This is a genomic window from Halotalea alkalilenta DSM 17697, assembly GCF_000621205.1.
GTDB classification, from domain to species: Bacteria; Pseudomonadota; Gammaproteobacteria; order Pseudomonadales; family Halomonadaceae; genus Halotalea; species Halotalea alkalilenta.
In genome coordinates, this window is the sequence record NZ_JHYY01000023.1 from 55164 (window position 1) to 109534 (window position 54371).

At 65.3% G+C, this 54371-nt stretch carries 59 protein-coding genes, 1 tRNA gene, 1 pseudogene and 1 riboswitch (1 of these 62 only partly in view); of the genes and pseudogenes, 30 read left to right on the forward strand and 31 right to left on the reverse strand.

The genetic code is table 11. The annotated features are described in order from the left end of the window. The 6 genes from Q376_RS0103845 to Q376_RS21345 all read right to left on the reverse strand — a co-directional run. On the reverse strand, positions 1-286 hold the 5' end (the start) of the coding sequence (locus tag Q376_RS0103845) for a 7-cyano-7-deazaguanine/7-aminomethyl-7-deazaguanine transporter (protein WP_027349192.1). Its footprint begins 374 nt before the window's first position; 286 of the gene's 660 nt are visible here — the first part of the coding sequence; it begins with the start codon at positions 284-286; the stop codon falls past the left edge of the window. A gap of 5 nt (positions 287-291) precedes the next feature. Beyond that, positions 292-1338, reverse strand: a complete 1047-nt coding sequence (gene sohB / locus Q376_RS0103850; RefSeq protein WP_027349193.1) for a protease SohB — start codon at positions 1336-1338, stop codon at positions 292-294. 77 nt (positions 1339-1415) lie between these two features. Next, entirely contained in the window at positions 1416-2225 is an 810-nt protein-coding gene (nudC, locus tag Q376_RS0103855; RefSeq protein WP_081803384.1) for an NAD(+) diphosphatase, read from the reverse strand. Next, the gene (dnaQ, locus tag Q376_RS0103860) at positions 2218-2961 is read right to left on the reverse strand and encodes a DNA polymerase III subunit epsilon (protein ID WP_027349195.1); all 744 of its coding nucleotides are present in this window, start codon (positions 2959-2961) and stop codon (positions 2218-2220) included. The genes nudC and dnaQ overlap by 8 nt, the downstream gene beginning before the upstream one ends. Positions 2962-3004: 43 nt before the next feature. Beyond that, positions 3005-3466 carry a ribonuclease HI gene (gene rnhA / locus Q376_RS0103865; RefSeq protein WP_043446117.1) on the reverse strand — a complete coding sequence of 154 codons (462 nt, stop codon included), beginning with the start codon at positions 3464-3466 and terminating at the stop codon, positions 3005-3007. Between the two features lie 55 nt (positions 3467-3521). Next, positions 3522-4316 (reverse strand): methyltransferase domain-containing protein, encoded by a 795-nt coding sequence (locus Q376_RS21345; protein ID WP_052364930.1) that lies wholly within the window; start codon positions 4314-4316, stop codon positions 3522-3524. Between the two features lie 136 nt (positions 4317-4452). On the opposite strand from Q376_RS21345, the gene gloB reads away from it, so the two are divergent. From gloB to ycaO, 7 genes are all read left to right on the forward strand, one after another. Further along, positions 4453-5271: a hydroxyacylglutathione hydrolase gene (gloB, locus tag Q376_RS0103875; RefSeq protein WP_052364931.1), complete on the forward strand. Its 819-nt coding sequence runs from the start codon at positions 4453-4455 to the stop codon at positions 5269-5271. 115 nt (positions 5272-5386) lie between these two features. After that, entirely contained in the window at positions 5387-6505 is a 1119-nt protein-coding gene (locus Q376_RS21350; protein WP_052364932.1) for a transglycosylase SLT domain-containing protein, read from the forward strand. A 96-nt stretch (positions 6506-6601) separates the two neighbouring features. Then, positions 6602-8449, forward strand: a complete 1848-nt coding sequence (locus tag Q376_RS0103885; protein ID WP_027349198.1) for an ABC transporter substrate-binding protein — start codon at positions 6602-6604, stop codon at positions 8447-8449. Continuing rightward, entirely contained in the window at positions 8446-9513 is a 1068-nt protein-coding gene (locus tag Q376_RS0103890; protein ID WP_027349199.1) for a microcin C ABC transporter permease YejB, read from the forward strand. The genes Q376_RS0103885 and Q376_RS0103890 overlap by 4 nt, the downstream gene beginning before the upstream one ends. Positions 9514-9515: 2 nt before the next feature. Continuing rightward, complete coding sequence (locus Q376_RS0103895) at positions 9516-10595, forward strand: ABC transporter permease (RefSeq protein ID WP_052364949.1); 1080 nt, start codon at positions 9516-9518, stop codon at positions 10593-10595. Positions 10596-10597: 2 nt separating this feature from the next. Continuing rightward, entirely contained in the window at positions 10598-12226 is a 1629-nt protein-coding gene (locus Q376_RS0103900; protein ID WP_043446200.1) for an ABC transporter ATP-binding protein, read from the forward strand. 131 nt (positions 12227-12357) lie between these two features. Beyond that, positions 12358-14097, forward strand: a complete 1740-nt coding sequence (ycaO, locus tag Q376_RS0103905; protein ID WP_027349202.1) for a 30S ribosomal protein S12 methylthiotransferase accessory factor YcaO — start codon at positions 12358-12360, stop codon at positions 14095-14097. Positions 14098-14185: 88 nt separating this feature from the next. On the opposite strand, the gene Q376_RS24650 is transcribed toward ycaO, so the two are convergent. Genes Q376_RS24650 through Q376_RS0103920 form a run of 3 tightly spaced genes read right to left on the reverse strand, consistent with a single transcriptional unit; the run spans position 14186 to position 15508 of the window. Continuing rightward, positions 14186-14350, reverse strand: a complete 165-nt coding sequence (locus tag Q376_RS24650) for a hypothetical protein (RefSeq protein ID WP_155834136.1) — start codon at positions 14348-14350, stop codon at positions 14186-14188. Between the two features lie 18 nt (positions 14351-14368). Beyond that, complete coding sequence (locus tag Q376_RS0103915) at positions 14369-14668, reverse strand: hypothetical protein (RefSeq protein ID WP_027349203.1); 300 nt, start codon at positions 14666-14668, stop codon at positions 14369-14371. Positions 14669-14725: 57 nt separating this feature from the next. Next, positions 14726-15508, reverse strand: a complete 783-nt coding sequence (locus Q376_RS0103920; RefSeq protein ID WP_027349204.1) for an amidohydrolase — start codon at positions 15506-15508, stop codon at positions 14726-14728. A gap of 222 nt (positions 15509-15730) precedes the next feature. Between Q376_RS0103920 and rarD the strand changes: the two genes are divergently transcribed. Beyond that, positions 15731-16636 (forward strand): EamA family transporter RarD, encoded by a 906-nt coding sequence (gene rarD, locus Q376_RS0103925; RefSeq protein WP_027349205.1) that lies wholly within the window; start codon positions 15731-15733, stop codon positions 16634-16636. Here rarD and Q376_RS0103930 read toward each other — a convergent pair. Together Q376_RS0103930 and Q376_RS0103935 are read right to left on the reverse strand one after the other, a co-directional pair. After that, the gene (locus Q376_RS0103930; protein ID WP_027349206.1) at positions 16614-17342 is read right to left on the reverse strand and encodes an LrgB family protein; all 729 of its coding nucleotides are present in this window, start codon (positions 17340-17342) and stop codon (positions 16614-16616) included. The two genes, rarD and Q376_RS0103930, sit on opposite strands and share 23 nt — an antisense overlap. Continuing rightward, positions 17339-17728: a CidA/LrgA family protein gene (locus Q376_RS0103935; protein WP_052364933.1), complete on the reverse strand. Its 390-nt coding sequence runs from the start codon at positions 17726-17728 to the stop codon at positions 17339-17341. Before Q376_RS0103935 ends, Q376_RS0103930 begins: the two co-directional genes overlap by 4 nt. A gap of 196 nt (positions 17729-17924) precedes the next feature. Here Q376_RS0103935 and Q376_RS24185 point away from each other — a divergent pair, with 196 nt between their 5' ends. From Q376_RS24185 to Q376_RS0103955, 4 genes are all read left to right on the forward strand, one after another. Next, a complete protein-coding gene (locus tag Q376_RS24185) occupies positions 17925-18083 on the forward strand; it encodes a YqaE/Pmp3 family membrane protein (protein WP_043446121.1) in 159 nt (52 codons plus the stop codon). Between the two features lie 78 nt (positions 18084-18161). Continuing rightward, positions 18162-18238: transfer RNA gene (locus Q376_RS0103945), tRNA-Pro, on the forward strand. Between the two features lie 179 nt (positions 18239-18417). Next, entirely contained in the window at positions 18418-18714 is a 297-nt protein-coding gene (locus Q376_RS0103950; RefSeq protein WP_027349208.1) for a type II toxin-antitoxin system HigB family toxin, read from the forward strand. Then, positions 18714-19076, forward strand: a complete 363-nt coding sequence (locus Q376_RS0103955; RefSeq protein WP_027349209.1) for a helix-turn-helix domain-containing protein — start codon at positions 18714-18716, stop codon at positions 19074-19076. Before Q376_RS0103950 ends, Q376_RS0103955 begins: the two co-directional genes overlap by 1 nt. A 522-nt stretch (positions 19077-19598) precedes the next feature. Here Q376_RS0103955 and Q376_RS0103965 read toward each other — a convergent pair. From Q376_RS0103965 to Q376_RS0103985, 4 genes are all read right to left on the reverse strand, one after another. Further along, entirely contained in the window at positions 19599-19934 is a 336-nt protein-coding gene (locus tag Q376_RS0103965; RefSeq protein ID WP_027349210.1) for a hypothetical protein, read from the reverse strand. 156 nt (positions 19935-20090) lie between these two features. Next, positions 20091-21599 (reverse strand): argininosuccinate lyase, encoded by a 1509-nt coding sequence (locus Q376_RS0103970; RefSeq protein WP_027349211.1) that lies wholly within the window; start codon positions 21597-21599, stop codon positions 20091-20093. 260 nt (positions 21600-21859) lie between these two features. Beyond that, positions 21860-22267 (reverse strand): hypothetical protein, encoded by a 408-nt coding sequence (locus Q376_RS0103980; RefSeq protein WP_027349212.1) that lies wholly within the window; start codon positions 22265-22267, stop codon positions 21860-21862. Between the two features lie 118 nt (positions 22268-22385). Continuing rightward, a complete protein-coding gene (locus tag Q376_RS0103985; protein ID WP_027349213.1) occupies positions 22386-22868 on the reverse strand; it encodes a hypothetical protein in 483 nt (160 codons plus the stop codon). A gap of 264 nt (positions 22869-23132) precedes the next feature. Between Q376_RS0103985 and Q376_RS0103990 the strand changes: the two genes are divergently transcribed. The 6 genes from Q376_RS0103990 (at position 23133) to Q376_RS0104015 (ending at position 28101) form a co-directional block, all read left to right on the forward strand. Then, complete coding sequence (locus tag Q376_RS0103990) at positions 23133-23603, forward strand: universal stress protein (protein ID WP_027349214.1); 471 nt, start codon at positions 23133-23135, stop codon at positions 23601-23603. 179 nt (positions 23604-23782) lie between these two features. Beyond that, positions 23783-24253, forward strand: coding sequence for a universal stress protein (locus Q376_RS0103995; RefSeq protein WP_027349215.1), 471 nt, complete (start codon positions 23783-23785; stop codon positions 24251-24253). A gap of 151 nt (positions 24254-24404) precedes the next feature. Continuing rightward, the gene (locus Q376_RS21360; protein ID WP_027349216.1) at positions 24405-24914 is read left to right on the forward strand and encodes a hypothetical protein; all 510 of its coding nucleotides are present in this window, start codon (positions 24405-24407) and stop codon (positions 24912-24914) included. 262 nt (positions 24915-25176) lie between these two features. Beyond that, a complete protein-coding gene (locus Q376_RS21365; protein ID WP_052364934.1) occupies positions 25177-26124 on the forward strand; it encodes a tripartite tricarboxylate transporter substrate binding protein in 948 nt (315 codons plus the stop codon). 20 nt (positions 26125-26144) lie between these two features. After that, positions 26145-26576, forward strand: a complete 432-nt coding sequence (locus Q376_RS21370) for a tripartite tricarboxylate transporter TctB family protein (protein WP_052364935.1) — start codon at positions 26145-26147, stop codon at positions 26574-26576. Between the two features lie 31 nt (positions 26577-26607). Then, positions 26608-28101 (forward strand): tripartite tricarboxylate transporter permease, encoded by a 1494-nt coding sequence (locus tag Q376_RS0104015; protein WP_027349217.1) that lies wholly within the window; start codon positions 26608-26610, stop codon positions 28099-28101. A 27-nt stretch (positions 28102-28128) separates the two neighbouring features. On the opposite strand, the pseudogene Q376_RS0104020 reads toward Q376_RS0104015, so the two are convergent. Further along, positions 28129-28545, reverse strand: a pseudogene (locus Q376_RS0104020) (5-methyltetrahydropteroyltriglutamate--homocysteine S-methyltransferase); the annotation flags it as partial. A gap of 538 nt (positions 28546-29083) precedes the next feature. On the opposite strand from Q376_RS0104020, the gene Q376_RS0104025 reads away from it, so the two are divergent. Next, complete coding sequence (locus Q376_RS0104025) at positions 29084-29437, forward strand: hypothetical protein (protein ID WP_027349219.1); 354 nt, start codon at positions 29084-29086, stop codon at positions 29435-29437. Positions 29438-29538: 101 nt separating this feature from the next. Here the strand turns inward: Q376_RS0104025 and Q376_RS0104030 are convergent, their stop codons facing one another. The 3 genes from Q376_RS0104030 to Q376_RS21375 all read right to left on the reverse strand — a co-directional run bounded on the left by Q376_RS0104030 (position 29539) and on the right by Q376_RS21375 (position 30476). Then, the gene (locus Q376_RS0104030; RefSeq protein WP_027349220.1) at positions 29539-29880 is read right to left on the reverse strand and encodes a hypothetical protein; all 342 of its coding nucleotides are present in this window, start codon (positions 29878-29880) and stop codon (positions 29539-29541) included. 65 nt (positions 29881-29945) lie between these two features. Next, entirely contained in the window at positions 29946-30137 is a 192-nt protein-coding gene (locus tag Q376_RS0104035) for a YaiA family protein (RefSeq protein ID WP_027349221.1), read from the reverse strand. A 111-nt stretch (positions 30138-30248) separates the two neighbouring features. After that, on the reverse strand, positions 30249-30476 hold the full coding sequence (locus Q376_RS21375) for a DUF1737 domain-containing protein (protein WP_043446129.1): 228 nt from the start codon (positions 30474-30476) through the stop codon (positions 30249-30251). A gap of 212 nt (positions 30477-30688) precedes the next feature. On the opposite strand from Q376_RS21375, the gene Q376_RS0104045 reads away from it, so the two are divergent. Beyond that, the gene (locus Q376_RS0104045; RefSeq protein WP_043446132.1) at positions 30689-31381 is read left to right on the forward strand and encodes a class I SAM-dependent methyltransferase; all 693 of its coding nucleotides are present in this window, start codon (positions 30689-30691) and stop codon (positions 31379-31381) included. 2 nt (positions 31382-31383) lie between these two features. Here Q376_RS0104045 and Q376_RS0104050 read toward each other — a convergent pair whose 3' ends face one another. From Q376_RS0104050 to cobT, 8 genes are all read right to left on the reverse strand, one after another. After that, on the reverse strand, positions 31384-31875 hold the full coding sequence (locus Q376_RS0104050; RefSeq protein ID WP_052364936.1) for a GNAT family N-acetyltransferase: 492 nt from the start codon (positions 31873-31875) through the stop codon (positions 31384-31386). Positions 31876-31967: 92 nt separating this feature from the next. After that, positions 31968-32483, reverse strand: coding sequence for a hypothetical protein (locus Q376_RS0104055; protein ID WP_027349224.1), 516 nt, complete (start codon positions 32481-32483; stop codon positions 31968-31970). Positions 32484-32582: 99 nt separating this feature from the next. Further along, a complete protein-coding gene (gene bluB / locus Q376_RS0104060; protein WP_027349225.1) occupies positions 32583-33239 on the reverse strand; it encodes a 5,6-dimethylbenzimidazole synthase in 657 nt (218 codons plus the stop codon). 17 nt (positions 33240-33256) lie between these two features. Then, positions 33257-34186, reverse strand: a complete 930-nt coding sequence (cbiB, locus tag Q376_RS0104065; protein ID WP_027349226.1) for an adenosylcobinamide-phosphate synthase CbiB — start codon at positions 34184-34186, stop codon at positions 33257-33259. Further along, positions 34183-34824, reverse strand: a complete 642-nt coding sequence (locus tag Q376_RS21380) for a histidine phosphatase family protein (RefSeq protein ID WP_052364937.1) — start codon at positions 34822-34824, stop codon at positions 34183-34185. Before Q376_RS21380 ends, cbiB begins: the two co-directional genes overlap by 4 nt. Then, positions 34817-35338 carry a bifunctional adenosylcobinamide kinase/adenosylcobinamide-phosphate guanylyltransferase gene (cobU, locus tag Q376_RS0104075; RefSeq protein ID WP_027349227.1) on the reverse strand — a complete coding sequence of 174 codons (522 nt, stop codon included), beginning with the start codon at positions 35336-35338 and terminating at the stop codon, positions 34817-34819. Before cobU ends, Q376_RS21380 begins: the two co-directional genes overlap by 8 nt. 10 nt (positions 35339-35348) lie before the next feature. Further along, complete coding sequence (gene cobS / locus Q376_RS0104080; RefSeq protein WP_043446136.1) at positions 35349-36140, reverse strand: adenosylcobinamide-GDP ribazoletransferase; 792 nt, start codon at positions 36138-36140, stop codon at positions 35349-35351. Then, entirely contained in the window at positions 36137-37225 is a 1089-nt protein-coding gene (gene cobT / locus Q376_RS0104085; RefSeq protein ID WP_043446139.1) for a nicotinate-nucleotide--dimethylbenzimidazole phosphoribosyltransferase, read from the reverse strand. The genes cobS and cobT overlap by 4 nt, the downstream gene beginning before the upstream one ends. Before the next feature lie 91 nt (positions 37226-37316). Continuing rightward, positions 37317-37524, forward strand: a riboswitch (cobalamin riboswitch). A gap of 177 nt (positions 37525-37701) precedes the next feature. Here cobT and Q376_RS0104095 point away from each other — a divergent pair. Genes Q376_RS0104095 through Q376_RS21390 form a run of 4 tightly spaced genes read left to right on the forward strand, consistent with a single transcriptional unit; the run spans position 37702 to position 41757 of the window. Then, a complete protein-coding gene (locus tag Q376_RS0104095; protein WP_027349231.1) occupies positions 37702-39432 on the forward strand; it encodes an AAA family ATPase in 1731 nt (576 codons plus the stop codon). Beyond that, positions 39429-40037 carry a cob(I)yrinic acid a,c-diamide adenosyltransferase gene (gene cobO, locus Q376_RS0104100; protein ID WP_027349232.1) on the forward strand — a complete coding sequence of 203 codons (609 nt, stop codon included), beginning with the start codon at positions 39429-39431 and terminating at the stop codon, positions 40035-40037. Before Q376_RS0104095 ends, cobO begins: the two co-directional genes overlap by 4 nt. Further along, positions 40037-41359: a cobyrinic acid a,c-diamide synthase CobB gene (locus Q376_RS21385; RefSeq protein ID WP_245598903.1), complete on the forward strand. Its 1323-nt coding sequence runs from the start codon at positions 40037-40039 to the stop codon at positions 41357-41359. Before cobO ends, Q376_RS21385 begins: the two co-directional genes overlap by 1 nt. Then, positions 41356-41757 carry a cobalamin biosynthesis protein gene (locus Q376_RS21390; protein WP_043446144.1) on the forward strand — a complete coding sequence of 134 codons (402 nt, stop codon included), beginning with the start codon at positions 41356-41358 and terminating at the stop codon, positions 41755-41757. Before Q376_RS21385 ends, Q376_RS21390 begins: the two co-directional genes overlap by 4 nt. Here the strand turns inward: Q376_RS21390 and Q376_RS0104115 are convergent. Then, a complete protein-coding gene (locus tag Q376_RS0104115; RefSeq protein ID WP_245598904.1) occupies positions 41754-43058 on the reverse strand; it encodes an MFS transporter in 1305 nt (434 codons plus the stop codon). The genes Q376_RS21390 and Q376_RS0104115 overlap by 4 nt on opposite strands. Positions 43059-43179: 121 nt before the next feature. Between Q376_RS0104115 and cobW the strand changes: the two genes are divergently transcribed. From cobW to Q376_RS21395, 4 genes are all read left to right on the forward strand, one after another. Further along, a complete protein-coding gene (gene cobW / locus Q376_RS0104120; protein WP_027349234.1) occupies positions 43180-44259 on the forward strand; it encodes a cobalamin biosynthesis protein CobW in 1080 nt (359 codons plus the stop codon). A 10-nt stretch (positions 44260-44269) separates the two neighbouring features. Continuing rightward, on the forward strand, positions 44270-48136 hold the full coding sequence (gene cobN / locus Q376_RS0104125; protein WP_027349235.1) for a cobaltochelatase subunit CobN: 3867 nt from the start codon (positions 44270-44272) through the stop codon (positions 48134-48136). An 84-nt stretch (positions 48137-48220) separates the two neighbouring features. After that, on the forward strand, positions 48221-48676 hold the full coding sequence (locus Q376_RS0104130; RefSeq protein ID WP_027349236.1) for a universal stress protein: 456 nt from the start codon (positions 48221-48223) through the stop codon (positions 48674-48676). A gap of 54 nt (positions 48677-48730) precedes the next feature. Then, positions 48731-50251 (forward strand): cobyric acid synthase, encoded by a 1521-nt coding sequence (locus Q376_RS21395; protein WP_052364939.1) that lies wholly within the window; start codon positions 48731-48733, stop codon positions 50249-50251. A gap of 9 nt (positions 50252-50260) precedes the next feature. On the opposite strand, the gene eutC is transcribed toward Q376_RS21395, so the two are convergent. Beyond that, entirely contained in the window at positions 50261-51073 is an 813-nt protein-coding gene (gene eutC / locus Q376_RS0104140) for an ethanolamine ammonia-lyase subunit EutC (RefSeq protein ID WP_052364940.1), read from the reverse strand. Continuing rightward, complete coding sequence (locus tag Q376_RS21400; RefSeq protein ID WP_052364941.1) at positions 51070-52491, reverse strand: ethanolamine ammonia-lyase subunit EutB; 1422 nt, start codon at positions 52489-52491, stop codon at positions 51070-51072. Before Q376_RS21400 ends, eutC begins: the two co-directional genes overlap by 4 nt. A gap of 253 nt (positions 52492-52744) precedes the next feature. Here Q376_RS21400 and Q376_RS0104150 point away from each other — a divergent pair, with 253 nt between their 5' ends. Beyond that, positions 52745-53026: a hypothetical protein gene (locus tag Q376_RS0104150; RefSeq protein WP_155834140.1), complete on the forward strand. Its 282-nt coding sequence runs from the start codon at positions 52745-52747 to the stop codon at positions 53024-53026. Between the two features lie 16 nt (positions 53027-53042). Here Q376_RS0104150 and Q376_RS0104155 read toward each other — a convergent pair whose 3' ends face one another. Beyond that, positions 53043-53606 carry a hypothetical protein gene (locus Q376_RS0104155; protein ID WP_027349239.1) on the reverse strand — a complete coding sequence of 188 codons (564 nt, stop codon included), beginning with the start codon at positions 53604-53606 and terminating at the stop codon, positions 53043-53045. A 230-nt stretch (positions 53607-53836) separates the two neighbouring features. On the opposite strand from Q376_RS0104155, the gene Q376_RS0104160 reads away from it, so the two are divergent. Continuing rightward, positions 53837-54340, forward strand: a complete 504-nt coding sequence (locus Q376_RS0104160; protein ID WP_027349240.1) for a hypothetical protein — start codon at positions 53837-53839, stop codon at positions 54338-54340. Positions 54341-54371 lie beyond the last annotated feature (31 nt).

Consider the following 54371-nt stretch of genomic DNA (forward strand, 5'->3'; position numbering starts at 1 on the left):
GAAACTGCGCCTCCTGCCACAGCACCGAGACCACGTAGGAGATCACCAGCGCCGGCGCCATCACCTGGGCGATCAAAATGCGCGCGTCGCGCTTGCCGAGCAGCCGCACGGTAAGGTCGGTGGTGAGGAAGATGAACGGAAAGCTGAACGCACCCCAGGTGGTATGCAGGCCGAAGAGCGCAACCGGCAGCTGCACCAGGTAGTTGCTGGCGGTGATGATCAGGATGTGGAAACCCACCAGCGCGGCGAGTGCGAGGCGACGCTTACGCCTGTCGAGTGCGAACATGGGGCTCAGCGCCGCTCCCAGCCGAGCTGGACCAGCCTTTCTATCGCCCGCTCCACCCCGCGCTCGATCGCACGAGCGCTCTGGCGGCCAAGGCGCTGGGCCAGCGAGCGGGTCGGTTTGAACCTGAGCTCGAACACCTTGCCCTCCTCGGCGCGGCGCTGCAGGTAGGCTTCGCTGGTCCCTACCTCGTCGATCAGCCCCCGCTCCACCGCTTCGCTGCCGTACCAGATATCGCCATCCGCCACTTCGTCGATCGCCAGGCCCGGGCGGCGTGCGCCGACGTAAGCCTTGAACAGAGCGTGGGTATCGATCAGGTCCTCGACGAATTTCGCCCGTCCCTCCTCGGTATTCTCGCCGAGAATGGTGAGGGTGCGCTTGTGCTTGCCGGCGGTGAGCACCTCGACATCGATGTCGTGCTTCTTCAGCAGCCGATGGACGTTGGGCACCTGGGCGACCACGCCGATCGAACCCACCACCGCGAACGGTGCGGCGATCAGCCGGTCGGCACAGCAGGCCATCATGTAGCCGCCGCTGGCGGCGACTTTATCGACGCAGATAGTAAGCTTGAGCTTGGCTTCCCGCAGCCGGTCAAGCTGTGCCGCGGCGAGGCCATAGGCGTGGACCAGGCCGCCGCCGGATTCGAGTCGCACCACCACTTCATCGCCCTCGCGCGCGGCGAGCAGCAGGCTCGAGACCTGCTCGGTCAGCGCCGGCGTGGCGCTCGCGCGCAGATCGCCGTTGAAATCGATCACCCAGGACACCGAGTCGCCGCCTTCGGGCGTGCGCTTCTTGTCCTCCTTGGCCTTGCGCTTGTCGAGCTTCGCCCACTGCTTGCGCGCCTTGGCACCGAGCACTGGTCCGAGCCGGGCAGCCTCGAGGCTCTCGCGACGGCGACGGAAATGCTCGCCGCGGTCGAGCACCATCAGCTTGCCGCCATGGTGCTGGGCGCTGGCCTTCTGCCGGGCGATCAAGGCGACGACCACCGCGATCGCGATCACCACCGTCGCCACCTGGGCGAAGAACAAGCCATAGTCGTAAAGCCAGTCGAGCATGGAACTCTCCTTTGGATGCCCTTGGATCAAGGGCGATAGCGCCGCAATGGTCCGGCACATGGAAGCAGCGGGCGTCGTCAGTCCCGAGCGGCGACGCCGTTGACGAAATGATCGATCAGCGCACGGGAGATCGAACCGCTGGGCGGCAGCGCCGGCAGCATTTCGGGCATGAACCAGTCGGCCGCCTCGATCTCGATGCCATCGATATGGATTTCGCGGCTCGCCGCCTCGGCGTAGTAACCGAGCATGAAGGAGTGCGGGAACGGCCAGGACTGGCTCTTGAAGTAGCTGATCCGGCCGACCTCGACACCCACCTCCTCCATCACCTCGCGCCTGAGCGCCTCCTCGGCCGACTCACCGGCCTCGATGAACCCGGCCAGGGTGCTGAAGCGCCCCGGAGCAAAGCGAGGACTGCGCGCGAGCAGCAGTTCGCGACCGAAGGTCACCAGGGTGATGATGCAAGGGGATATCCGTGGATAGCCACGAAAGCCGCAGCGCGGGCAGACCATTGCGAACTCGTGGCCGTGCGGGCGCGTAGCGGTACCGCAGCGCCCGCAGAAGCGATGGTCGCGGCGCCAGGTGGCTACCTGCAGCGCGGTGGAGAGCAGCGGGAAGGTGAACTCCGGCAGCTGGCCCAACCACTCCCGCCCCCCCGGCCATTCGGGGCGCTCTTCGTCGAACATGCGCACCACCACCGGCTCGCCGCGCCAGCGACCGATCGGTATCGTTCCCTGAGCGGGCTTGGCCCGCGGACCGAGGATCCCGTCGAGCTCGCCGGGCGCGATGCGACCGCGCTGGTCGATCGAGATCGAACGGGCGCGCTCTATCCGCTTGGAGCCGATCAGTCCGCGTTCGAGGACTGGTAGCGAGGGCAATCGCTCAGCCATCGAAGCGATCCCACAGGCACTCGCCTCCACTCTTTTTACGCAGCGTCTCGAGCTTCGCCCGGTGGGCGGCGAGCTCGTCTTCGCTCGGACGTACCACCCGCAGTCGGCCAGGAGAGAGCTCGAGCCTGCGCATCGAGCCGCCGCCGCTGGTGGCCTGGTCGTCCTGTTCGCTACCGTCGGCCCCACCCAGCAAAAGCGCGGTCTGGCCGCCGGTCATCGCCAGATAGACTTCGGCGAGGATCTCGGCATCGAGCAGTGCGCCGTGCAGGGTACGATGAGCGTTGTCGATGTCGTAGCGCTTGCACAGCGCGTCGAGGCTGTTGCGCTGCCCAGGGTGGCGTTCGCGGGCGAGCTTCAGCGTGTCGAGCACGCCGCAGTGCTCACGCACAGGTCCGAGGCGTGGCTCCCTGCGCGCGGCGTTGAGCCGGTTGAACTCATGATCGATGAAGCCGACGTCGAACGAAGCGTTGTGGATCACCAGCTCCGCGCCTTTGATGAAGGCCCAGAATTCGTCGGCGATCTCGGCGAACTTGGGCTCTCCCGCCACCCGCTCATCGGTGATTCCGTGAATCCCGATCGCCTCGACGTCGATCTTGCGCTCGGGATTGATGTACTGGTGGTAGTGACGACCGGTGAGCCGGCGATTGATCACTTCCACGCCACCGATCTCGATCAGCCGGTGGCCTTCGTTGGGGTCTATCCCTGTGGTCTCGGTATCGAGGATGATCTGGCGCATCTTATGCTTCCGTCAGTCGTGGTCGTCGCATGCCCTGGAGAGTTCAGCGATGGCGTTGCGCAAGCTCATCCATCGCATCGTTGGCCAACCGGTCGGCGCGCTCGTTGCCCGGATGCCCCGCGTGGCCCTTGACCCAATGCCACTCGATCTGGTGTCGCTCGCACTCGGCCAACAGCTCGCGCCAGAGCTCGGCGTTCTTCACCGGCTCCTTGGCGGCGGTTTTCCAGCCGCGCTTGATCCAGTTGTGGACCCACTTGGTGATCCCGTTGCGGACGTACTCCGAATCGGTCCAGAGATCGATCCGGCACGCCCGGTTCAGCGTGCGCAGCGCCATGATCGCGGCGCTGAGCTCCATCCGGTTGTTGGTGGTCTGCGCCTCGCCACCCTTGAGCTCCTTCTCGTGCGGACCGCTGATCAGCACCGCCCCCCAACCACCGGGGCCAGGATTGCCGCGGCAGCCGCCGTCGGTATAGATGGTCACATGAGGCAGCGCTTCGCCGCCCAAGGGGGGTTCGCTCGACTGCTCGTCGTTCGGCTGATTCTTCGGCTCAATCTTCGGCTCATTCTTCGACAAGGCTCGGATGCTCGCTTGGCTGGTGGCGGACGTTTTCGCGGCGCTGACGGCAGGCGTTGAGCCCGATTGGATTGGGCCGGATCATCAGCCTGGGGACGAAGCGGGGCTTGAGCGGAATCATCCGCAGCCGCTTGCGCCGGGCGAGGATCACGAAACTGTGGCCGAACGGCAGGTTGTATCTGCGCAATAGCGACTCCCAGCCGCCGCCATGGGGCGAGAGCGAAAACGCGCAATAGTCTACCCGCTCGATTTCGAAATCGACAAACGCCAGCCAATCCTTGAGCCGGTGTACGCTGCGCCACTTCTGGTCGAACGGGAAGGATTTGTTGCGCTTCGGCCCCATGTATCGCAGCGCGCCGACGCCAAGCGGCTGCCAGCCGATGATCACCAGCTTGCCGTGGTCGAGCATCACCCGCGCCGCCTCCCGCAGCAGGTGGTGGGGCTCGGGTACCACCTCGAGCAGGTGATGGATGATCACCAGGTCGAGGCATTCATCCTCGAGCGGCAGGCTCGAAGGATCGCAGACCAGGGTCGAGGACGACTCGGCGTGCCCGCGCACCGCCGCCCAGCGCATCGAATGGCGCATCTGGGCGAGCGGAAGCAGCGGTTCGGCAGCGCTGAACTCCAGCGCGTGCATGCCGATGAGCGGTTCGATCACCGGCCCCAGGCAGGCCCGTTCGAAGCGCCACAGCGCGCGCCCTGGGCGCTTGCCCCAGAAGTTCTGCGCGCGCTCGTAGCGCTCGGCGAGCTGGAGGGTCTGCGCCGACGGCAGGTTTGACATGAGCAGGCTCTCCAAGCATTGTGAGGCGATTTTTCATCGATTCAGGCCCGTTCGCAGCGGCGTCCAGGGCGTACCCAATCGACCCCGTCGCCTCCTGCTTCGTTCAACCGTTGCGTCAACCATACGAGATCTCGCCATGTCTTCGAGCGTAGCGCACCCCGGTGGTCCTGATCATTTGAGCGTCGAGCCTCTCGCCGCCCTGTCGGACAATTATATCTGGTTGCTCACCGCGGGCGACGCCGATACCGTCACCGTCGTCGACCCGGGTGATGCCACCCCGGTGATCGCGTGGCTCGATGGCGAGGCGGGACGCGGACGCCGGCTCGATCGTATCCTGATCACCCATCATCATCGTGATCATACCGGCGGTGTCACCAGTCTGGTCGAGCGCTACGGCGCAGAGGTGATCGGGCCGCTGGAGTGCCGGTCGGTGGCGATCGACCATCGTCTCGGCGAGGGGGACGTCATTACCCTGTTCGGTCGAAAGGTGCGAGTGTTGCACACTCCGGGGCATACCCTCGATCACATCGTCTACCTGGTCGAGGACGCGACACCGCTGCTGCTGTGCGGCGATACCCTCTTCCACGCCGGCTGCGGACGCTTGTTCGAAGGCACGGCCGAGCAGATGCAGGCGAACTTCTCCAGACTGCGCGAGCTACCTCCGTCGACGCTGGTGTTCGGCGCTCACGAGTATAGTCTCGCCAACCTCGCTTTCGCCCAGAGCGTCGAACCCGGCAACGCCGCGATCGATGCCGCGCTCGAGCGGGCACGCGCGCTTCGCGATGCGGGCAAGCCGACGCTGCCCAGCGAGATCGGCCGCGAGCGCATGGTCAATCCTTTCATGCGCTACGACGATCCTGGCGTGCGCAAGGCGCTGAGCGAGCACGCCGGTCGCGTGCCGGACAGCGACGGCGACGCCTTCTCGCTGCTGCGCGAGTGGAAAGACCACTTCTGACTCCCCTGCCGCCTTCCCGCGGCGTGAAAGTAGCGCGGTGACCGATGGGTCATCGCTCGGATTCGTCCTTTCTTTTCAAGAAGTTTTTTCAAGAAAGGCGTGAAGGAATCAAGTTTTGCCGATAGCTTCGAATGTCACCCGCCGTATCCGCATCCATGCCAAACTCGCACTCGGCAGCCTCGGGGTCGCCTCGCTCAGCGCCATGATGGTGACGATGCCCTCAAGCGTCAGCGCCTCCTCTCTGCAGCAAAATCGCATGGCCTTCCTCTATGGACAGGTCGCCAGCCGCTACGACTCCACCTGGCAGCGGATCGCCTCGGGATTCGCGCTCGATCATCGCCTGGACGACCCCCGCGTGCAGCAGTGGCTCGGCTGGTTCGAGGCGCGCCCGCAGATGTTCGATCAATTCGCCCGCCGCGCAGCACCCTGGCTGCGCTACGTCGCCGAGCAGGTCGACGAGCGTGGCATGCCCGGCGAACTCGCGCTGCTGCCTTTCATCGAGAGCGGCTACGACCCGACCGCGCGCAATCCTGCCGGATCCAGCGGGCTCTGGCAGTTCATGCCGGCGACCGCCCGGGAGATGGGGCTCGACAGCACCCGCGGCTACGCCGGACGACGCGACGTGGTCGCCTCCACCGGTGCCGCGCTCGATTACTTCGAGATGCTGCGTCGACACTGGTACGGCGATGACTGGGAGCTTACGCTCGCGGCCTACAATGCCGGTCCGGGACGGGTCAACGCTGCGTTGGCGAGCAGCCCGGCGGAGGATTTCTGGACGCTGTCGCTGCCGCGCGAGACCCGCGACTACGTGCCCAAGCTGCTCGCGCTGTCGGCGATCGTCTCCGATCCCGGGCGCTACGGCATCGACCTGCCGCCGATTCCCGATCAGCCCACCTTCGTCCAGGTCGAGCTGGAGCAGTCGCTGGACATCAGGACCGCCGCCGAGCTCGCCGGCATCGGACTCGACGAGCTGCGCGCGCTGAACCCCGCCTACAGCGGTACCCAGGTACAGCGGGGGCTGCTGATTCCGGTCGATGCCCATCGCACCTTCGATACCAATCTCGCCGAGTTCGACTTCGACGCGAAGCCTCAGCGCTACATCGTCGGCCGTGGCGACACGCTGAGCGAGATCAGCGCCCGTACCGGGGTTCCGATCGAGGAGATCAAGCGTCGCAATCGGCTTGCCGACAGCCGGCTGCGCGTCGGTCAGGCGCTGATGCTGGCCGGTGGCTGAAGGATGCCAGAACGCCTGAGAGGGGGTTGGCGTGTGCCCCGAGCCGCGCGCTATAGTGGGCCCTCGCGTCCGTTCCGCTCGATCAGGAAGACCGCTTTGATCGGTACCCTCTGTCGTTTCGCTCTGCTCACGCTGCTCGCCGTCGCTCCCGTGACGTGGGCGGCCTCCCCGGAACAAGTGCCTACCGTCCACGGCCTGTCGCTCTATGGCGAGCCGGGGTTGCCGGCCGGTTTCACTTCCTTCCCCTACGTCAACCCGAATGCGCCCAAGGGCGGCAGCCTGACCCGCGCCGCGCCGGTCAGCTTCAACTCGACCAATCCGTTCATCATCACCGGCAGCGCAGCGTCGGGAATCGACTATCTGGGCCAGAGCTATCTCTACGACAGCCTGATGGTGTCGGATCCGGCCGAGATATTCAGCGCATACGGGCTGCTCGCCAGCGGCATCCGCCTCGACCCGCAGCGGCGCTGGATGGAGTTCGACCTCGACCCGCGCGCACGCTTTCACGATGGCGAGCCGGTCACCGCGGAAGACGTGGTCTTCACCTTCAATCTGCTGGTCGAGAAAGGCGCGCCGTTCTTTCGCGGTTACTACGCCGACGTCACCTCGGTGCGCGCGGAAGGCCCCCTCACCGTGCATTTCGACTTCGCCGAGCACAACTCTCCTGAGCTTCCGCTGATCCTCGGCCAGCTGCCGGTGCTGCCTGCGCACTATTGGAAGGATCGAGACTTCACTCGCCCGACCCTCGAGATCCCGGTCGGCTCAGGCCCCTATCGCATCGAGCGGCTCGATCCAGGCCGCCAGATCGTCTATCGACGCGACCCTGACTACTGGGCGCGCGACCTGCCGGTCAACCGCGGGCGCTTCAACATCGACCGGCTGATATTCGATACCTACCTTGACGACTCGGTGGCGCTCGAGGCTTTTCGTGCCGGCAACGTCGATCTGCGAGTCGAGATGACTGCGAGCAACTGGGCCACCGGCTACCAGGGCCCGGCGATGGAGCGCGGGTTGATCGGCCAGTTGGTGGTGGCGAACCACAACCCCGCGCCGCTCCAGGCTTTCGTACCCAACCTGCGGCGTGCCCAGTTCCAGGACCCACGGGTACGCCGGGCGATCGGCCTGGCCTACGACTTCGAATGGCAGAACCGCAACCTGTTCTACAGCCAGTACCGGCGCACGCGAGGCATGTTCGACGGCTCCGAGATGGAGGCCACCGGGCTGCCGGAAGGCGAGGAGCTGGCGCTGCTTGAGCCGCTGCGCGACCAGCTGCCGCCCGAGGTGTTCGAAGAGCCGCTGCCGATCGGGGAGCCCAGCGATCTGCGCGAGCGGCTGCGCCAGGCGCTGGCGCTGCTCGAGGAGGCAGGCTACAGGGTCGAGAACGATCGCATGGTCGATGCGCAGGGACACTCGCTCTCGTTCGAGATCCTGCTCTGGGACGGACGGATGCAGCGCATGGTGCTGCCCTATGTGCGTAACCTTCGCCGTATAGGCATCGATGCGCGGGTCCGGGTGGTCGACCCCAGCCAGTACCAGGTACGTATTTCCCAGCACGACTACGACATGATCATCGGCTCGTTCGCCCAGTCGAGCAGCCCCGGTAACGAGCAGCGAGAATTCTGGACCAGCGACTACGCCGACCGGCCGCAGAGCCGCAATACCGCCGGCATCCGCAACCCGGCGATCGACCAGCTGGTCGAGTCGCTGATCCGCGCCGATTCGCGCGAGTCCCTCGACGCCCACGCCCGGGCGCTGGACCGCGCATTGCGCTGGAACTTCTATCTGGTGCCCCAGTACCACAACCCCGGTACGCGTATCGCCTATTGGAGAAAGCTCGCTTTCCCGCTGCCCTTCCCCGATTACGGGCTCGACCTCGACGCCTGGTGGGTGGATTCGCAGCGCGCTTCCCGTGTCGAGGCCGCCCAGGACGATCAACAGCCATGAACGACTACCTGCTGCGACGACTGCTGCTGATCGTACCGACCCTGCTCGGCATCATGCTGCTCAACTTCCTGATCGTGCAGGCCGCTCCAGGGGGGCCGGTCGAACAGATGCTCGCGCGGATCCAGGGCATGGGCAATACCAGCCTGAGCTTCACCGCCAGCACCGACGGCGTCGGCAGCGATGCCCAGCGAGGCACCGAGGGCGTCGATCCCGCCTTCATCGCGCAGCTCAACGCCCAGTTCGGTTTCGACCAGCCGATGTGGCAGCGCTTCGGTTCGATGATCCTCGACTATGCGCGCTTCGACTTCGGTGACAGTTTCTTTCGCGGTCAGCCGGTGATAGAGCTGATCAAGGAGCGATTGCCGGTGTCGGTCTCGCTCGGGCTCTGGACCACCCTGCTGGTCTACCTGATCTCGATCCCGCTGGGCATTCGCAAGGCGCTGGGCCACGGCTCGCGCTTCGACGTCTGGAGCTCGACGGTGGTGGTGGTCGGCTATGCGATTCCGGGCTTTCTCTTCGCCACGCTCCTGATCGTGCTGTTCGCCGGCGGCAGCTACCTCGACTGGTTCCCGATGCGCGGCTTGACCTCGACCGACTTCGACCAGCTCTCCCCGCTGGGCAAAGCGCTCGACTATCTCCACCACATCGCTTTGCCGGTGATCGCCAACGCGATCGGCGGCTTCGCTGCGCTTACGCTTCTGACCAAGAACAGCTTCCTCGACGAGATCCATCGCCAGTACGTGCTCACCGCGCGGGCCAAGGGCGCAAGCGAGCGGCGGGTGCTCTATGGCCACGTGTTCCGCAATGCGATGCTGATCGTCATCGCCGGGATGCCGGCGGCGCTGGTGGGCATCTTCCTCACCGGCTCGCTGCTGATCGAAGTGATCTTCTCCCTCGATGGCCTCGGCCTGCTCGGCTACGAGGCGGTGATCTCTCGCGACTATCCGGTGATCTTCGGTACCCTTTTCATCTACACGCTGATCGGACTGGTGCTCAAGCTGCTCTCGGACCTGACCTACATGTGGATAGACCCTCGAATCGATTTCTCATCGCGGGAGCAATGACGATGCTGGCATGGTTGCGTTCAGGCTCCAGGGCCCACTCGCGCTATAGGATTTCACCGATCACCCAGCGTCGGCTCGCCACCTTTAGCGCCAATCGCCGTGCACGGCTGTCGCTGTGGCTTTTGATCGGACTGTTCGTGGTTTCGCTCGCAGCCGAGCTGATCTGCAACGACCGACCGCTGGTGGTCCGCTACGATGGCCAGTGGTACTGGCCGATGTGGAACGACTATCCGGAGACCACCTTCGGCGGATTCCTGCCGACCACCACCGATTTCAGCGATCCAGCGGTGGGCGAGCTGGTCCACGCCAACGGCTGGTGGCTGCGCGCGCCGATTCCCTGGTCCTACGGCACCCTCGACATGCAGCTCAGCTCGCCTGCGCCCTCTCCTCCCGACATGCGCCACTGGCTCGGTACCGACGACCAGGGGCGCGATGTGGCCGCGCGGGTGCTATACGGTGTGCGCCTGTCGTTGCTGTTCGCGCTCGGGGTCAGCCTCGGCGCGGTGGTCATCGGCGTCTCGATCGGCGGCATGCAGGGTTACTTCGGCGGTGCGACGGATCTGTTCGGCCAGCGCTTCCTCGAGATCTGGTCGGGACTGCCGATGCTGTTCCTCTTGATCATCCTCTCGAGCCTGGTCAGTCCGAACATCTGGTGGCTGCTCGGGATCATGCTGCTGTTCGCCTGGCTCGGGCTGGTCGACGTGGTGAGGGCCGAGTTCCTGCGCGCGCGCAATCTCGAATACGTGCGCGCGGCCAAGGCGCTCGGCCTGCCTTCGAGGCTGATCATCTGGCGCCATGTGCTGCCCAACGCGATGGTCTCGACGGTGACCTTCCTGCCGTTCATCTTCACCGGTGCGATCGGCACCCTCACCGCGCTCGACTTCCTCGGCTTCGGGCTGCCGCCGGGCTCGCCCTCGCTCGGTGAGCTGGTCGCCCAGGGCCGCAACAATCTCCAGGCTCCCTGGCTTGGGATCACCGCCTTCGTCAGTCTTTCGCTGCTGCTGTCGCTGTTGGTGTTCGTCGGCGAAGGGCTGCGCGACGCCTTCGATCCCCGCCATACCGAGCTGGGGGGCAAGCAATGACGATGAGTCGGGCGAACCAAGCATCCACGATCGTTGCCGAAGGGGTGATGCGCCTCGAAGATCTCTGCGTCGAGTTCGACGGTCAACGAGTGGTCGACGGCCTCAGTCTGGAGGTGCGCGCAGGCGAGACGGTCGCACTGGTCGGCGAGTCGGGTTCGGGTAAATCGATCACCGCGCTCGCCGCACTCGGCCTGCTGCCGCGCGGTGCCAAGGTCAGCGGCGGGCGCTGGCTGGCCGGACAGCGGCTCGATGAGCTCGCTCCACGCGACTGGCGCCGCCTGCGTGGCGGCGAGGTCGGCATGATCTTCCAGGAGCCGATGAGCTCGCTCAATCCGCTGCATACGGTCGGTCGCCAGATCGGCGAGACGCTCAAGCTGCACCAGGGGCTGGATGCCGGCGCGCGCCGAAAGCGAGTGCTGGAACTGCTGCGTCTGGTCCGGCTGCCAAGGGTGGAACGGCTGATCGATGCCTACCCCCATGCGCTTTCCGGCGGCCAGCGCCAGCGAGTGATGATCGCGATGGCGATCGCCAACGACCCTAAGCTACTGATCGCCGACGAGCCGACCACAGCGCTCGATGTCACCATCGCTCGCGAGGTGCTGGCGCTGATCGAGGATCTGCGCGAGCGGCTCGGCATGGGGGTGCTGCTGATCACCCATGATCTCAACCTGGTGCGCCGGCACGCCCAGCGGGTCTGCGTGCTGTGCCGTGGGAGAACCGAGGACTACGGCGACACCGAACGGGTCTTCGAGGCCCCCGGCAGCAGCTATACCCGCGCGCTGATCGACGCCGAACCGGACGGACGGCCGATTCCACTGGAAACGGATGCCGAGCCGCTGCTCGAGGCTCGGGGCTTGGGCGTCGAGTACCGCGCCAATCGGCGGTTGTTCTCCCGCCAGGCGCCGGCCTTCACCGCGCTCTCGCCGATCGATGTCACCCTGGCCCGCGGCGAGACATTGGGCATCGTTGGTGAATCCGGCTCGGGCAAGTCCACGCTGGCGCTGGCGCTGGCGAGGCTGGTGCCCTCCAGCGGCGAGATCCTGTTCGCCGGTGAGCGGCTCGACCTGCTCCAGGACGCCGCGCTGCGCCGGCGCCGCCGCGATATCGCGATGGTGTTCCAAGACCCCTATGGCTCGCTGTCGCCGCGGATGAGCGTCACCGATATCATCAGTGAAGGCTTGCGCTTCCACCATCCGGAGCTGACCCGGGAGCAGGTCGACGACAAGGTGTTGACTACGCTCGATGCGGTGGAGCTCGACCGCGGCATCGCCGGGCGCTATCCCCACGAGTTCTCCGGCGGCCAGCGCGCGCGTATCGCGCTGGCACGGTCGCTGATCCTCGCGCCCAAGCTGTTGATCCTCGACGAACCGACCTCGGCGCTCGACCGCCAGGTGCAGAAACGGCTGATCGTGCTGCTGCGCCGGCTTCAGGCAGAGCGCGGATTGAGCTACTTGTTCATCAGCCACGATCTCGCCGTGGTGCGGGCGATGGCGCATCGTATCCTGGTGCTGAAAGAGGGCCGGCTGATCGAGTGCCGCGAATGCCAGGCGCTGATCGACTCTCCTGACAGCGACTACACCCGAGGGCTGATCGAGGCTTCGCTGCTGAAGCCGCCGGTGCAGCAGCCCTGACCATGGCGACGTGCGAGATCGCCGTCGAACGAAAGCAGCGAAAGCCGTGATAAAGTGCGCGCCTTCGCGCTCATACAATCGCCGGCCGCGCACCGGCCATCTCCACGCACTCATTCATCGAAGGGCCGGTCATGACCGAAGAGACCTATATTCCCGGTAAGGACGAAGCGCTCGAGCGCTCGATCTCCAACCTCCGAGGAGCGATCGAGTCGCTCGGCTTCAACATCGTCGAAGCGCGCTGGCTCAACCCCGCGCCCTACATCTGGTCGGTGCACATCCGCGACCGTGACTGTCCGCAGGTGTTTTCCAACGGCAAAGGGGCCAGCCGCGAGGCGGCGATGGCCAGCGCCCTCGGCGAGATGCTCGAACGGCTGTCGACCCGGTATCTGTGGGCCGATTTCTATCTCACTCCGATGCTCGAGCGGTTCGGCTTCATCCACCAGCGCGACGAGCGGTGGTTCCCGGCCGAGGAAGCACCGATGCCGGCAGAGCTTCTCGACGAAGGGACCCGCGCCCGCTACGACCTCGCCGAGACCGACGAAGGCGAGCTGGTGACCGCCGAACTCTGCGACATGAACGGCGGCGATTCCGGGCGCGGGGTCTGCGCCCTGCCCTACGTGCGCTCGCGCGACGGCGAGACCGTGCTGGTGCCGGTCAACGTGATCGCCAACCTGTTCGTGTCCAACGGCATGTCCGCGGGCAACAACCGCGATGAAGCGGTGGTCCAGGGTCTCTCCGAAATCTTCGAGCGCGGAATCAAGAATCGCATCCTGCGCGATGGCATCGCCCTGCCCGAGGTCCCCGAGGAGGTGCTCGACTGCTATCCGACGATCAAGCAGGGGCTCGAGGCGCTCAACGCGGCAGGATTCCCAGTGCGGGCGCTGGACGCCTCGCTCGGCGGTCGCTACCCGGTGATGTGCGTGCTGCTGCAGAACCCGGCCGATGGCGGCGTCTACGCCTCCTTCGGCGCCCATCCGCGCTTCCAGGTCGCGCTGGAACGTGCGCTCACCGAGCTGCTCCAGGGCCGCGCGCTGGACGAGCTCGAAGGCTTCCCTGCCCCGACCAGCGACATGGACCTGGTCAGCGACCCCCACAACCTCGAGCTGCACTTCATCGACTCGAGTGGCTACGTCAGCTGGGCGCTGCTTTCCGACACCCCGGACGTCGAGTTCGCCGACTGGGACGACCAGGACGATAACGCCACCGCACGGGCACGGCTGATCGCGCTGCTCGAAGAGGAAGGCTTCGACGTCTACATCGCCGAGTACACCGACCTGGGTGGCTACGCCTGCCGCATCCTGGTGCCTGGCTTCTCGGAGATCTACCTGCCGGACGAGCTGCGCTGGAACAACAACAACCAGGCGCTTGAACATCGCGCCACCCTGTTCGACCTCGCCAACGCCGAGCCGAACGACTGGGAGGCACTGCTCGACGATCTCGAGGGACATGCGGTCAACGAGCAGCTGCGAGTGCTCGAGTGGGCCGGCATCGCCGGCGACAAGGGCACCCCTTGGGCGCGCCTGCGGGTCGGCGAGCTCAAGCTATGGCTGATGCTCGCGCTCGAGCGCTTCGATGAAGCGAAGGAGCAGCTCGACATGGTGCTCGCCTCCGGCCATCTCGAGCCAGCTGAGCGCCTTGCCCTGCGAGCATTGGCGGACACGCTCGACCTGGCGCTCAACGACTTCGATCTCGCCGATTTCCGCCGTGCGCTGGTTGGCTACTACGGCACCGAGCTGGTCGACCAGGCCCAGGCGTTGACCGAAGGACGCCTGCGCTTTCCCGGGCTCGGGCCACTGGACCCAGCCTGCCCTACCGTTGCCCACGGCAAACTGCTCGAAGCCTACGCCAAGGTGCTCAGCGCCCAGCGCTGATCGAGCCAGTCAGATCGAGTGGATGAAAACGCCGCGGCGGGCTCCATCGATGGAGCCCGCCGCGGCGTTCAGCATATGGCGGGAGGGGCTAGAATCGCAGCGCCACCGAGACGGTGGCGAAGGCGAACATCGCCACCAGCGCGGCCACGCTGAGCCGGCCATAGAGCGGTTTGCGGCTGCGGCTGTAGAGCATGAAGCTGGTGAAGGTCACCAGGAAAGCGGCGATGGTCAACAGCCAGAAGACAGTGGTCAAGCGAGGCTCCTTGCGGGTTCAGGGGGTGGAAGACGAACTGCCACATCCCTTCTGGTAGTGATAGGCATCGAGCTGGGCGAGATAGCCGCGGGCATTGATCGCGCTCTGGTCGCCCCTACCGCTGCGATCGGCGGACGACAGGTTGTTCCAGCCATTGCTGCCGTCACCTTCGGCCCTCCCTGACAGGCGCAGCAGCTGGGCCCGTTCGGCATTCAGCTGGGTGCAGTCCATCGCCGCGTACTGGGTCGGGGAGATCGGCTGGTAGCTCGATGCACAGGCGGCCAGCATCAGCGGCGCCGCAAGCAGCACTATGCGCATGGATGAGATCCTGATTTGAGAAGACGGCGGCATTCTACTACGCCGCCGCCGTATCGGTCATGGGCTGATGGTGAAGCGATCGGCATCCATCCAGGCGGGAAACTTGGCGCGGAAAGCCTCGAGGCTTTCACGGCCGATCACCCCGGTGCGTACGAAGGATATCTCGCGCTCGTCATCGATCAGCGGCTCACCGAGGTAGTCGACCAGCATCGAGTCGCCGCTGTAGTGCAGCCCCTTGCCATCTTCGCCGACCCGGTTGACGCCGATCACGTAGCACTGGTTCTCGATCGCGCGCGCCTGCAGCAGGGTGCGCCATGGGATACGCCGGGCCGAGGGCCAGTTGGCGACGCAGAGCATCAGATCGTATTCGTTGCCGACGTTGCGGCTCCATACCGGGAAACGCAGGTCGTAGCAGACGCTGAGCAGGATCTTGAAACCGTTGAGTTCGACGATCACCCGCTCGCGCCCCATCCCATAGCGCTCGTGCTCGCCGGCCATGCGGAACAAATGGCGCTTGTCGTACCAGCGCAGCTCGCCCTGCGGGGTCGCCCAGATCATCCTGTTGTAGCAAACGCCATCGTCGAGGATCACGATGCTGCCGGTGATCACCGCCTGGGTGCGGCTGGCCTGCTCGCGCATCCAGGCCACGGTCTCGCTGCTTTCCATCGGCTCGGCGAGCGCCTGCGCGTTCATGGTGAAGCCGGTCGAGAACATTTCCGGCAGGACGATCAGATCGCTGCCAGTGACGTCCACCAGTAGTTCTTCGAGCATCCTACGGTTGGCGACGGGATCTTCCCAGTGCAGATCCGCCTGCACCAGGGTGATTCTCAACTCGGACATGGAAGGGCCTCTCGCTGTGCCGGACGATGCCGGTGGGGTTGGGTCGAGGATAAACCAACTCCGCGACGGTCCGCACGCCCGGCTGCTGTCACCCTGACAGTGAGCCGGCTAAGATGGCAGCATCCAAGTCACGCTGCACTCTCCCGCAGGTTCCTGAATGCCTAAGCTTCGCTTGCACCGCCTCGACACGGGCAATGCCCATCCATACAGCGCTCTGGCCTCGTGAGCGCCGCATCTTCCGCCACGCCGCTCGAAGGCGTGCTGCTGGGGCTCGTGGCCTACGGCATGTGGGGCTGCTTTCCGCTCTACTTCTCGCTGTTCGGAAACGTTCCCGCCGGTGAGATCCTATCGCACCGGATACTCTGGTCGGCGGTGTTCCTGTGCCTGGTGATCGCGCTGCTGCGCCGGTGGCGCCCGGTGCTCGACGTGTTTCGCTCGCCCGTGCTGCTCGGCAGGATCGCACTGTGCGCTGCGCTGATCGGCAGCAACTGGTGGATGTTCATCTGGGCGGTGGGAAACCACCATGTGATTCAAGGCAGCCTCGGTTACTACCTCACGCCATTGGTCAGCGTGGCGCTCGGCACCGCGGTACTCGGCGAGCGGCTCGGCCGTTTGCAGCAGCTCGCCATCGCCTTCGCGGTGGCGGGTATCGCCGTTCAGCTGGTCTATCTCGGCGAGCTGCCGTGGATCTCGCTGGCGATGGCCGGTACTTTCGGCTGCTATGGCCTGTTTCGCAAGCAGATACCGCTCGACGGCATCACCGGGCTGCTGGTGGAGACACTGGTGCTGCTGCCGGTCGCGCTTGGCGCGCTCGTCTGGTCGGCCGCCTCCGGGCAGAGCCACTTCGGTGCCGGGGCGGGTACCAGTATGCTGCTGATCTCCTCCGGCGCGCTCACCGCGCTGCCGTTGATCGCCTTCGCCGCCGCCACCCAGCGGCTCAGGCTCTCGACGCTCGGCTTTCTGATGTATCTGAATCCGACCCTGCAGCTGCTGATCGCGGTCAACCTGCTCGGTGAGCAGCTCGCTCCCATCCAGCTGGTGGTCTTCGGGCTGATCTGGATCGGCCTGCTGCTCTATACCGCCGCCAGCGTGCACGACAGTCGGGTCAGAGCGCGAAAACCCGCATGAATATCGGCAGCATGATCGCAGTCGCAAGCCCCACGCAGCCCATCGCCAGGCCCGAGAACGCTCCCGCCAGCGCACTGATGCTGGCGAAGCTCTGAGCGGTGCCGAAGCCATGGGCGGAGGCGCCCATGGTGAAGCCTTTCACCGTATGGTCGTGAACGCCGAGCACGCGGAACACCAAAGGTCCGGTCAGGCAGCCGATGATCCCAGTGATCAGCACGATCGCCGCGGTCAGCGCAGGTATCCCGCCCAGGCTCTCGGCGACCCCCATCGCGATCGGTACGGTCACCGACTTCGGTGCCATCGAAGCGATGATCTCAGGCGGGGCGCCAAGCAGGGTCGCGATGCCGAGCGTCAGGAACGCCGAGGCGACTACCGCGGCGATGCAGCCGCTGAGCAGCGGCATCATCATGCTGCGTACCCGGGCCAGGTTGTCGAACATCGGCACGGCCAGCATTACCGTGGCAGGCCCCAGCAGGAAATGAATGAACTGGGCACCTTCGAAGTAGCTCTGGTAGGAAGTGCCAGTGAGCTGGAGCAGACAGATCAGCGCGATGATCGTCACTACCGCCGGGTGCACCCCGCGCAGCAGCCTGAAGCGGCGACAAAGCTGGTAGCAGCCGAGATAGAATGAGACGGTCAGGAACAGCGACAGCAGCGGAGAGGCCGACAGATAGACCCAGATAGTATCGATCTCGGTGAGAATCACCGCCGTTTCTCCTTCAACACCGGATCGGCATCATGGTTCTCGAGCTGGCCGCGCAGCGTACGCCGCATGAACAGCACCATGAACACCTGCAGCAATACGGTAGACACCAATAGCGTCACCGTCAGCACGACGAAGTTCTGTGAAATCAATGGCCAATTGGCCATCACCCCTACCCCGGCCGGCACGAACAGCAGCGCCAGATGCTGGGTCAAGCCGCGCGTGGTCATCCTCAGCCCGTCGGGCACCTTGCCATACATCATCAGCCCCACCAGCAGAAGTACCATACCGATGACCGGCCCCGGAACCGGCAGATTCAGCGCCCTCGCCACGCCCTCTCCAATCAACTGACAGCCGAGCAGAATGCTCATCCCCACGAGCAGTGGCATCGCGCCTGCGCCTCCGTGATCTTTAATAGCCATGCACTCGAACCATCCTTGTCACGCGGACCACACGGATGGCAATCGGGTAAAAGTCTGAACCTGGGCTTTAGATGCCGCAAGGGGTTCTCCCATCGTCTATAATCACCGGCCGCACGGACAAGCGAATGGTTGGACACCGTTTTCCAACCTCTAGGAGATATCAATGGATCTGCTTCGTATCATTCTCGCCATCATCCTTCCCCCGGTCGGCGTTTTCCTCCAAGTCGGCTTCGGCTTGCAGTTCTGGATCAACATCGTCCTCACCCTGTTCGGCTACATACCCGGCATCATCCACGCCGTCTGGGTCATCGCCACCCGCTGAGCCGAAAGCGCTTTTCTTTTTCAGAACAACCGGGTAGTATGCGCAGCGTCTTCGGGATCAAGCCCATGAGACGCGGCTCGGAGCGTGGCGCAGTTTGGTAGCGCGCTGCAATGGGGTTGCAGAGGTCGCAGGTTCGAATCCTGTCGCTCCGACCAAAAATCGATTTCAAAACCGCCACTTACGGATCATGCCGGGTGGCGGTTTTTTTATTCCAAAATTCTTCACACGAGCTAATACGAAAAAATCTTCGATCTCCAGCGAGCCATCACCGGCCAGGCGCTACTTGATTCCCAATATGGGAGGTAGCACTCTAATCCCATATTGGGAGGAAGCGATGCGGGTGATTGCCAAGCGAACGTTGCGAGAGTTCTGGATGCAAGGCTACGCCGATGCGGTCACGCCTCTCACCGAGTGGTACAACATGGTGAGCAAGGCAAGTTGGGCAACGCCGCAGGAGCTCAAGGCTAACGTTCGAACAGCGAGTATCCTCAAGGGAGGCCGAGTGGTGTTCAACGTCGGCGGCAACAAGTACCGGATCATCGTCGCCGTTCGCTATACCCAGCAGGTCGCTTGGATTCGCTTTGTCGGTACTCAAGAGCAGTATGATCAAGTTGATGCGGAGACCCTCTGATGAACATCAGCCCGATTAGAAACGATGCGGACCTCGATCGTGCATCCGACCGGATGGAGACTCTTTGGGGGGCCGAAGACGGTACGCCGGAGGCCGACGAGCTGGAAATCCTCGCCATCCTGATCGAGCGCTATGAGGACGAGCACTACCCTATCGGCCCTTCCGATCCCATCGAGGCCATCAAGTTTCGCATGGAGCAGCAAGGTCTTACTCCACGAGACCTGGAGCCGTTCATCGGCTCCAGCGGGCGAGTGTCCGAGGTACTCAACCGTAAGCGCAGACTGAGCCTGCGCATGATCCGGCAGCTCCACGAAGGAATGAAGATTCCCTACGAGAGCTTGTTGGGAGATGTCGCCGCGTGAACCGACGGCGTGCAGAGGTCCCATAAGCGAAGGGTATCTGCATACCGTCGGTTCACGCGGTCAGAAGTAGCGCAAGCGCAATCATGTACAACGTGCCAATCGAGATCCAAACGTGTAGCTGATCTTTCACGGCCATGCCCTCGTCGTCGTGAGCGTCACAAGCGCGTGCTGCTGAGCCAGGAGTAGTGACGCTACACAGTCTTTATGACCTTCTCTTACTCCCCCCTTACCCAGATGAAGATTCAGACGAAGAGGCGCATCAGCTGCCGCGGCGGTGATGCCCCGATACCTCGAGCTTAAGCGTGGCAGGACGAGTCGATCGGGCGGTGACACCGAGCAACCGGAGGGCACGAGGACATGCCGGTCGTGGTGACAACGAAATGGGGCGCCGCCTGCCATAGGCGGCGCCCTTTCTTGGTTGCTGAGGTTTGATCAGTGAAGTGCGCAAGCGCGCTCTATTCACAGAGTGGACAGCGCTCGGCGCCTGGGTGTTCAGAAGAGAGGCTTGGCATAGCGCACGGTTCAGGGCACTTGAGTCGCCGCCCGGCCACTTCCCTCGTTCATCCGATAGCTCTCCACCCGCTGGTCGTTGCTCAGGGTGGCCTCGAGCACTTGGCGCTCGCGCAGACGGCCGAAAGGGTTGATCGACTCATAGACCCAACGCATCACTGGCCGGCCCTGGGCGTCCTGGCTGCGCTCCTGCGGTTCACCGAAGCGCGCGACCATTTGGCTTGCGGTAGTGACCCCCGGCTGGATCTGGTTCACGTGATAAGGCTGCATGTAGGAGCCTCGACTGGCGCAGGCGCCCAGCAGCACGACAATGGCCGCCACCCACCAAATCTTGCCAACCTTGCGCATCGACTGCTCCTCACTTGGGATTCAAAGCCAAACCTTATAGCGCTGCCTCCGATGGCCGACAAGCCCCCAAGCGGAGTCCATCTTCAATCCCACCAAGGAGTTGAACTCCCCTGGTCGAAAGAAAATCGCTCCTTTGCCCATCTTTCGCTCGACCTCTCAGCGCGACGCTCTCTCGGCCAGACGAGCGAAATCCTGGTCCAGGCTTGCCAGGGCCTGATCGATCTGCGCTCGGCGTTGGGAGATCCAGGACTGCTGAGCGCTCAAGTCCTCGCTGGCGGCGGCCAGCATACGCTCCATCTCAGCAGGCTGCGGACCACCGGTCGTCGCTCTATTGCGGACGATGGCCGCGGGATCGAGCGTGGCGCGAAAGCGCGCCTCGCTGATCGGCAGTTCGGTCGGATGACCATCGTGTCCCACGCTCTGCGCATAGATGCGCCGCGCCTCTGCGTAGGGAAAATCCAGGGGCTCGATGCCGTGCTGCCTGGCATAGGACACCACCTCCGACGCAAAGTGATGACCGACGCGGAAAGGCAGACCGTACTCGCGCATCAGCACGTCAGCCAGCTCCTGAGACGCGGTCCAATCGCTGTTCAGCTCCTCGAGGGCACGCTCGGAATCGATCACCAGGGCCTGGAGGACGCGATTCCATTTGTTCAATACCGAGATGGCGCTGTCCACCATCGCAGCGTTTTGCCCGATATCCTTGGGATCGCTCATACCGGGAGTGATGTTGTGCGTCTGGATCACCGGGCCCATGGCCAGAGTCAAGGCGGTCGATGCATCGCTGCGCGTGCTGTTGAGCAGGCCGGGATTTCGCTTCTGCGGCATTGCGCTCGACACATAGGTGTTGTCCCCGCCCTCCTCCAGCAAAATCCAGGGCCGGGTCTGGGCATACTGCGTCAGCACGTCCTCGATGAAATTGCCGGCGTGCAGCGCGATGCTGGTGACGATGCTGGCGACCTCCACCGGCTGCTCCATGGAGGCGATCTGCGAAGCGTCATAGGCATTGTCCACCAGAGCGGAAAACCCCAGATAGTCAGCCATGCGCTGACGATCCAGCGGCCAGCCGGTGCCGTTGAGGACCGTAGTGCCCATGGGCGATCGATCGATGCGAGCATAGGCCTCCCGGATGCGCTGCGCATCTCGCTGCAGACCCGCAGCATGACCCAATAGATAGTGCCCGAAGCTGTTGGGCTGCGCCGCCACGCCATTGGTGTAGTTGGGCACGATGGTCTCGGCATGTCTGTCCGCCAGCGCCACCAGCGTGCCGGTGGTTTGATGCAGCTGGGCCGCGAGTTCGAGCAGTTTGTCCCGCAGCATGGCGGATCGGTAGGTCGCATGCATGTCCTGGCTGGAACGACCCGCATGCAGCAGGGTCACCTCCTCTCCCCCGGCCTGGATCAGCAGGGGCTCGAAAGTGATCACCGTCGACGGGCGCGCGGCGCCAGGGGCTTCTCCTTGCTCCAGCACCTGAGCAATCGCCGCCGCCAACTTGGGCGCCAGGGTTTCATCGAGCAGCCCTTGTTCGCTGTTGATCACCACGGAAGCCTTGTTGATCTCCCCCAGCCAGAAGAATTCATCGCGCGGGGAAGCGTCAGCGGCCCCCAGTTCCAAGGAGCAGGTCATAGCCACGGCGAGGCCCAAGGCGGTCAAGGAGTGTTTCATGCTGTGCTCGATATGGGAGAGAGCTTTTCATCTTAATTATCAGACAGCTGAAGAAAATGCTCCCATAGTCCATCACGGCCCGTGATACCGATGATGGTATAGGGATCGAACATCGCGAGGCTTGCCATTCTCTCGCCCTCGTTCGTCCCGCAGGATCGAAGATGAAATTCCCGCCCCTTTTTATCAAAGGGGCGGGAAAAGTGACGCATGCAGCACGACATCCTTCTTATCCATTGGTTACCGAGACAGCTCCGAGACGTTTAGTTACCTAGGCTCTGGACTTTCTCCTTCGCACTATCATAGGTATCGGAGGCCTTCTGCTTGATGCTATCGATACTGTTATCGTCTTCTGGCTGCATTTCACGCTGCTGATTGCTGTCGGCGGCGCCCTGCGTGCCGGTCGCGGCCCCCTGTCCTCCTTGCGCCGGCTGCCCCTCGTTCACGCCACCCTCTCCCAGATTTCCACTGGGCTGCTGGCTGGTCGAGCCATCCATGCCGTTCTGACCAGTCTGGGAGGGCGTGCCCGCAGGCGCCTGGGTCTGCTGCTCAGTGGGTGGCGCAGTCTGTGCCCCCTCTGCCGTCGTGGTGCTGGTCTGCGCAACGGCAGTGGAGGTGCCAGCAATGGCGACCAGCGAGGAGAAAAGCAAAACCGAGAACTGTTTCTTCATATCACCCTTCCTGAATTTCCCATTCAGGAACGAGCCTAGAACATAAGAGGTAATCCAATTAGCCATTAGCGTTACTTTTTTTATTCAATTAGTTATTTTCAGTCTTCACAGGCGACGCCTAGGCCAGGTCGTCGAAATTCAGCCTCTCGAGCAGGACTTCGGAAATACGCTCGTATACCAACGTAAGCTCGTCGTCCTCGACGCTTTTCTGGATGGACGTAGGATGCGCGCCCTTGCCATCTTCGAAGGCGACGAGGAACGCTTCATTCACCTTCCTGATCGTGATATCGATCAGGAGAAGCTCTTTCGGGTAGGCCTCGGGCGCCTCATCGATCGCGATCCTGAACATCACCAGGAGTTTGTCCTGATCACGCTGCAGCCCACCATTGCGATGGGAAATGAATTCCCCCCCTTCGTTGCGGCCTATCTCGACATAAGGAATACGCTCATCACCTAGTTGAAGGAACTGGCCAGAGACTCCCAGGTACCCCGCAAATCCTTGTTCCAGTTGAAAAGCCAAGTTTTCCATATCCTCCCAATGGCGGCGGAGGATGTCGTTTTTCTTCTTGTACGCTCTTCGCAAGTCATCCATGTCCGGCACAAAACGCTCCTGGGGTATCTCGGGTGATCGGATTGCGGCTTTCTAGGCATCCTAAGACGCAAACGACCGTGCGGCGATAGCGTAGGTTAAGGCGCGAGCGGCCATCCATGAGGATTGGACTTTGATCGCATGCGACAATTTGCGCCAAGGCGGCGGCTATCCACTCAGTTGCGGCTGGCATAAGGTGAAAAGACATCGCCTGGACAGAACCTGTAAGGATCGAAAAAGGCTATCACGCAGTCGACCAGTAGACTGGAGACGACCATGAGCTCGCTGAAGACACTGTTGTTCGCCACCGATTTCTCCTCCGGCGCCGCCAAGGCATCCGCGGCTGCGGTTACGCTCGCGCGGCTCTCCGGGGCCAGGTTGCATGTCATCCACGCCGCCATTCTGATCGAGAAGTTCCTCTACGGTGCCACCGACTTCGCCGTATCCGGCGCCGATGAAAGACGGATGAATGAAACGATCGTCAAGGAATCCGAGAAGGCATTGGAAGAGTTCGTCGCTCGCTACTTCAGATCCGCTGAAACCGGCGTGGTGGAGAACCTCGAAAGCCGGGTCATCAAAGCGAGCATGCCCCATGAAGCGATCATCGAGGAGGCCGAGCGAATCGGTGCCGACATCATCATATTGGGTACGCATGGGCGCAGCGGTCTGGAACGCGTACTGATGGGGTCGACGGCTGAGCGGGTGATGCGCAGCTCCCCCATCCCGGTGCTCACCTCGCGAGGATGAGCACCGGTGCCTGCATCCGGTACCGAGCGTCGGGAGAGTGGGTAGACTTTGGTCGCGATGCGGCAATTCGCTTCAGGATGCGATCTATCCACTACTGCGCAACTGAAATAATGTAGGAAAGCGTTTCTTTACATGCCTCGACGCATCCAAACGTTACCAACGCAATAATGGAGACGGTCATGAGCTCATTGAATACCCTACTATTCGCCACTGATTTCTCGAAAGGCTCGGCCAAGGCATCCTCGATCGCCACTACGCTCGCCCAGCTGTCCGGCGCCAAGCTGTACGTCATCCATGTCGCCAGCCTGGTCGACAGCACGATTTATTGGCAGGATCCCCTGCTGGCTTCCGGCGTGGATCCAGGCCAACTCAATGGAGAGATAGTCAAGGAGGCCGAGAAGAAGCTCAGCGAATTCGTTGCCATTAATTTCCAATCGGATGATGAAAATGGCCTGAAGGATGTCGAAAGCCGAGTGGTTTCCGGTGGTGTGGCTTACGAAATCATCATCGGTGAAGCCCAGCGGGTCGGCGCCGACATGATCATCCTGGGAACCCATGGGCGAAGCGGCCTGGAGCGTGTACTGGTCGGCTCGACGGCAGAGCGCGTGGTACGCAGCTCCCCCATTCCGGTGCTCACCTCCCGGGGATAGCCCGCGCCATGCCGCGACACCGGGGTCGATGGGAAAGCGTTACGAACGAGCGTATTCGCCGTCGCTCCGCTTTGGCTCTCCTCGAGCGTTCTCGCTACCCTGGCCTCATCTCATTCCCCTCGCATGCGTCGCCGCTGGCTAAGGAGAGAAGGTGAAGTGGGTCAAGAAACTACTGACCATCGGCAAGTCGACCTCGACGGACCGGCAAACCGCCCCATCCCCAGTGGATGTGGCGGCGCTGGCCAAAGAGGTATTGTCACAGGATTCGGCTTCCTTATCGGTTGCCGCGTCGTCGAAAAATGCCATGAACATCGATCTCGAGGCGCACAAACACGACCTGGATGCGATGAAGGCCGCGGCCATCGAAGAGAGCGCTCGCTATTGGCAATCAGTGTCCGGCCTTGAGCAAAGCGAGATTCCCCCCGCGGTAAAACCCGATGCCTTTCTCCGCGTTGCGATCCTGAGCCGCAAGGCCCGGAATTTCGATCAGGAAATCGCATTTTGCGAAAAGTGGGTCCAGATCGAGCAGGATTACCGGCATCGTGCGGCGACCTGCAAGGCTACGACCGACCGATACGTCAAGGACTACACCATCGGTCCCATACCCGAGAACATTCGCAAGAGATTAGCCCGGGCGAAGAAGCGGCTGGACAAGCGCTGAGGAAGCCCAACCCGCACTCTATTCCGAGCGCTGGACGCTGGATCCCATCTCAAGGTACTCGGAAACATCTCGAACCACGGCCCATGGGATATGGGCGTGGCACCAGGCATGACCGAGATGAGGCTGGCTCGGACCTTGGTCTAGTTGCCTTATTAGTAATACTTTTCAATCATCCCCGGGTCGCCCATCGCAGGGCTTCCTCCATCGCCATGCCAGCCTCGCGGGCGAGCGGGCATGGTGTGCGCATCTGACGGGGAGTCGAATGAAAAGAGCCCTACTGCTGATCGCACTGCTGATGATCCACGGCTGCGGCGGCGATGGCGAGGGCCAGCAACGGCCGCTCACTCTGATCGTGCCGACCGCACCGGGTGGCGGTACCGACACGGTCGCGCGGGTGCTGGCGACCCAGGCCGAGCCGGCGCTGGGCGCGCCGATCGGGGTCAAGAACCTACCCGGGGCGAGCAGTGCGATCGGCATGTTCCAGGGCGCCAACGCTCCGGCGGATGGCGAGACGCTCACCATGGTGGTCGCGGAGCTAGCGATCCTCAAGTCGCTGGGGCTGGCTGACATCGACCACCGCGGCTTCGCTCCGATCATGCTGGTCAATTACGACCCGGCGGCGATCACCGTGCGCCGGGACGCACCCTACGACACGATCAACGAGTTCCTCGACTATGCCAGGGAGCACCCGAATGCGCTGCTGATGGGCAATTCCGGCACCGGCTCGATCTGGCACGTCGCCGCCGAAACCTTCGGCCACGCCACCGACACCCGCTACACCCACGTGCCGTTCGAAGGTGCGGCGCCGGCGATCACCGCCCTGCTCGGCGGCCATATCGATGCCGTCAGCGTCAGTGCCGCCGAGGTGCTGCCCTACGTGAACAGCGGAGAATTCAAGATACTCGGGGTGATGGCCGCGCAGCGCATCGAGGCGCTGCCCGAGGCGCCTACCTTCACCGAAGCCGGTGTGGAGGTCCCTGAGTTCGGCACTTGGCGTGGCCTGGTGGCTCCGGCGGGCACCTCCCAGGAGCGGATAGACCAGTTGGCCGCAGCCTTCACCGAGGCTGCGCAATCCAACGAGTTCCAGGCGTTCATGGCCGGCCGCGGATTCGGCATCGAGATTCTGCCACCGGCCGGGTTCGCCACTTTCCTCGATGAGCAGGCTGCGTTCTTCGAACGCACCCTCTCCACCCTCGGCCTCGCCCCTTGAGCCCTACCCAGGAGCGCTCCATGAACGCACGCAATCTCACCTTGGGTACGATCGTCGTACTGGTCGCGACCGCCGCCTTCATCGCCACCTTCGGCTTTCGCGATCCAGGGATCGAGCGTACCGGTCCAGCCTTCCTGCCACGCCTCTATACCGGCGCACTGATCCTGCTGGGCCTCGCTCTGGCACTGAGCCGAAGACCCTCCACCGACGCCGGCGGCGCGCCCGCCAGGAGCCTGGTCGGCATGGCGATCGTCGCGGTCTACGTCGCCGCGCTTCCTTGGCTGGGCTTCGTGCTCTCCACCTTGTTGCTCGCGCCATCGATGCTCGCCTACGTCGGCATGCGCAGCCCCTGGGTGCTGATCCTGCTGCCGCTGGGGCTGGTTGGCTTCATCCAGCTGTTCTTCACCGTATTGCTCGGAATCGAAGTGCTTCCTGGCCAGCTTTGGCAATGAGCCAGGCGAACCACTGCGCGAGGAGTCAAAGATGCTAGAGATGTTGGGGCAAGGGCTGGTGCTGGCGATGCAGTGGCAAGTACTGCTGTTCCTGCTGCTCGGCGTAGTGGTCGGGATCATCGTAGGCTCCCTGCCCGGGCTGACGTCCACCATGGGGGTGGCATTGCTGCTGCCGCTGACCTTCGCGATGGAAGCGGCCACCGGCATCTTGTTCCTGATCGGGGTGTATTTCGGTTCGATGTACGGCGGCTCGGTCACCGCGATCCTGATCAATACACCAGGCTCACCGGCGGCCGCGGCGACGGTACTGGATGGCTACCCCATGACCCGCAAGGGCGAGGCCTACAAAGCGCTGCAGATCTCCACCTTGTGCTCCTCCATTGGCGGCTTCATCAGCGTGCTGGTACTGATCCTGGTCGCGCCCCAGCTGGCCGCCTTCGCTCTGCGCTTCAGCGCCCCGGAAACCTTCGCCCTGGCGCTGTTCGGCCTGTCCATCATCTCGACGCTGTCGAGCGGCTCGATGGTCAAGGGGCTGATTTCCGGGTTCGCCGGACTGCTGCTCGCCACCATAGGTCTCGACCCGATCAGCGGTATCACCCGCTTCAGCGGAGACAGTTTGCATCTGCTCGGCGGCATCAGCTTCATCGCCGTGATGATCGGACTGTTCGCGATGTCGGAAGTGTTTCGGATGATGGAAGGATCGAGCGCGGTACGCGCGGCCACCGGCCAGATGGTGAAGAGCGTGAAAGACAAGGCCGGTCTCAGCTGGAAGGAGTTCAAGTCGCTGATCGTGACGCTCTTGCGTTCGACCGGGATCGGCACCGGAATCGGGATGATTCCCGGTGCGGGTGCGGATGTCGCCGCCTTCGTCGCCTACAACGAAGCCAAACGCTTCGACAAGGACCCCGAGAGCTTCGGCAAGGGCTCGCTCAAGGGCGTCGCCGCCCCTGAGGCCGCCAACAACAGTCTCACCGGCGGTGCGATGGTGCCGCTGCTGACCCTCGGCATCCCCGGCGACGCGGTCACCGCGGTGCTGCTCGGGGCGCTGCTGGTGCAAGGTCTTCAGCCCGGGCCGATGCTGTTCGAGAACAACGGCCCGCTGGTCTACACCTTGTTCATCGGCATGCTGCTGGCCAATGTATTGATCTTCGTCATCGGCTGGAGCTGCATCAGGCTGTTCACCCGGATCCTGAGCGTGCCGATCGGCCTGATGATCCCGGTGATTCTGGTGCTCTGCGTGGTTGGCGCCTACGCGCTCAACAACCAGTTCTTCGATGTGATCGTGATGCTCCTAGCAGGCATGCTCGGCTATGCGATGAAGCGCTACGATTTCCCGGTCGCCCCGCTGGTGCTGGGAATGATCCTTGGGCCGATGATGGAGAGCAACCTGAGGCGCGCACTGATCATGTCCCAGGGCAGTCTGGATATCTTCTACACCCGCCCGGTCACCGCCGTACTGCTGCTGCTGGCGCTTGCGACCCTGCTCTCGCCGCTGTTCAGGTGGCTCAGAACGCGACGCCGATGATCGCGGGCCGCGGTCATGGGCTACCAACTAAAGGAATCGTCGGACGGATCCCGCCGCATCCACCATGTTCACGAGCGCCGCTTCGGTTTCCGGCCAGCCGCGGGTCTTCAGTCCGCAGTCGGGGTTGACCCAAAGCCGCTCGACCGGCAGCACCGCCGCCGCCTTCTCGAGCAGCTCGACCATCTCCTCTACGCTCGGCACGCGCGGCGAGTGGATGTCGTAGACGCCGGGTCCGATCTGATTGGGGTACTCGAACGCCTCGAAGGCGCGCAGCAGCTCCATCTGCGAACGGGAAGTCTCGATAGTGATCACGTCGGCGTCCATCGCCGCGATCGCTTCGATGATCTGGTTGAACTCGCTGTAGCACATGTGGGTGTGGATCTACGTCGAGTCCTTCACTCCGCTGCTGGCGATCCGGAAAGCCTCGACCGCCCAGTCGAGGTAATGCCGCATCCGACTCGGCGTCGAGGCGCTGCGGGTACTCGTGTCCAGAGCCCTTCCGAGAGGATCGGCGATCGCAAAGAAAAAACCGCCCCGTAGGAGGGCGGTCTAGGTGATACGACTGCTTCATCGGCATCCTTGCCGCATCGTCGATTTCTCGAGACGATTCAAGCTTGAAAACGATGAGGCGAAGGGGATTCCCTTTCCACGGTATGCTCGTTGGCCTGAACCAGATTCCCTGGCATCGTCCTTGATGCCCTTTCAGCATCCTTCGCCTCATCTGTAACCACTGTAAGAGGCCGGTCATCGAGTTGTATAGATTGAAACTGGTGTAAAGCGCTACCGGACACGGCCTTTATCGTCAAAAATGATCTATTAATCCAATCATTAGGTTTTCTTATCAAGATCAAGTGGCCCGGGCGCTCCAGCGGTGGTCGAGCCAATCGCCGAGCAATCGACGATGGATGCGATCTAATGCTTGAAATGCGCTCCAAAGGTGCCTAACGTCGAGCGCTTCAAAGTTTCGAACCGGCGGCTCCCGATGCTTCTACCCTCGCTCGTCGCCCTCCTGGTCCTTGCCTATCTGTTCACCGGGCTGCTGCACGCCTCGGCCTGGACCTTCGCTGGCCACGTTCAGCGGGCTGCGCGCTGGGAGTTCTGTACGGTGGTGCTATGCTGGCCCGCCTACCGGCTCCAGCACTCGGTGTCGCTGCGTGCGCACCAGTACACCTGCGAATACGTCCGCCATTCCGGAGACCCGCGCAAGGTCTATTCGATCGCAACGATCGCCAGGTCGCTGCCGGAGGCCCGGGGCAAGAGCATTCAGCTATTGAGACAGCGGTATGGGGACGACTTCGGAATCATTGGCGTGGTCAGGTCCTGCGCGACCGAATAGCAGCGCTGCAGCCGCGGCCGATAGGCCTCGCGACCGAGTCGAAGCACGCAGCGAGCTTCGATACCCTGAGGCGGTCGCCCGCTGCGAGGTTAGCGACGGCGCTATCGCTGCCCCTGCTCGTCGTCGTCTTCGAAGTCCAGCCGTTTGATGTTGGCCTCGATGCCCTCTTCGTCGGCATCGGTGGTTTCTGTTCGCTGCTCGAGGTAGCGCTCTTTTTCCTCCAGTGCGCGTTCGTCTTCGTCCAACCCACGCTCCTGCACGAGCTCGACGTAATCGTCGAACTCGTCGGGGAGATCGGACGCATGCTCGCTGCTGGCATTGCCATCGGACCTGTCCGGATCGAGCGCCTCGATATCCCTTGCGCTCGCATCTACGTGAGCATCGACACCTTCGTCTTCATCTTCGTCTCGGCCTCGACTCGGGCGACCACGCCTGTCATCCATGATTCGGCTCCTCGTTTTTCGCACCTGTAAGGAACATCCGCCTGACGATCGACCATGCCGCGCGGCTATTCCAATGACTCGTCTTCGTAGCGTCGCTTCGCCTCGAGTGCCTCTTCCATCGATGGATGCTCGCTCAGAAGCAGGCCGGCATCGGGGACGACGCCACGCAGCTCGAAGCTCACCACTCCCTGCGATGAGTCGCCCTTCTTCACTTCGACGACTTCTGCCTCACGTGGATAACCGGGATTGTCTGGCATGATAGAGCTCCTTTCATCTGGGTTCTGCGGCTTCCGATACCTCTCAGAGAGGAGTATAGACACTGGTGCGAATGTCGCAGAAAGGGTACGACCGATACCCTATGGACAGCCTCAAAAACTTGGTTCTTGATGAAAAGAGTCGGACGAGTTCGTCCATATCACTGCTTGGGCGAAATAGATGTTCTTGTTGTTCGACAGATTGATCACCGGCGAGCCGTGCAGTTTGTATCCGTCACGCAGGGCCTGGCTGACTTTGCGGTTCAATTCATCTTTGTTGATCGAGGTGAGAAGCATGTAATCGAGCCTCTGCTCATTCGATCTCTCGGAATCGCTAGCCATTTCTCTACTCCTGGAAAAAAATGGGTGGCTGGGTTATTTCGCAAGCGGGAGGCTCGGTCGAGCCTCGTTTGCAGCCGTGACGAGTGTGCAAGCAACAAGGAAAATCACCGATTTCATCTCCACCAGCTGTTAACCTAGTAGTCTACGCCAAGGCGTCAGGGGCTGCTCTGCCCTTCGCCCTCCGCTCTCGCCCTTTCTGACCAGATGATGACATGGACGATATGCGAAATTCGAAGAAGATCGATTATTCCAATTCCAAATCCGACCGACATGCGCCGCATTCCGCGCTCGACAACGCTTCCATCATCTCTGCCTACCGGCGCTGGGCCGGGGTTTATGACCGGGTCTTCGGCGGCGTCTCAGGCCCTGGCCGGCGCCGCGCGGTCGAGGCAGTCAATGCCCTCCCTGGCAAGCGGGTGCTCGAGGTGGGCGTGGGTACCGGCCTCGCCCTTCCCCACTACGCGCAAAACAAGCGCATCACCGGTATCGATCTCTCTCCTGAAATGCTCGCCAAGGCTCGCGCACGGGTCGCCGAGCATGGGATCGCCAATGTCGACGCGCTGCTCGAGCTCAACGCCGAGGAGACCGGCTTCGACTCGGGTTCGTTCGACATCGCCGTCGCGATGTTCGTCGCGTCCGTGGTGCCCAATCCGCATCGACTGATCAGCGAGATGCGCAGAGTGGTCAAACCCGGTGGTTGGCTCTTGATGGTCAACCATTTCCAGGCCGAGAAAGGTGCGCGGTTGCTGGCCGAGAGAGCGCTTGCGCCAGCGTCGCGCAAGCTGGGTTGGCACCCGGACTTCGCGATGGAGTCGATCCTCTCGGAGGAGGATCTGCGCACGGCGACCCGCACGCCGATTCCGCCGTTCGGCCTTTTCACCCTGGTTCAACTGCCCAACGACTGACGCTAGGACATAGGCGCCCCGCCGGATGGCGGGCGTCGCATGTCGACGTGGGGGATTCCATCCTCGAGATAGGTCTCCCCCTGTGCTACGAAGCCGTGGGCGGCATAGAACCCTTGCAGATGCGCCTGGGCCGAGAGCTTGATCACTCTCCCCGGCCAGCGCTCGGCCATCTCCTCCACCGCGCGGGCGATCAGTCCATGCCCTTGGCCATTGCCCCGCGCCGCCCGAGCGCAGACGACGCGGCCGATCGCTACTTCTCCACTGGCGCCGCTATCTTCCCGTGGGCCTAGCAGGCGGGCGTAGCGCACCAGCTCGCCATGCTGGTCGAATCCCATCAGGTGCAGTGTATCCGGCTCGGTGTCACGTCCATCGAGATCGAGAAAGGCGCAGGCCTGCTCGACGACGAATACCTCGGCGCGCAGCCGCAGCAGCGCGTAGAGCCACTCGGTAGTCAACCCGTCGAAAGACGACACCCGCCACGGCGCATGACTCATCCCATTCATCCTCTTGCTGGTTCGTCGCTAGAGCCAAAAACAGCGATGCCCCGCCTCGGCGGGGCATCGTCACGACGAGACTATCTGTCGCGCTACCAGCTGATCGCGCTCTGCAGCTGCTCGGGGCTGAGCAGTCTCGCGGCGAACTGCTGCCCATCGGTGGATGCCGGAGGATAGGGATTGGCGCCGCGCTGATAGGCGGTAAGCACCTTGTCTTCCTTGGTCCCCAGCACGATCGGCTGGACGAAGTCCCCGCCCACTTCGGTGACCAGCTTCTCAAGCTGGTCGCGACTGTATACCGCAAGCACCAGCAGCGGCTCGGGTTGGGCATTCGCCTGCTGCGGCTGGTAATTGAACACCACCACGTTCTCGGCCGGCAACGGCTTGCCGTTCCATTCCAGGGTATCCTCCGGCTGGACCTGGGTGCCCCAGCTCTTCGGATAGGTCAGGGTATAGCCGACCGAAGTGTTCTCGTAGGCCGCGGGCTCGATCTGTCCAATCGCCTGCGCGTTCGGATCCTGCACTTCGGGCGTACTGGAGCAGCCTGAGAGCACAGCGAGGGAGCCTGCCATCGCGGCGGCGAGAATCGTTTTGGTTGGTTTGAGCATCACATCCTCCTGCGTGATCCGTGGTCTCCACGGTTATGATGGCGCCACATTCCAGCAGCGTTTCAATACCTAAGCCAATATAGACAACTATTTCGATTCTCACCGACTCGCGTCGATTTCGTCCCAACGATCCTCCATTACCACCTCGTCCAGCGACCGACGGCGGTCCCACCCCTCGAGCTCGAGCATCGGCCCGGGATAGAAGCGCTCGACATGGCCAAGACAGAGGATCGCGATCGGCTCGACTCCCGCAGGCGCCTGGATCAGGTCACGCACAGCGTCCGGTTCGAACAGCGATACCCAGCCCATGCCGAGCCCCTCCGCGCGCGCGGCAAGCCAGAGGTTCTGGATCGCGCAGCTGGCAGACGCGAGATCCATCTGTGGCAGCGTGCGCCGGCCGAACACGTAGCGCTCGCGATCAGCGCCGAGCGCGACCACCAGCACCTCGGCGCACTCTCTGATACCTTCGACCTTGAGCCGCATGAACTCGGCGCCGCGTTCGCCAAGCGCCTCGGCAGTCGCCTCGCGCTCGCGGTCGACCAGCGCGGCGAGCGCGGCACGGCGCGCGCCATCGCGAATCCGCACGAACCGCCAAGGCTGCATGTAGCCGACGCTGGGCGCGAGGTGAGCCGCGTTGATCAACCGTGCCAGCAGCGCTTCATCGATCGGTTTGGAAAGGAAATGACGCATATCGCGCCGCTCCTCGATCGCTCTGTAGACCCCGCGACGTTCGGCTGGATCGAAACCGGACTCCATCGGCATTCTCCTGGTGGTTAAGCTCCGGCGAGCAGCAGCGCGGCGCTGAGCAGCACCAGCCAAAAGACCAGCGCGCGATCGATCAGACGGCACGCACGCAGGATGTCGGCGGCCTTGGCGGGGCGCCCCTGGCCAAGCTCGCCGCGTTGCTGGAGCACGCCATGATAGCGGCTCGGCCCACCGAGACGCAGCTCGAGCGCACCGGCACCGGCAGCCATCACCGGCCCCGCGTTCGGGCTCTTCCAGCGGCGCCCCTGGCGCCAGGCGCAGGCGAGGGCGAGCCGCGCGGCCCTCGCACTGCCGCTCGCACAGGCATAGGCGAATACCGTCAGACGCGCCGGGATCCAGTTGAGCAGGTCGTCGATACGCGCCGCGGCCCAGCCGAACCGCCGATAGCGAGGGTTCTTGTAGCCCCACATCGCATCCAGGGTATTGGCGCAGCGATACAGCACCACGCCCGGCAGCCCCAGCACGGCGAACCAGAAAAGCGCGGCGTAGATCGCATCGCTGCCGTTCTCGAGCACCGACTCGGTGGCCGCGGTAGCGATGCCGGTCTCGTCGAGTTCGGCGGTGTCACGACTGACGATCATCGCAAGCGCCCCACGCGCCTGGTCGAGTTCGCCATGGCGCAGCGGCTCGGCCACTTGGCCTGCATGTTCGATCAGGCTGTGCCAGCCGATCGACAGGTAGACCACCAGCGCCGCCACCAGCACATAGAGCAGCGTCCCCTCCAGCGCAGCCTGGAGCACTACCGCCAGCGCCACAGGGCCCGCTACCACCGCGACCCAGGCCAGCAGGCCCCTGGCGCGCGCATGGCGCTCGCCATGCGCGCGTGCCTCGATCAGGCCGACCCAACGCCCCAGGCCAATCAGCGGGTGCCAGCGCCGCGTCTCGCCGCACAAACGGTCGAGCAGACAACCTAGCAGCAGCGCCGCCAGCGCGGTCACGGCCCCTCCTCCACGCCTTGGGGAGCGCCGAAGTGCTCGAGCCTGACCCACTGTCGATGGGGGCACGCATGATCCACGCCGACCCGGAAGCGCACGAGCCCGGCGTAATCGAGTCCCAGCGTCGCCAGCCGGGCGGCGTCGAGTCCGGGCAGCCCGAGGTGCGCCACAAGCCACCCCTTGATCACCCCAGCATGGGTGATCACCATCACCCGCTCGCAGGGCGGAGAAACCAAGCGCTGCCAAGCACGCTCGATGCGGCTGCGAAACGCGGACACCGGTTCCCCTCCCGGCGGCGGCGAAGCCTCGGGGTCGGCCCAGAACGCGGCCAGCTCCTTGGGATGTTCGCGGGCGAGGCGCTCGAGCGGCACCCCGTCCCAGGCGCCGAAGTCGATCTCCTCGAGCTCCTGGTCGATTTCCAGCGGCAGCGCCCAGCGCTGCGACAGCCGCTCGGCGCTCTCGCGGCAGCGCTCCAGCGGTGAGCTCACCAGACGATCGGGTGGCCGCAAGCGAAGCGCCGCCCGCTCGAACTCGACCCGCCCCTGCGGGCTGAGCGCCACATCGGTGCGACCGCGCAGACTCGAAGCCCCCTCGCAGGCGCCGTGTCTCAGGCAGTCGATCACCATCTCGCGGCTATGCATCCGGGCACCCCTTGAGGCACTGCGGCAGCCCCGCCACCACCCACCAGACGCGCTCCGCCCGCTCGGCGATCCGCTGGTGGAGGAGACCGCTCAGGTCAGCGAATCGACGCGCCAGCGCGTTCATCGGCACGCCCCCTTGACCGACCTCGTTGGATACCACCAGGATTCGGCCAGGCGCACCGGCGAGCGACGCGACCAGCGCGGCGCTGCGCTCCTCGAGCTGCTCCGGCGCCGCCAACAGTTGGTTACCGACCCAGAGAGTGAGGCAATCGACCAGCAGCAGCCGGGTCTCGCTCGCTTCGCGCTCGATCGTCTCGGCCAGCGCCAGCGGGGCCTCGTGCAGCCGCCAGCCGTACGGGCGACGGCTGCGATGCTCTGCGATACGCGCACGCATCTCGTCGTCCCCCGCCTGCGCGGTGGCGATGTAGTGGACTTCCAGTCCACTCGAGGCGGCCAGCCGCTCCGCGTGCAGGCTCTTGCCGGAGCGCATCCCGCCGAGCACCAGTTCGAGCATAGTGACTCCTTCAGGTGCCGCCGAGCCGTATCGCCAGCACCAGGTAGATGAGGATTTCAGCGCCCTGCTGGGTGGCTCCCAGGGTATCGCCGGTGAAACCGCCGATGCGACGCTTGAACCACTCGCGCAGCAGCGCGAGCAGCGCGGCCAGCGCCAACAGCAGCAGCAAGGTCGAGAAGAACCCACTCAACAGCAGCGCGAAGAGTACTCCGCTGCCGATGAGCAGGCAGAGATCGAAGCGCGATTGCGCGGTGCTGAGCGCGACCACCTTGCTTCGCTCGAGGCGCGCATAGGGCAGCAGCGAAATCATCGAGGTGGCCGCTATTCGGCTCAGCGAAGCACCGAGGATCAAGCCGACAGCGATCGCTCCCGGCTCGGCCGCCAGCGTGACCAGCAGGCCAAGACGCAGCGAGAAAGCGCAGACCAGCGCCAGCGCCCCATAGCTGCCCAGGCGTGAGTCTTTCATGATCTCCAGGCGGCGTTCGGCGGTCCATCCACCACCGATGCCATCGGCGGTATCGGCAAGCCCGTCCTCGTGCAATCCTCCGGTGAGGATGATCAACGCAGTCAGGGTCGCCGTCGCTGCCACCCAGGTCGGTAAAACATTCGAGATAACGGTATAAAAAAGAGTAGCGAGCAGGCCCAGCAGTAGTCCCACCAAGCCGAAGTAGCGACGACAGCTCGCCATCTGGCCCTCGTCGACCCGCCCGCATGGCACCGGCAGCCGAGTGAGGAAGCCGACCGCAAGGCCGAACAGGCGCGCTTCTTCAGCACCGCGTCGGCGAATGCCAGCGAGGTTCATACCTTGACGCCCGCTTCCTCGAAGCTGGCCATCTCATCGTAGAACGCCAGTGCCGCGCGCATGAGCGGCAGCGCAAGCGCCCCCCCCGCCCCCTCGCCGATCCGCAAGCCAAGCTGCATCAATGGTTTGGCTTCGAGCCACTCGAGCAGCAGCGCGTGGCCCTTCTCGCTCGAGCAGTGGGCGAACAGCAGGTAGTCCCGCACCGCCGGCACCAGCGCACAGGCCAGGAGCGCCGCGACACAGGAGACGAAGCCATCGAGCAGCACCGGTACGGCCCTCTCGGAGGCACCGATCAGCGCGCCAGCCATGGTGACGATCTCGAAGCCCCCCAGGCGCGCCGCCAGCTCGAGCGGATCGCCTCCCGCCGGCCCCTGGTGCAGCGCCAGCGCGCGAACCACCAGCTGCTTCTTGCGCAGCAGGGTGCGAAGATCGACCCCGGTACCGCGACCGACGCAGGACTCCACGGCGAACCCCGTCAGCGCAGCCATCAGCGCGGCTGCGGCGGTGGTATTGCCGATCCCCATCTCGCCCACGCAAAGCAGATCCATCCCCCGCTCGGCCCGCTCCAGGGCCAGCCGCCGGCCATTGTCGAGCCCGAGCAAGGCCTGCTCGCGGGTCATCGCCGCCGCCTGGTGCAGCGCCTGGGTACCCTCGCCGAGCCGCCGCTCGACCAAGCCCTCACTGGGCGGCAGCGCGGCAAGGATGCCGCAGTCGACCACCTCGAGCGCCATCCCGACCTGCCGGCAAAAGACATTGACCGAGGCGCCACCGGCCAGGAAGTTGCCGACCATCTGCCTGGTCACCGCGCTCGAAGTGATCGATACCCCTTCGCTCGCGATACCGTGGTCGGCGGCGAATACCAGCATCCTCGGTGCGACCAGCCGCTCGGCGGTAGTGACACCGCGCAGCTCGGCCAGCGCCACCAGCCGCTGGGCCAGCTCCTCGAGCGTACCTAGCGCGCCGAGCGGCTTGGTCTTGGCGTCGATGCGGGCCTGGATCGCCTCGAGCCGGACAGCGGGCAGCCGCGCCGCCAGCGGTGCGACCAAGGAGGCGGAGATGGCGGAAGACGAAAGCTCGCAGGTCATAGGGCGTGCCCGGGGTGGGGAAAGGCGGATGAACATAGCAATCGCGCCCGGTCAGCTCAAGCCCGATTGACGCGCTCCGACGCCCCACCCTAGGATAGGTCCGATCCAAGGTGCCTCGCCTGGAAGCTGGCGAGGATAATCGGGAAAGCGATGTGAATTCGCTGCTGTCCCCGCAACGGTGATCGAGTGCCCCATGCGAAGCCACTGTCGAGCGTCAGGCCGACGGGAAGGCGCATGGTGCGGGTGAGCCATCTCACCGCCTCGTCAGCCCGGAGACCGGCCTTGGGACGATATCCATGCTCTGCCATGCGCACGGGACGATGCGCGGCGCGCCGAGAAGCATTCCTCGCTACGATCGTACGGCGCATCGCCCTGCGTTCGAAGCCACTCGCCGCCCGCCTGTCGCCCCTCCCGCCGTGTCGGAGCGATCACCCAACCGTCGCTTCGCGCGCCGGGCCGATCGCGAGCAATGTCCGATGAGCGATGCCACCGCCCCAGCCGAACCCACACCTGGCTTTCCGTTCGTCGCGGTAGTCGGCCAGGAGATGCTCAAACGCGCCCTGCTGCTCGCCACCGTCGAACCGCGGCTCGGTGGCGTGCTGATCCAAGGCCCGCGCGGGGTGGCGAAGTCGACCCTCGCCCGCGGGCTCGCCGATCTGCTGCCCTCCTCCACTGCCCGCTTCGTCGACCTGCCGCTCGGCGCCAGCGCGGAGCGGCTGACCGGTTCGCTCGATCTCGAGCGTGCGCTGCGTGACCGCGCGCTGGCCTTCCAGCCCGGGCTGTTCGCCGCCGCCGATGGCGGCGTGCTCTACATCGACGAGGTCAACCTGCTCGACGACGCACTGGTCGATCTGCTCCTCGACGTCGCCGCCTCCAACGTCAACCGGGTCGAACGCGACGGGCTCAGCCACGCCCACTCCGCGCGCTTCGTACTGATCGGGACGATGAACCCCGAAGAAGGCGCGCTGCGCCCGCAGCTCTGCGACCGCTTCGGGCTGTCGGTGGCCATGGAGGCGTACACCGGGGTCGAGGCACGGATCGACATCGTCCGCGCCCGCCTCGCCTTCGAGGCCGACCCAGAAGCCTTCATCGCCCGCCACGCCGCTGCCACCCGCGCGCTCAAACAGCGCCTGCTCGAGGCGCGCGCGAGGCTGTCCGATGTCACCATCGCACCAGGGCTCGAGCGGCTGATCGCCGAGCGCTGCATCGCGGCCCAGGTCGACGGGCTGCGCGCCGACATCGCCTGGCAGCGCGCCGCACGCGCCCAGGCGGCGCTTTCGCATCGGCTCGAGGTCGCCCTGGAGGATATCGATGCGGTCGAGCCGCTGGTGCTCGACCACCGCCTCGACGAGGCCTCCGCGCCACCACCGGCTTCGACGCCACCCTCCACCCCCGTGCCGGGCGGCGGGAGAAGCGCAAGCTCGCTGCTCCCCGCAAGCGCGGGTCACAACTCGGGAACGCGCGCCGCGCCGCGCGGCGATGGCGAAGGCTGTAGCGCCCAGCGTCATCTTCAACCAGAGCGAGGCGATATCCGCTTGCCTGCGCCCACCGCGCCATCGCGACCGCATTCCTACCGCGGCGCGAAGCGAAGCACTGCTGCCTCTGCGCGCGGGCCGGTCGACTGGTTCGCCACCTTGAGCATGGCGGCCAATCGCGGCCCGGGGCCGCTGCGCGCCCTGGCCCGCCGTGCGCCGGCCGCGCAGGCGCCGGTTCAGACCCTGGTGCTGCTCGATCTTTCCGCCTCGACGCTCTCCCATCGTGCGCTCGATGCAGCCGCCGGCCGGGTACTCGGGATCGCGAGGCGCAGCCGCCGCTTGCGCCAGCGCTTCGCCGTGCTCGGCTTCGGCGCCGGACGCCTCGACTGGATCTGCGACGCTCGTCGCGCGCCGGGCGATCTCGCTCAGCGCCTCGCACGGTGCCAAGCCAGGGGCGGCACCCCGCTGATCGCAGCACTCGCCGAGGGGCGGCGGATGCTCGACCAGCGACGCCGCCGCCTGCCAGGTGTCGAGCTCGACACCTGGCTGATCGGCGACGGACGCTGCCGCGAGGATTTCTCCACCCAGCGCCGATGGCCGGGCCGGCTGCGGGTGATCGACAGCGAGCGCGGCCGGGTGCTTCTCGGCCGCGCCAGAACCCTGGCCGAAGTGCTCGGCGGCGACTACCAAAGGCTCGATGAAGGCCGTGACGACCGAGGAGCAAGGCAATGAGCGACGACCAATCGGCTCAACAAGCCCACCGAACCAGGATGGCGGCGAAGAAGCGGGTGGTCGACGAACGCATCGCCCGCGCCCAGGAGAGCAGGGGCGTGCTCATCCTGCTCAAGGGCAATGGCAAGGGTAAGAGCAGCTCCGCCTTCGGTACCCTCGCCCGCGCGCTCGGCCACGGCCAGCGCGGCGGAGTGATCCAGTTCATCAAGGGGCGACGCGAAACCGGAGAGCATCTGTTCTTCCGTGACCATCCGCGGGTCGATTTCCACGTCATGGGCCACGGCTTCAGCTGGGAGACCCAGGACCTGGCCCGCGACCGGGAAGCCGCCGAAGCGGCTTGGGAGCTCGCCGAGCGGATGCTGGTAGATCCGGGCTACCAGATCCTGGTGTTCGACGAACTCTCCTACATGCTCAAGTACGGCCACCTCGATGCTCGACGGGTCGCGGCCGCGCTGAGCGGGCGCCCGCGCGAGCAGAACGTGATCATCACCGGACGCACCATGGCCAACGCGCTGACCGAGATCGCCGACACGATCAGCGCGGTCGCCGACGAGCGTCATGCGTTCCGTCTCGGGGTCAAGGCCCAGCCGGGGATCGAGTACTGATGGCTAAACCGATGGGTCCTTTGGGCAAAGAGCCCTGCTGCCCGGCACTGTTCATCTCGGCGTTCGCCTCGGGCCAAGGCAAGACCACGGTGACCGCTGCGCTGGCGCGGCTGCATCGCCAGCGCGGACGCCGAGTGCGGGTATTCAAGACCGGCCCCGACTATCTGGATCCCTTGATTCTCGAACGCGCCGCCGGCAACCCGGTCGAACCGCTGGATCTATGGATGACCGGCGAGGCACGCTGTCGAGAAGCGCTGCACCTGGCGGCCGGCAGCGCCGATCTGATTCTGATCGAGGGTGCGATGGGGCTTTTCGACGGCACGCCCTCGAGCGCGGACCTCGCGATCGCGCTGGGCATTCCGGTGGTGGCGGTGATCAACGCACGCGGCATGGCCCAGAGCGTCGCCGCCATCGCCCATGGCCTCGCCCATTTTCGCCCGGAGTTGAAGCTCGCCGGAGTCGTCGCCAACCAGCTCGGCAGCGACCGCCACCGCGCGCTGATCGAGCAGGCGCTGCCGCCCGAGACGCCGCTGCTCGCGGCGCTGCCGCGTAATGAAGCGCTGGCGCTGCCCGGCCGACATCTGGGCCTCGTGCCGCCGGACGAGCAGCCCGATCTCGAACGAATCATCGCTGCGGCGGCAGGCGCCATGGCCGATAGCCGCCTCGCTGAGCTGCCCACGCCGATTTCCTTCCCCGCGCCCGAGGCACTGCCAGCCGCGCAGCGCTTGCTCGAAGGCGTGCGCATCGCGATCGCCCGCGACCAAGCGTTCAGCTTCGTCTATCCCGCCAACCTGCGCTTGCTCGAAGCGATGGGCGCAAGGCTTGCGTTCTTCTCACCGCTCGTCGATGGCGCCCTGCCCAAGGCCGATGCGCTGTGGCTACCCGGCGGCTACCCCGAACTGCACGCCGAGCGGCTGGCGGCCAATACTCAGATGGCAGCGGCGCTGCGCGCCTTCCATGCCGAGGACAAGCCGATCCTCGCCGAGTGCGGCGGGATGCTCTACCTGCTCGACAGCCTGCGCGATCTCGACGGGCGCACGCACCGGATGGCGGGCCTGCTGCCGGGACGCGGCGAGATGCGCGACCGCTCCGGCTGCCAAGGCATGCAGAGCGCACCGCTGCCTGAGGGCGAGATCCGCGGTCATGCCCACCACCGCTCGCGCAGCTACGACATGCCGGCACCGATCGCTCACGGCATCCGCCCGAGCCATCCAGCGCCGGGCGAGGCGATCTATCGCCAAGGCAGGCTGACCGCGAGCTACCTGCATCTTTACTTCGCCTCCAATCCGCAGGCGATCGGCACGCTGTTCGCCCCGTCATGACCGGCACGCGCTATGCCCTCGGCGTCGGCTTTCGACGTCACTGCGAAATCGACGAGCTGGTGCGGCTGGTCGAAGCCGGGCTCGGCGCGGCGGGTCTGGAATCGCAAGCGATCACTTGGCTTGCGAGCATCGACGCCAAGCGCGGCGCGAGCCAGCTCGATGCGCTGGCGGCGCGCTTCGGCTGGAATGTCGAACTTTGGCCGGCCGAGCGGCTGGCGGCGACCCCCGGGGTGCACCAGCATTCACGCCTCGCCTCGCGGCTGCTCGGCAGTCCAAGCGTCGCCGAAGCGGCGGCACTGGCCTCGCTGTCAGAGCGTGGCCTGGAGTCCCCGTCGCTGAGGCTGGCAACGCAGCGCTCCCCGGCAGCCACGGTGGCGATCGCCGAAGCGTGCGGCTAGGCGCCTTCGCGCAGCGCGTGCAGCTTGAACCAGGCGACCAGCAGGGCGACCAACAGCAGTACGGCGATGAAACCGGCGACGCCCGGCCATCCGGCGAGGTGCCAGAAGAAACCACCGCTGGTGCCGGCGAGCGAGGAGCCGAGGTAGTAGCTGAACAGATAGAGCGAGGAGGCCTGAGCGCGCGCTACCGGTGCGCGCTTGCCTACCCAGCTGGAGGCGGTGGAATGAGCGGCGAAGAAACCGAAGGTGAACAGCAGCACACCGGCGAACACCACCACGATCGGCGTCCACAGGGTCAGTGCAAGCCCTGCCAGCATCAGGGCGACGAACCACCAGAACACCCGAGGCCGGCCGAGCCGGTCGGCCAGCGCCCCGCCCCAGGCGGAACTGTAGATGCCGGAGAGATAGACCACCGAGATCAGCCCGACCACGCTCTGGCTGTAGCCGTAGGGTGCGCCGAGCAAGCGGTAGCCAAGGTAGTTGAACAGGGTGACGAAGCCGCCCATCAGCAGGAACGCCTGGAGGAACAGCCACGGCAGCCCAGGGTCGCGGAAGTGACGGACGAAGCCATCCTGCAGGGTGCGCAGGTCGAGGCGACGGGGAGAGAAGTTGCGCGAAGGCGGCAGCATGCGAATGAAGGCAAGCGCGCTGACCAGCGATACGCCGCCGAGCACCATCAGGGTGGCACGCCAGGAGATGAAATCGACCAGCACGCCGCTGATCAGTCGCCCGCTCATCCCACCGATCGCGTTACCGCCGATGTAGAGCCCCATCGATACCCCGAGGGCGCGTGGCGAAACCTCCTCGCCCAAGTAGGTCATCGCCACCGCGGCGAGTCCGGCGAGCGACAGCCCGACCAGCGCACGCATCGCCAGTACCCCGCCCCAGCTCGGCATCAGCGCGCCGAGCAGGGTGAACAGCGCGGCGGCGAGCAGCGACACCGACATCACCTGCTTGCGCCCCACCGCGTCCGAGATCGGCCCGGTGACCAGCAGGCCCAGCGCCAGGGTCGCGGTGGAGACCGACAGGACCAGGCTCGAACGCGCCGCATCGATGGCGAAGGCATCCGACAGCACCGGCATCAGCGGCTGCACGCAGTAGAGCAGCGCGAAAGTGGCGAAACCGGCGGAGAACAGCGCCAGCATGGTGCTCCGGTAAGCGCGGGTGCCACGTTCGATGTAGCGCGGCTCGACCAGCGCACCGAACTCGTCTTCGAGCCGTCGCTCGGCCTGTGCCTGGATAGAGGGAGAAGCTGGTGGACGTTTGGAACCACGGCGCTTGGAGCGCGAAGCGGGCGGCAAGGGAACTCCTCTCATCAGCGGCAACAGCGGCAGCAGCGGTCGCTCACCGACATAGTTAAATTTGGGTTAACCATACGCCGATCGGCGGTGCCCGATCAATTCACTCGCCAAGGATAGCCACATGCCCCATACCCCGAACCTCGCCAAGATTCCCGCTACCGTCGTCACCGGCTTTCTCGGCAGCGGCAAGACCACCCTGCTCTCCGGGCTGCTCAAACGCGCTCAGGGCAAGCGCATCGCGGTGATCGTCAATGAGTTCGGCGAACTGGACGTCGACGCCGAGCTGCTGCGCGGCTGCGCACTGGAGGACTGCGCCGCCGAGGAGCGAGCGGGTCGCGGTGGCATCTACGAGCTCGCCAACGGCTGCATCTGTTGCACCGTCGAGGAAGAGTTCCTGCCGGTGATGCTCGAGCTGGTCGAGCGTCGCGACGAAATCGACCACATCCTGATCGAGACCTCGGGGCTAGCGCTGCCCAAGCCGTTGGTCCAGGCCTTCAACTGGCCCGAGATCAAGCGCTCGTGCACCGTCGATGCGGTGATCACGGTAGTCGATGGCCCCGCCTTCGCTGCGGGTCGCGTGGCGGACTCCGAGCAGCGGGTCGAGGCCCAGCGCCTGGCGGATACGAGCCTCGATCATGACCCGACCCTCGCCGAGCTGCTCGACGACCAGCTCGGTGCGGCCGATCTGGTGGTGGTGAGCAAGAGCGACCTGCTCGACGAGCGCGCGCGTGCGCGCGTGGCCGATGGCCTCGCCGCGCGGCTGCCGGCCAGCGTCAAGACGCTGTTCCTCGCCCACGGTGAGTGCGACCCGATGACGCTCACCGGGCTTGGGCTCGAAGCAGAGGCGCGGATCGAGCGGCTTCACACCCATCACGATCATCATCACGCCGAGGGCCATGAGCACCATCACGCCCACGACGACTTCGACGGCCTGGTGATCGAGCTGGGCCGGGTAGACTCCGAGCGGCTGGAGTCGCTGCTCGCCGAGCTGATCGGCGCGCATGCGATCTACCGGGTCAAAGGCTTCGTCGACAACGGCAAGCCGATGCGCCAGGTCGTCCATGCCGTCGGCGATCGCCTGCAGCGCCATTTCGACCGCCCCTGGCGCGAGCAGGAGCAGCGTGCCACCCGACTGGTGGTGATCGGTCGCGAACTCGACCGCGAGGCGATCGAACGCCACCTCGCCCCCGCCGCGGCTTGACGAGGCCAACATGCATCTTTTCGCCGCCCAGCCAGGGGGATTCAGCGACGACGAGGGGATCGTCGATCTCGACCAGCGCCCCGCGCGTCTGGTGATCCTCTCCGCCGCCGACAGCACCCTGAGCCTGCTCGCGGACACCGCCGACGCGCTGCCGGCCGACTACCCGACGCTGCGCCTGGCCAACTGGCTCAACCTGGTCAAGCCGGCCGCATTCGATCTCTACGTCGACAAGGTGCTGGACGCCCGCTCGGCCGAAGCGCCGCACGGTACCGAGGTGGTGGTGGTGTCGCTGCTCGGTGGCGAGAGCTACTGGCGCTACGGCCTCGAGCGGCTGATCGAGTGGTCGAACCGCCCCGGGCGTCGCCTGATCGTGGTACCCGGGGAGGACTACGAAGACCAGAGCCTGCTCGAAGCAGGCAACGCCGGCACGCAGTGCGCCTATCGGGTCTGGCGCTACCTGCGCGAGGGCGGACGCCTCAACGCCCAGGCGCTCTATGACTTCCTCCGCGCCGAGCTGCTCGAACCCGGCGCCTGCCGCTGGCGCGAACCGCGAGTGCTGCCGCGCGCGCTGCTCTATCATCCTCGACGAGGCGAGGCGACGCTCGAGGAGTGGCAGGCCGAGTGGCGCTCGCGCGGTGTCGCCGAGCGCCCGAGCGTACTGCTGGTGCTCTACCGCAGCCATCTGCAGGCCGCCGACAGCGGGATGTTCGACGCCCTGCTCGAGGTGCTCGACCGGGCCGGGCTCAATACGCTGCCGCTGGCGGTCGCCTCGCTCAAGGAGGCGGGCTGCCTGGAGACGCTCAACCAGCTGCTCGAACGCAGCGGGAGCGCGCTGATCCTCAACGCCACCGGTTTCGCGATCGGCTCGAAGGTCAACGATGCCAGCGCGGTCGAGCCGAGCGAGTACCATTGCCCCTTTTCGCGTCGCGTGCCGGTGCTCCAGCTGGTGCTCGCCAGCACCACGCGCGAGGAGTGGGCGAGTCAGGCCCGCGGGCTGCGCGCGCGAGATCTCGCCATGCAGGTCACCCTGCCCGAGCTCGACGGCCGGATCATCACCCGGGCGGTGGCGTTCAAGAGCCACGCCCAGCGCCACGAGCGCAGCCAGATCGACAGCGTGCGTTTCGTCCTCGATCCCGAGCGGGCGGATTTCGTCGCCCGGCTCGCCGCGGCCTGGATCCGCCTCGCCCAGCTCGACAACGCCGACAAGCGCATCGCCCTGGTGCTGGCCAACTATCCGTCCAGCGATGCACGGATCGGCAACGGCGTCGGTCTCGACACTCCTGCATCGACGATCAACCTGCTGCGCTGGCTCGAGCAGGCGGGCTATGCGATCGAAGGCGCCCCTGGGGACGGCGATGCGCTGCTCGAAGACCTGCGCGCCACGGTGACCAACCAGCTCGACGGCCTCGCCTACCGGCCAAGCAGCGAGAGCCTGCCGCTCGAGCAGTACCTGCGCCATTTCGAGCGTCTGCCGCAGGAGTGCCAGAGCGCGGTGCTGGCACGCTGGGGCGCGCCCTTTGAGGATCCTCGCTTTCGCGCCGAAGGCGCGAGCGGGCGCTTCACGATCAGCGGCCGGCGATTCGGCGCCGTGTTCGTTGGCGTGCAGCCGGCGCGCGGCTTCGACATCGACCAGCAGGCGCTCTACCACGATCCCGACCTGGTGCCGCCCCACGGCTACCTGGCGTTCTACTTCTGGCTGCGCGAGCGCTTCCGGGCCGATGCGGTGGTCCACGTCGGCAAGCACGGCAACCTCGAGTGGCTGCCCGGCAAGGGCGGGGCGCTCTCGAACGCCTGCTGGCCGGAGATCGCTCTCGGCCCAACGCCCCACGTCTATCCGTTCATCGTCAACGATCCCGGCGAAGGCGCCCAGGCCAAGCGGCGCGCCCAGGCGGTGATCATCGATCACCTGATGCCGCCGATGGCCCGCGCCGAGACCTATGGCGAGCTGGCCGAACTGGAGGAACTCGCCGATGAGTACTACCAGGCGCTGGGAGTCGATCCGCGCCGTGAGGCAAGGCTCAAGACGCTGATCGCGGCCAAGGTGCGCGAGACCCACCTGGCCGAGGAGCTGGGCCTCGATGCCGGGGGCGACGACCAGGCGCTGCTCGAGGAGCTCGACGCCTACCTGTGCGAGATCAAGGAGGCTTCGATCCGCAACGGCCTGCACGTGCTCGGCGAACTGCCGGCGCGCGCGCAGCTGGTCGAGACGCTGGTCGCGCTGCTACGCCTGCCGCGCGGTGCTCAGGCTGCCGAATGCGGATTGCTCCACGCGCTGGCCAGGGATCTCGGCCTGCCCGAAGACTACGATCCGCTGGCCCCGGCCAAGGGACTCTGGCAGGGACCGCGCCCCGCCGCCCTCAGCGCGGCGGTGGCCTCGCCATGGCTCACCACCGGTGACACCCGCGAGCGTCTGGAGGCGCTGGCGCGAAAATGGGTCGACACCCTTCTCGAAGCAGGCGGCGAGGACGCCCGCGAGGCACTGGCGGCGCTGCCCAGGACTCGCGCGGTGCTCGACTTCGCCCGCGCCTCGCTGCTGCCGGCGCTCGAGCGCAGCGCGACCAACGAACGCGCTGCGCTGCTCGAGGCCCTGGCCGGACGCTTCGTCGATCCTGGGCCGAGCGGTGCACCGACCCGCGGGCGCCTCGACGTACTGCCCACCGGGCGCAACTTCTACGCCGTCGACAGCCGCGCGATCCCGTCGAAGACCGCTTGGGCGCTGGGCCAGCAGGCGGCCGATGCGCTGATCGAGCGCTACCTGCAGGAGCACGGCGACTATCCACGCAGCCTCGGCCTCTCGGTATGGGGCACCGCGACGATGCGTACCGGCGGTGACGACATCGCCCAGGCGATGGCGCTGATCGGGATCGAGCCGGTGTGGGCGGCGGGCAGCCAGCGGCTGATCGACTTTCGGATCATCCCGGCCTTCCAGCTCGGCCGCCCGAGGGTCGACGTCACGCTCAGGGTCTCGGGACTGTTCCGCGATGCCTTCCCCAACGTCATCGCCCTGTTCGACGCCGCGGTACGCAAGCTCGCCGAATACCAGGAGCCGGGCGATGGCAATTCGATCCGGGCGGCGGTCGAAACCCGCGCCGCCGAACTCGAGCGCCAGGGCGAATCACCTCCGACGGCATGGCGTCGGGCCAGCTATCGCATCTTCGGCGCCATGCCGGGCGCCTACGGCGCGGGAATTCAGGGACTGCTCGATAGCGGCGGCTGGGAGCGCGAGCGCGACCTCGGCGGCGCCTACGTCCAATGGGGCGGCTACGCCTACGGCCAGGGCCTCGACGGCGCAAGCGACGGCCGCGCCGACTTCGAGGCGTTCGAGACCCGGCTCGCCGGGCTGGACGCGATCCTGCACAACCAGGACAACCGCGAGCATGACCTGCTCGACTCCGGCGACTACGCCCAGTTCCAGGGCGGCATGGCAGCGGCGGCGAACGCCCTTCAGGGCCGCCGACCGGCGCTCTACTTCGGCGACCATGCCGATCCGGCACGGCCCCGGGTACGAGCGCTGAAGGAGGAGTTGAACCGAGTGGTGCGCGCACGGCTGCTCAACCCGAAATGGCAGGCAGCGATGCGCCGGCACGGCTACAAGGGCGCGTTCGAGATGGCCGCCAGCGTCGACTACCTGTTCGGCTTCGACGCCACCACCGGGATCGTCGACGACTACCAGTACGACCTGGTCCAGGACTCGCTGCTCGAACAGCCGCTCAACCGCGAATTCTTCGCCAGCCACAACCCCCAGGCCGGCCGGGAGATCGGCGAGCGCCTGCTGGAAGCGGCGCAGCGCGGGATGTGGCAGGCCGAACCGTCGCGCCGCGAGCGGCTGGAAGCGATGCTGCTCGAGATCGACGACAGCGAGGAGCGCATGGATTGAGCCCAGTCCGTTCCTCATTGGCCGGCTGCCTGCGCTAGACTGGAGTTGCAAAAAATTACCGACGCCCACCGCGGAGAGTTCGCCATGTCACGCAAGATTCTCGTCGCCGTCGATCTCGATGCGCCCTTCGCCATCGCCCTGATCGAACACGCCCAGCGCTTCGCCGCAGTAATGGGCGACCGGCTCACCCTGCTCCATGTGGTCGAGCGCGGAGGGCGAATCGCGTTCAGAGGCGCGGTCGCGGAGCTGCCGACCGACCCCGCCACGCTGATCGAAGCCGCCGAGGGCTGGCGTGAGCGGCTCAACGAGCAGCTCGAGACGCCCATCGCCCCAGGACAGCTGCGCCTGCGGGGAGGGACGCTCAACGAGCAGATCGGCGCGGAGATCGAGGAGCAGGGAGTCGAGCTGCTGATTCTCGGCGGCGAGTCGCGCCATACCCTGGCGCTGTTCTTCGACGGCGGCGGTACCGCGCGGCTTGCCCGCCACGCGCCTTGCGACGTGCTGGTGGTGGCGCGGAACAAGCTCGGCATCGAGGACTGAGCACCGCGTGCTTTGCTACCATGAGCGCCCCCGCTCGCCTGGAACCCGCGCCACATGCCCGACACGCCTCGCTTTCGTGCCAGTAGCTTTCGTGCCAGTACCACGCTGATGGTCCAAGGCACTACCTCGGACGCCGGCAAGAGCGCGCTGGTCACTGCGCTGTGCCGGCTCCATGCAAGGCAAGGCCGAAGGGTCGCACCCTTCAAACCGCAGAACATGGCGCTCAACAGCGCGGTGGCCGAAGACGGCGGTGAAATCGGCCGAGCCCAGGCGGTCCAGGCCCAGGCCGCCGGAGTACCGGCGCTGACCGCCTTCAATCCGATTCTGCTCAAGCCCAACTCAGACACCGGCGCCCAGGTGATCGTGCGCGGCCGCGCGATCGGCCACTATCCCGCGCGCGCCTACCAGGCGCTCAAGCCGCGCCTGCTCGAGACCGTGGTCGAGCTGCACGGCGAACTCGAACGCGACTACGACCTGGTGCTGGTGGAGGGTGCCGGTAGTCCTGCGGAGATCAATCTGCGCGCCAACGACATCGCCAACATGGGTTTCGCCGAAGCGGTGGACTGCCCGGTGATCCTGGTCAGCGACATCGACCGCGGCGGCGTATTCGCCCACTTGGTCGGCACCCTGGCGCTGCTGTGCGAAGCCGAGCGCGAGCGCGTCCGCGGTTTCGTGATCAATCGGTTTCGCGGCGACCCCGGGCTGCTCGAACCGGGGCTTGCGTGGCTCGAGGCGCACACCGGCAAGCCGGTGCTGGCGGTGGTGCCCTACCTGGAGGAGTTCCACCTCGAGGCCGAGGACGGACTGTCGCGCGGCGGCGACACCCAGCGCGGCGGGTTCCAGGTGGTGGTGGCGAGCCCACCGCGGATCAGCAACGATACCGACTTCGACCCGCTGCGCCTGCACCCCGGCGTATCGCTGCGCTTCGCCAAGCGCCCCGAGCTGGCGGGGCCCGCCGACCTGCTCATCCTGCCGGGAAGCAAGAACACTCGAGCCGATCTGGCCTGGCTGCGCGCGCGCGGCTGGCAGGGTTACATCGAGCGTCACTTGCGCTATGGCGGCAAGGTGCTCGGAATCTGCGGCGGCTACCAGATGCTCGGCCAGCGGATCGAAGATCCCGGCGGGGTCGAAGGACCGGCAGGCAGCAGCGAGGGGTTCGGACTGCTCGAACACCGCACCCTGCTCACCGCGGACAAGACCCTTCGCCGGGTCGGCGGCCGCAGCCTGCTCGGCGCCGGCGAGGCACGCATCGAGGGTTATGAGATCCACGTCGGCGAGAGCGCGCGGACAGCCGCATCGCTTGCGGCCTTCCAGCTCGACGACGGCCGCCTCGAGGGCCAGCGCTCGGCGGACGATCGAGTGCTCGGCAGCTACCTGCACGGGCTCTTCGACCATCCCGAGGCGCTGGCGGCGCTGCTTGCCTGGGCCGGGCTCGAACGGCCGGAACCTTTCGACTACCGCGTGCAGCGCGAGCATGAGATCGACCGCCTCGCCGATGCGCTGGCCGCATCGCTGCGCCCGGGCTGTCTCGAAGAGCCGCTGCTCGCGCCGCTCTACCGCGCAGCCCAAGCCTAGCCGCAATGCTCAGGACAAGAGGAAATTACCCTGCTGCCCGTTGCCGAGCTCGGAGTCGGCGACGCTATCGTCCTTGAGCGTTACACCCGAGGCGCCGAGCGCGCAGGCTTCGCGCACCAGGTAGGCGAGCAGCTGTGCGGCGGCCTCGAAGCTCTGTCCGCGCGGGCGAATGTTGGAGATGCAGTTGCGTTCGCTGTCGAGCCTGCCGGGGCGCGGGTCCCAGGTGAAGTAGACGCCGAGGCTGTCGGGCGAACTCAAGCCGGGACGCTCGCCGACCAGCACCACGCTCATCCGCGCGCGCAGCGCCGCACCGACCGGGTCGCCCACCGCCACCCTGCCCTGCTCGACCAACGCCGCCGGCCCCGCCCGCAGTCCGAGGTGTTCGAGCTTGGGCAAGGCGACATCGAGAAACGCCAGGGCATGCTCGTGGATCGCCCTGGCAGAGAGCCCGTCCACCACGCAGATCGATAGATCGCATGGCGCCGAATCGAGCGCCGCCAGCTGGGCTTCGGACTCGGCATCCAGGCGACGACCGTAATCGGGCCGGCGCAGGTACTCGCTGCGATCACGCGCCACGCTGTGCAGCCGCAGCGCAAGCGGGAAGCGCTTGGCCAATCCTTCGATCATCCGCTCGGTGTCGAGGGCCAGATGCACTGCGTCACGGGCCTGGGCATGGTCGAGCTGGAACGCGAGCTGGGCGGCGGTCGGCAGACTGCCGCCGGCGCGCCCGAGACCGATGCGCGCGTCGGTATGCTGGCGAAGCCGGCGCCAGGGATTGATGACCACCCCCGGGGAGGAGTGCTCGCTGCCTGATTCGCTCATGCGGGCCGTCCCCTATCGAGGGCGGCCGCGCAGGTATCGTCCAGTACTCGACGGAACCGCGGCGGCAGCTCGTCGGCTACCTTCACGCCTTCGCCATGGACGTAGATGCCGCTCTCCGCCAGCCAGCGCTCGAACTCGGGCGCCGGGCGCAGTCCGAGCACTTCACGCAGGTAGAGCGCATCATGAAACGAGGTGGTCTGATAGTTGAGCATGATGTCGTCCGACCCGGGGATCCCCATGATGTAGTTGCAACCGGCGGCGCCGAGCAGGGTCAGCAGGGTATCCATATCGTCCTGGTCGGCTTCGGCATGGTTGGTGTAGCAAATGTCGCAGCCCATCGGCACGCCGAGCAGCTTGCCGCAGAAGTGATCCTCGAGCCCGGCGCGGATGATCTGCTTGCCATCGAACAGGTACTCGGGGCCGATGAAACCTACCACGGTATTGACCAGCAGCGGCTTGAACTCGCGCGCCACCGCGTAGGCGCGCGCCTCCAGGGTCTGCTGGTCTAGTCCGTGATGGGCATCCGCCGAGAGCGCGCTGCCCTGGCCGGTTTCGAAGTACATCACATTGTCGCCGAGCTCGCCGCGCGAAAGCGAAAGCGCCGCCTCGCGCCCTTCGCGCAGCAGCGCGAGATCGATGCCGAAGCCGCGGTTGGCCGCCTCGCTACCGGCGATCGATTGGAATACCAGGTCGGTCGGCGCGCCGCGCTCGATCGCCGCGATCGCGGTGGTGACGTGGGTAAGTACGCAGCTCTGGGTCGGAATCTCGTAGCGCTGGATGATTTCATCGAGCATCTTGAGCAGAGTGATCACCGCACCGGTGTTGTCGGTCGCCGGGTTGATGCCGATCACCGCATCGCCGCTGGCGTAGAGCAGCCCGTCGAGAATGCTCGCCGCGATCCCGGTCGGATGATCGGTCGGGTGATTGGGCTGCAGCCGGGTCGAGATCCGCCCTTCGAGTCCGATGGTGTTGCGAAAACGGGTCACTACCCGGCATTTGCGCGCCACCAGCACGAGATCCTGGATCCGCATCAGCTTCGATACCGCGGCGACCATCTCGGGGGTGAGGCCAGGGGCAAGCGCCGCCAGGCTCCGAGCGTTCGCCGCCGGCGATAGCAGCCAGTCACGAAACTCGCCGACGCTGAGCCCCGCAACCGGAGCGAAGGCGCCACGGTCATGACGATCGAAGATCAGCCGAGTGACCTCGTCTTCCTCATAGGGAATCAACGGCTGCTCGAGAAAAACGTCGAGCGGCTGCTCGGCCAGCGCCAGCTGGGCGGCGACCCGCTCCTCAGCACTGGCCGCCGCGACACCGGCGAGCTCGTCTCCCGAGCGGCGCGGCGACGCCGCCGCCATCAGCGCACCAAGACGGTCGAAGCGATAACGACGTCCACCGACGTCGATATGATATGCGCCCATCTACTCTCCTACTTGCACGATTGTCATTGTCTGCAATACCAGATTCCGCCGCGCCATTCGCCAAGTCAATCGCCTGGGCGATTCCATACCGGGAGCGAGGGTCTAGTCGAAAGGTCTGAGAAGCCCCAGGAACGGGGCGCTGGGGCTCGTTTCGCGCTGCGCAATGGAGTATACCGGACGAAGCCTCTTCTACCGCCGGGGCACCAAAGAGGCACGACAGAGGCACACCAGTGGCTATCGCGAGGACCGGGACGTGGCTCGGGGAGTGTTGCTCATCATCGCGCTGACTTGCTCGGCATGCACGTCGTTGGATTGGCACCGGCCCAACTCCACCCACCAGGATCTGGCCGGAGACCAGGCCGACTGCCAGGCTTTCGTCGACTCAGGGCTGAGGCGCGCGAGCCTGGACAACGAGTTCGGTCTGGGACTGAGCTTTTCGACCCGAGGCATCGGCACTCGCTTCTATACCAACCCAGGCGATTCAAGCGTCGACAACTGCCTCAACCAGATGGGCTGGACGCTCGCACCGCGCTGAGCGGTGCGAGACGCAGCTACGCCGCGGGCGTCGACTGGATCAGACACTGCTGGACCCGATCGGCGGTGGCGGAAAGCGCCTGGTACACCGCGGTCGGGACCTCGCGCTCCCAGGCACCGAGCGGTCGATAGTCGCTGACATCGTCGCTGCGCGTGGCGGCGAGACCGAGCTGGTCGAAGAAATAGTAGTTGCTGTCACCCAAAGTCTGCAGTTCCAGCCGGTAGGCCAAAGTCTGCTCCCCGACCTCACCCCAACCGCTGATCCGCTGGGTCTGCGGCTCATCGCGCATGCTTCCTTCCGTGGCCACCGCCTGACCGGGCTGCGAAGGCAGGGCCGCGGCGCTCTGGTCACGATTGGTATGCTGCACGTTACTGGCAAGGCAAGCCGCGACCTGGGGCTCCTCGACCGAGACCAAATCCCGACGCATGCTGATCGAGCCGATCACATTGCCTTGATCCGTGTTCACCACGTTGACACCTTGGGCGCTCTCCACCTCACGCGACATCACATTGTGCGAGCTCGCACAGCCCGAGAGCGTTGCCATGACGGCCAAACCACCTGCCAGCAGCGTTTTCTTCATCGCGAAATCCAGTTCGATTGATCGAGCGTAAAAAACAATGATCACTATAAGCCAAACTTCCCCCCTGCGTCGCAAATCGGTGATGCGCGGTAAGCGACGCGGCACCGCCGCCAGATCGACGCACCGCTAGGCAGCTCCCTGGTGGAGTGCGACAATCCACAATCTGCCGCAGCTCACCGGGCACGATCGCCTGGGACCTGCGTCCACGCATGGCATAGCAAGGAACTCCGATGATTGGCTCCGAACTTCTCAACGATTACCGCCGTTGGCAGCGCTTCCAGGAACAGGACCGCCTGGGCCGCGAGCACGGTGCTGCGGTGCGCAAGCTGGAAGGGTCCGGGGCGATGGCCAGCAAGCTGGCCGAGGCCTATCGCAGCATGGCCGGCCGCGCCGCCGCCGAGGGCGCCTGCTATCGCACCCTGTTCGAGCGTGAGCAGGAGGATGGCAGCACGCTGGCCTGCGAGGGATGGCTGTTCGTCCGCCGGGTGATCAGCGAGGGGGGCACCACCCGTGTGCGCGCGACGATGCTCGAGAGCTTCACCCTGGAGCATGGCCGGATCCCGCCGGGGGAGCGTCCAGCCTATTCGATCACCCTCGAGCTGTTCGATCAGATATCGATCCAGCGCGGCATGGCGATGAGCAGCCGGGTGGATCGCCAGGACGCAGCCGGCGACATCCGCTTCGTCACCTTCGTCGATGCGGTACAGAACTACAAAGCGCACATGCAGGCCTGAAGCGCCGATGCGTCCTCGGCTCCGAGGACGC

What these genes read in the sequence shown, in the direction of transcription:
- sohB (WP_027349193.1), bottom strand. Translation starts at nt 1,338, where the DNA reads ATGCTCGACTGGCTTTACGACTATGGCTTGTTCTTCGCCCAGGTGGCG.
- nudC (WP_081803384.1), bottom strand. Translation starts at nt 2,225, where the DNA reads ATGGCTGAGCGATTGCCCTCGCTACCAGTCCTCGAACGCGGACTGATC.
- dnaQ (WP_027349195.1), bottom strand. Translation starts at nt 2,961, where the DNA reads ATGCGCCAGATCATCCTCGATACCGAGACCACAGGGATAGACCCCAAC.
- Q376_RS21345 (WP_052364930.1), bottom strand. Translation starts at nt 4,316, where the DNA reads ATGTCAAACCTGCCGTCGGCGCAGACCCTCCAGCTCGCCGAGCGCTAC.
- gloB (WP_052364931.1), top strand. Translation starts at nt 4,453, where the DNA reads ATGTCTTCGAGCGTAGCGCACCCCGGTGGTCCTGATCATTTGAGCGTC.
- Q376_RS0103890 (WP_027349199.1), top strand. Translation starts at nt 8,446, where the DNA reads ATGAACGACTACCTGCTGCGACGACTGCTGCTGATCGTACCGACCCTG.
- Q376_RS0103895 (WP_052364949.1), top strand. Translation starts at nt 9,516, where the DNA reads ATGCTGGCATGGTTGCGTTCAGGCTCCAGGGCCCACTCGCGCTATAGG.
- Q376_RS0103900 (WP_043446200.1), top strand. Translation starts at nt 10,598, where the DNA reads ATGAGTCGGGCGAACCAAGCATCCACGATCGTTGCCGAAGGGGTGATG.
- ycaO (WP_027349202.1), top strand. Translation starts at nt 12,358, where the DNA reads ATGACCGAAGAGACCTATATTCCCGGTAAGGACGAAGCGCTCGAGCGC.
- Q376_RS0103915 (WP_027349203.1), bottom strand. Translation starts at nt 14,668, where the DNA reads ATGCGCATAGTGCTGCTTGCGGCGCCGCTGATGCTGGCCGCCTGTGCA.
- Q376_RS0103920 (WP_027349204.1), bottom strand. Translation starts at nt 15,508, where the DNA reads ATGTCCGAGTTGAGAATCACCCTGGTGCAGGCGGATCTGCACTGGGAA.
- Q376_RS0103935 (WP_052364933.1), bottom strand. Translation starts at nt 17,728, where the DNA reads ATGCCACTGCTCGTGGGGATGAGCATTCTGCTCGGCTGTCAGTTGATT.
- Q376_RS24185 (WP_043446121.1), top strand. Translation starts at nt 17,925, where the DNA reads ATGGATCTGCTTCGTATCATTCTCGCCATCATCCTTCCCCCGGTCGGC.
- Q376_RS0103950 (WP_027349208.1), top strand. Translation starts at nt 18,418, where the DNA reads ATGCGGGTGATTGCCAAGCGAACGTTGCGAGAGTTCTGGATGCAAGGC.
- Q376_RS0103955 (WP_027349209.1), top strand. Translation starts at nt 18,714, where the DNA reads ATGAACATCAGCCCGATTAGAAACGATGCGGACCTCGATCGTGCATCC.
- Q376_RS0103965 (WP_027349210.1), bottom strand. Translation starts at nt 19,934, where the DNA reads ATGCGCAAGGTTGGCAAGATTTGGTGGGTGGCGGCCATTGTCGTGCTG.
- Q376_RS0103970 (WP_027349211.1), bottom strand. Translation starts at nt 21,599, where the DNA reads ATGAAACACTCCTTGACCGCCTTGGGCCTCGCCGTGGCTATGACCTGC.
- Q376_RS0103980 (WP_027349212.1), bottom strand. Translation starts at nt 22,267, where the DNA reads ATGAAGAAACAGTTCTCGGTTTTGCTTTTCTCCTCGCTGGTCGCCATT.
- Q376_RS0103990 (WP_027349214.1), top strand. Translation starts at nt 23,133, where the DNA reads ATGAGCTCGCTGAAGACACTGTTGTTCGCCACCGATTTCTCCTCCGGC.
- Q376_RS0103995 (WP_027349215.1), top strand. Translation starts at nt 23,783, where the DNA reads ATGAGCTCATTGAATACCCTACTATTCGCCACTGATTTCTCGAAAGGC.
- Q376_RS21365 (WP_052364934.1), top strand. Translation starts at nt 25,177, where the DNA reads ATGAAAAGAGCCCTACTGCTGATCGCACTGCTGATGATCCACGGCTGC.
- Q376_RS21370 (WP_052364935.1), top strand. Translation starts at nt 26,145, where the DNA reads ATGAACGCACGCAATCTCACCTTGGGTACGATCGTCGTACTGGTCGCG.
- Q376_RS0104015 (WP_027349217.1), top strand. Translation starts at nt 26,608, where the DNA reads ATGCTAGAGATGTTGGGGCAAGGGCTGGTGCTGGCGATGCAGTGGCAA.
- Q376_RS0104025 (WP_027349219.1), top strand. Translation starts at nt 29,084, where the DNA reads ATGCTTCTACCCTCGCTCGTCGCCCTCCTGGTCCTTGCCTATCTGTTC.
- Q376_RS0104030 (WP_027349220.1), bottom strand. Translation starts at nt 29,880, where the DNA reads ATGGATGACAGGCGTGGTCGCCCGAGTCGAGGCCGAGACGAAGATGAA.
- Q376_RS0104035 (WP_027349221.1), bottom strand. Translation starts at nt 30,137, where the DNA reads ATGCCAGACAATCCCGGTTATCCACGTGAGGCAGAAGTCGTCGAAGTG.
- Q376_RS21375 (WP_043446129.1), bottom strand. Translation starts at nt 30,476, where the DNA reads ATGGCTAGCGATTCCGAGAGATCGAATGAGCAGAGGCTCGATTACATG.
- Q376_RS0104045 (WP_043446132.1), top strand. Translation starts at nt 30,689, where the DNA reads ATGGACGATATGCGAAATTCGAAGAAGATCGATTATTCCAATTCCAAA.
- Q376_RS0104050 (WP_052364936.1), bottom strand. Translation starts at nt 31,875, where the DNA reads ATGAGTCATGCGCCGTGGCGGGTGTCGTCTTTCGACGGGTTGACTACC.
- Q376_RS0104055 (WP_027349224.1), bottom strand. Translation starts at nt 32,483, where the DNA reads ATGCTCAAACCAACCAAAACGATTCTCGCCGCCGCGATGGCAGGCTCC.
- bluB (WP_027349225.1), bottom strand. Translation starts at nt 33,239, where the DNA reads ATGGAGTCCGGTTTCGATCCAGCCGAACGTCGCGGGGTCTACAGAGCG.
- Q376_RS21380 (WP_052364937.1), bottom strand. Translation starts at nt 34,824, where the DNA reads ATGCATAGCCGCGAGATGGTGATCGACTGCCTGAGACACGGCGCCTGC.
- cobU (WP_027349227.1), bottom strand. Translation starts at nt 35,338, where the DNA reads ATGCTCGAACTGGTGCTCGGCGGGATGCGCTCCGGCAAGAGCCTGCAC.
- cobS (WP_043446136.1), bottom strand. Translation starts at nt 36,140, where the DNA reads ATGAACCTCGCTGGCATTCGCCGACGCGGTGCTGAAGAAGCGCGCCTG.
- cobT (WP_043446139.1), bottom strand. Translation starts at nt 37,225, where the DNA reads ATGACCTGCGAGCTTTCGTCTTCCGCCATCTCCGCCTCCTTGGTCGCA.
- Q376_RS0104095 (WP_027349231.1), top strand. Translation starts at nt 37,702, where the DNA reads ATGAGCGATGCCACCGCCCCAGCCGAACCCACACCTGGCTTTCCGTTC.
- cobO (WP_027349232.1), top strand. Translation starts at nt 39,429, where the DNA reads ATGAGCGACGACCAATCGGCTCAACAAGCCCACCGAACCAGGATGGCG.
- Q376_RS21385 (WP_245598903.1), top strand. Translation starts at nt 40,037, where the DNA reads ATGGCTAAACCGATGGGTCCTTTGGGCAAAGAGCCCTGCTGCCCGGCA.
- Q376_RS21390 (WP_043446144.1), top strand. Translation starts at nt 41,356, where the DNA reads ATGACCGGCACGCGCTATGCCCTCGGCGTCGGCTTTCGACGTCACTGC.
- cobW (WP_027349234.1), top strand. Translation starts at nt 43,180, where the DNA reads ATGCCCCATACCCCGAACCTCGCCAAGATTCCCGCTACCGTCGTCACC.
- cobN (WP_027349235.1), top strand. Translation starts at nt 44,270, where the DNA reads ATGCATCTTTTCGCCGCCCAGCCAGGGGGATTCAGCGACGACGAGGGG.
- Q376_RS0104130 (WP_027349236.1), top strand. Translation starts at nt 48,221, where the DNA reads ATGTCACGCAAGATTCTCGTCGCCGTCGATCTCGATGCGCCCTTCGCC.
- Q376_RS21395 (WP_052364939.1), top strand. Translation starts at nt 48,731, where the DNA reads ATGCCCGACACGCCTCGCTTTCGTGCCAGTAGCTTTCGTGCCAGTACC.
- eutC (WP_052364940.1), bottom strand. Translation starts at nt 51,073, where the DNA reads ATGAGCGAATCAGGCAGCGAGCACTCCTCCCCGGGGGTGGTCATCAAT.
- Q376_RS21400 (WP_052364941.1), bottom strand. Translation starts at nt 52,491, where the DNA reads ATGGGCGCATATCATATCGACGTCGGTGGACGTCGTTATCGCTTCGAC.
- Q376_RS0104155 (WP_027349239.1), bottom strand. Translation starts at nt 53,606, where the DNA reads ATGAAGAAAACGCTGCTGGCAGGTGGTTTGGCCGTCATGGCAACGCTC.
- Q376_RS0104160 (WP_027349240.1), top strand. Translation starts at nt 53,837, where the DNA reads ATGATTGGCTCCGAACTTCTCAACGATTACCGCCGTTGGCAGCGCTTC.